Below are 52,239 nucleotides of genomic sequence, written 5' to 3' on the forward strand. Positions count from 1 at the left end.
TTTTTTCTTTCATCTGATATTAAACTTCCATCTCTAAATCCTTGACACGTTTCTCTAAATAACTAACATCCTTCTTCGCATTAAATTGTTCTGCTTTCTCTACCTTAGCTGCCACATTGTATTGCGGAATTCCAGATGGTCCGTCGTAGATCCCTTTTGGAATTAAGAAGTTACCTTCAGGGAAGAACATACCAATATTACCTTGCGCGATTTCTGCGATATGCGCTTTCCCTTGGAACGTGCCATGTTGATTATAGACAACAATTGGTTCGCCGTTTTCGACATTTAATAATTTCGCATCCTCTTCATTTAACAACACTTCATCACGCTCCGCATTATTAAACGGATCTGTATCTTTATAAACCATGGAGTTAAATTGCTTGCCTCGACGAGTCGTAATATAGAAGCTTCCTTTTGGTTTATCTAAATCAGGAATCCCAACTGGAATCAGGTTCCCGCGGCCATCAGGAGTAGGGCACACGCCACCTTCACACAACCAAGCGCCTCCCCATTGGAAGACATCTCCTTCTTTCTTCAAATGCTGAATGCCATCATAATTGCGGTTAGCCAAAGCAATCTCATCACGAATCGCTTGCCCGTCCTTGAAATCAACTAGGTGTGCTGTTTCTGGTTTGACACGCTTTGCAAGGTCAATATAGATTTTCCACTCTGCTCGTGCTTCTTCTATTGTATTTTTGTTCCCTTCAATTTGTGGGGAAAAATACACCATTCGCTCCGTCGATGTAGATGTTCCGCCACCTTCTTGCTCATATCTTGTTTTAGCCGGAAGAACGATTACCGCTTCCTTTGCATCCACTAACGTCGATGTATTAAAAATAATATCCTGATGCACACGAATGTCGAGCGATGCTAATGCTTCTTCGACAAAGTCCGGGTTCGGCATCGTCTCAAGGAAATTACCACCACTCATATAATAGAGTTTTAGCTTTCGCTCATTGTCTTCTGGCAGGACAGCATTTTCTAAAGAAACACCAACAATGTCCCCTTGCCACTTCGGTAGTTCAAAATCCCAAAGTTTTTCAATTCGCTTGACATTATCCTCTTCCCAGCCACCACCAGGCAAGACAAATGGATCACAACCCATTTCCCCAGTGCCTTGAACACTTGAGTGACCACGGAATGGCATTAAGCCAGCATACTTTCTTCCTAAGTGTCCACGCAATAATGCTAGGTTTGCTACTTGTGAAATATTATCGGTTGCAAATGAGTGCATCGTTAAACCGAGTGCCCATGCATAAACAGCGTTTTTACTAGTGGCTAACAACTCCGACAACTCGATAATTCTGTCTTTTGGCACACCAGAAGAATGAACAATTTCATCCCAAGATTGTTCGTCGACCTTAGCCTTCAATTCTTCGTAACCATTCACATGCGCGTTAACAAATTCATGGTTAATAGCAGAACCCCGCTGTTTTTCCTCCATCTCGAACCAGTACTTCATGATTCCGTGCATAAACGCGATGTCGCCACCAATGTTTACTTGGTAAAAATCATCTGCGACTTTTGTGCCGAATAATGCCGATTCTGCATTTGACGGAATCCAATATTTATCCATTGCCGGTTCTTTATATGGATTAACAACAATGATTTTCGTTCCTTTTTTCTTTGCAGCTAACATATATTTTGTAGAAACTGGTGAACTGTTTGACGCAACAGAACCCCAGAATAACAATACATCTGTACCTATCCAGTCTTGATAATTACAGCTACTAGCGCCAATCCCAACGGAACGCTTTAAAGCCGTTTTAGACGGTGAGTGACAAATTCGTGACGCGTTATCAATGTTATTTGTTCCTAAGAAACGACTGACTTTTCCTGCAACATAATAGGACTCATTCGTAATTCCACGCGATGTTAAATAAAAACCATATTGTCTCGGTTTAAGTGTCTTCATTTTAGCTGCAATCATATCCATCGCTTCATCCCAGCTAATTCGCGAAAATTTCTTTTCACCCTTACGACGGATTAATGGATATGGGATTCGACCAAGCTGACGTAGCTCTTTACTGCTATATTTTTTCAGCTCATCAATATCAGCGTGGACAATTGACTCATCCATTGCCGGCATCGTACTTAAGCGGAGAACATTTAGCCGTGTTGTACAAACGTGTGGCCCTTTCAGCGTCTGATCCTGTAGCCCGGAAACCCCTAGTGCACAACCGTCACAAACACCTTTCGTTAAAATGTTTTTCGCATAGTTTAAGTTGTCTTTATTTTCCCAGACGATTTTCATTGTATCTCTAATGTGATGTGGTTTAACCTTACCTAAACCAAACGGCACCGGACTCACCCAATGCTCCGGTGCAGGCATCTTTGACATTTTAATTGGCCCCTGATGTTTCGTTTCGCCCATAACAACTCACTCCCTATAACTATTCTATTTATCATGTCACCTAAAATGATTAGGTTATTTGAAAAGTTAATTAGCCTAACAACAATAAAACCACCGAGAAAGCATCCCCTTTTAGAAGGAGATACTTTAAACGGTGGTTGAGTCTACGGCAGGATCGCTACCTAGTACCTAACCTATTATCTACAAAACTTATCTTCAATATTTTCATCAAAAACAAAGATTGACATTCCAAAATCCCGGTCAATATCAATATCCACAAATAATTCGACATAATTGCATCCTAAAAATGCTTCCATCTCGACCGGACGGTTTTTCCGGTACATCTCTTTAACCATCTCTGTTCGTGCTGACCTAAGAACTTGCTTCCCTTCATCTGCACTTGCAATGAATTTCTCTACTGGAGATAAATTGCCCTCCATTTCACAAATCGCCCAGTTCTTACAGAAGGTTGTTATAATTTTACTAGGACCTTTCCCCATATGCTTCTTCCTGAAACTGCGTACAAGATTACTAAACTCGGCTTCATACTTATTCACTATAGTCCTCCTGCTTCTAAACAGTTATAGTTACTTATACCTTATCACAAAACTGTTATCAACAGGGAAATTTAACCTGCAATTGTGTGATTAGGTGCACTCGCTTTCGCTTTGGATAGACGTTTAATATCCCATCGAATAACAATGGAAACGGCCAATGCAACAACAAACAGTACGGAGAAGAACGTTAAGCTTGCACCGTAACTTCCTGTTGTATCCTTCATCCATGCAGCAAACATCGGACCTACCAAACCAGCTGCTGCCCATGCGGTTAAAATGTAGCCATGAATTGCACCGAGTTGTTTTGTTCCAAACAGGTCACCAATGTACGCAGGGATTGATGCAAACCCTCCACCATAACAAGTGTATACAATCGCTAAAAAGATTTGGAACAAGATAACAGAAGAAGTATTAGGTAAAACTGCGAATAAGGCTATCTGTAGGACAAAGAACGTTGTGTACGTGTTGGTCCGACCAATATAGTCCGAAATCGACGCCCAGCCAATTCTTCCTAATCCGTTAAAAATACCTAAAACCCCAACAAGTGCCGCTGCTTCTGTTGTAGATAAACCAACACTTTCTACCGCCAGTGGTTTAGCTGCAGATAGGATTGCAATCCCACATGTAACGTTAATAAACAGCATTAGCCACAAATAATAGAATCGAGGTGTTTTCACAGCTTCATTCGCGGTAAGCTGTGCCAAGTCTTGCTTCACAGTTGTTTTGCCTGAATCGATTTTTTGTTTAAATCCTTCCGGCATCCAGCCTTCTGCAGGCTTTTCTAAGTATAGAGATGATGCTGCCATAATAATAAAATACGAAAGTCCTAGAATGTAAAATGTGTTAGCTGTTCCAACTGATTTAATTAACGCATCCATAATCGGGCTACTAATCGCTGCCGCAAATCCGAAGCCCATAATTGCAAGTCCCGTTGCGAGCCCGCGACGATCTGGAAACCATTTTACTAGTGTTGAAACTGGTGCAATATACCCGACACCTAACCCTATTCCACCAAGCACTCCATAAAAAATATATAAGAGCGGTAACGAACTCATGTTAACAGCAAAACCAGATCCGAATATGCCGATACCGAAAAATGCCGCAGCGAGTAAGCCTGCTTTTTTCGGGCCATATTTTTCAACAAAATGGCCAAGAAATGCTGCTGATAACCCTAGAAATAATATCGCCAAGCTAAAGGTGAATTGCACTTGGCTTGCTGACCAGCCAAATTGGTTAATCAGCGGATCTGTAAAGTTACTCCAAGCGTAGACAGATCCAATCGAGATGTGGATACCGACAGCTGATAAGGCAATCAGCCATCTGTTCTTCGTTTTTTCCATCCGATAACCCCTTTTCTATTATTTTTTTTAGAGAAAAGCGCAGGGCGCCTTGCTAGACTAAGGCAGGCATAAGACAAACCCTGACGTGGCGGTCTTTGCCACAGAAGGGATTGTCTTATGACCCCGAGGGGCTAGGCGCCCGGAGCTAGACAGCTCTTGGATTTTTTTATACTTTTTTATTTCTAAATAAAAACCGTAACCCTTCCAGAAGAAAACATACGTCGTCCTTAGGAAAGATTACGGTTAGTAAACAGCAGGATTCGCTACTATTGGCCCAACAGTAAAGATCTTATTTTCATAAATTGTTGTAACAACATTAACCGGCGACAGGGTCGCTATCCCGAATTGATATTGTTACAATTCTATGAACTTTTCAAAATAATACCATGAAAGCGTTTAGACTAGCAATAGGTTTAAACATATATATTAAATATATCTTAACCTCTAACTAAAATAGTTTAAAAAAGAAAAACGAAGGCGCTATGCCCAGCCTAAGGCAAGCTTTCTTATCTTTTTAAAAAACAAAACAATTGCTTGTGTTCAATAAATTATGGTATATGATTAGTTATTACATTTGTTTCGGATAAAGGGGTGGTCTGATGGGTCATGAAATGAGTGAAAAACGTCCAATTGTTCGGTATGAAAATGGACAATTAATAGAAGCAGAGGATGAAATTGTTTCAGAATTTCCCCTCACCATTTATATTAACGGGGAAGAATTTGCGACGATGGTCTGTACGCCAACACACTTAGAAGAGCTCGTGATTGGTTTTTTAGCATCTGAAGGTGTGATTTTATTTAAAGATGACATTACTGATCTGAAGATTGATGAGGATATGGGCTTTGCCCGTGTTACCGTTAACTCAAAGTTAGATTTAGCAAAGCAAGACCATTCGAAACGATTTATTGGCTCATGTTGCGGGAAAAGTCGCCAATTTTATTTACAAAGCGATGTCCGGACAGCGAAAACATCAATGGCCAACATTATCGTTGATGCCAAAGACTGTATTCGGTTAATGAAAACGATGCAAGAAAATAGTTTACTGTTTAAAAATACTGGTGGCGTGCATAATGCAGCGTTATGTAACACAGAAGAGGTCATTGTCGACCGGACAGATATTGGTAGACATAATGCGCTTGATAAGCTTTATGGCCATAGCTTAATTAATAAAATTCCTGTTCGAGATAAGATTATCGTCTTCAGTGGACGGATTTCATCTGAAGTTTTATTAAAATCAGCTAAAATCGGTGTCGGGGTGATTTTATCCAAATCCGCTCCAACTGATCTAGCGATTAACCTAGCAGATGACCTGAACATTACAGCGGTAGGATTCATTCGCGGTCAAACATTTAATGTGTACTCACACCCAGAACGAATAAGTAAATGGGATGGATGACTCGATTAATGATCGAATGGTGCCACTATACAAAAGTCGGCTGTGGAAATTGCAGCAAATCGCCAAGAAAAGTAAAAGGGAATCTATCTGATTAAAGGATACGGCAACACGTATCCTTTTTTTGGTAGATAAGTGGATAACATCAGACTTCAGCAGTTTTTGCTCTAGGTAGCATCTGTGAAATTTTGCGAAAGAGGGAATGTGAACTGTTCCTACTTTTTTTGTTCTAACTAAAGGCTTTCGTACATAGGAATGAGATAGAGCCATTCATAATTCGTTCACATCACTGACAAAAAAGTGAAAGGATATAAAGCCATGCGACGAAAAATGTATGTTAGAACCCACCGAACCCGCTCGCCGAAAGTGTTTTTTAAGTTATTTTTATTAACGAGTCTTCTTATCTTTAACATTATGATGTTATCATCGCTTGTTATTTACTTCTTCCAAGCCTCATCAAGTTTACACTCACAGGATTTAGAAACAGGATTAATCATCACCCTAATTTTGAATACGATGGTCGCGATAACCTCTAGTGACCAAAAGCTGTTGGATTACTTTTATTTAATTTTTACTATTACAACGATGATTGCAATCCCACTAGTAACAAGTTTTTCAACCTACCTTGCAGGACAGAGTAACTTTTCCTTCACCCTACTGTTTATCTTGTTAATAATTGGTTTACTTATGCTCATCGAAAAGCATCGCTACGTTAGACATTCCTTCCCAGTCTACCGGGGCAGCTTAACCTTCAAGAAAGTTAGTTTATTAAAAAAATTAGTAGCCGCTACAAGCAAATTGGTATTGATTACCACATTAGGTTTCGGGGTTTATTTAGGTTATCTATCGATCTCAGACCAGAATATTATTCTCGCCGATTACGCGTTTTTCTTTTGCATCAGTTTGCTCGCAATCACTATTCTTACTTTAAAATTAATTAGACGACTAGCCTTTGTCAGATTTCTAATTGGAACGACTGGTATCACGGCATCGATGCTCTTTATCCTATCGAAAGGTGCGATGATCACGATTCTCTTATCCCCAATGTGAATAAGAAAAAGCGCTAGTCGCGCCAGACAGCTCTTGGATCTTTTTATACTTTCTTATCTATTACTATTAAACAAATAAAGAGATAGCGCCACGTTAGACACTATCTCTTTTCAAATTACAACTTAATCTCACCGTCATATGACGTAATTACTTTATACAAATCTGGACGGCGATCACGGAAAATTCCCCACTCGATTCGTTGCGTCTCTAGTTCATCTAAATCAAATGTAGCAACGAGGACTGTTTCTTCCGACCGTCCCGCCTCTGCAAGTTTATTTCCTTGTGGGCCTGCAATAAACGATGAACCATAAAACGTAATCTCAGAATCATCATCGCGCTCGACACCAATCCGGTTAGAAGCAACTACCGGCATCACATTAGCTGCCGCATGGCCAAGCATACACATTTGCCAATGATCCTTGGAATCAATCGAGGAGTCGTGTGGCTCAGACCCAATCGCTGTTGGATAAAATAGAATTTCCGCCCCCATTAACGCCATTGCTCGAGCCGCTTCTGGATACCACTGATCCCAGCAAATACCAATTCCAATCTTACCATAGCGGGTTTGCCATACTTTAAAACCAGTATCCCCAGGATTAAAGTAGAACTTCTCCTCGTACCCAGGCCCATCTGGTATGTGACTTTTCCGGTATTTACCTAACACCTTTCCGTCCGTATCAATCACCGCAACCGAGTTGTACCTTGCATAATTCTTTTTCTCATAAAAACTAATTGGCAGGACAACCTTTAATTCTTTTGCGATTGCTTGAAAATGGTTAATTGCCTTGTTTTCCTCAAGCTCGGTTGCATAAACATAGTAATCTGCTTTTTCCTTTTGGCAAAAATAAGGTGTTTCGAACAATTCTTGCAACAAAATTATTTGTGCACCTTGTGCTGCTGCCTGCCTCACTAATCTCTCAGCGTTCGCAATATTTTCATCAATGTTCGTCGTACAACTCATTTGTGTTGCAGCAACACTCACTAGTCTCATGCTATTCCCTCATTTCTACCTAGTTACTTTCCTGCCACCATTTGCTGGGTGGTGCAGTGGACATTTCCACCTTCACGGATAATTGCCATCCCATCGACCGTACGAATCTTGTGGCTTGGAAAAAGTTCTTGTAGTGCTTGCATCGCCATTTCGTCGGTAAATTTTGCATCCTCACCAAAAACTGGTAAAATGATGCCACCGTTAACGAAATAGTAGTTTAAATAGCTTAACGTCAATCGCTTTCCATTAAAATATCGTCTGGGCGGCTGCTTAATTGGAACTATATCTATCTTCCTACCTAATGCATCGGTCTCGTTTTGTAAAATAGCAAGATTTTCAATCGTATTCGGATAGTTGTCATCTTCTTTGTCATCACATACTTGAATCATTACTTTACCAGGTGCAACAAAGCATGCAACATTATCTACGTGCCCATCGGTTTCGTCACCACTTAAGCCGCGCTTCAACCAGATGATTTTACTAACGTTCAAGTATTTTTTCAAGATATTCTCGATTTCTGATTTACTAAGATTCGGGTTCCGATTAGGATGGAGCAAGCACTCTTCGGTTGTGATAAGCGTCCCTTCCCCGTCGACATGAATCGAACCACCCTCCATCACAAGCGGGGCATCAAGTGACTTGATCTGAAAGTGATGTAATATCTCGTTTGCTACCTGATCATCTAAATCATATGGCATGTATTTCTCGCCCCAAGCGTTAAACTGCCAATTCACCGCAGCACGTTCTCCCGCTTGATTTATTAAAAAAGTTGGTCCATTGTCACGGAGCCATGCATCATTATGATCAATCGCTAACAAAGTAATTTGGTTACTTGTTAATTTTTTACTGATGGTGTCAACGGCCGTTTTATTTACGATGACTGTGACAGGCTCAAATTCACTAATGGCCTCAATAATTTTTTGATATCCAGCACAAACCTGCTCGTATTGTTCTGGATACACCATTGATTCTTTGACAGGCCATGCGATTAATGTACGGTCATGCAGTTCCCACTCAGCCGGCATGCTATAGTCTAATTTCGTTAATTGCATTCATCTCGCTCACTTTTTATGTAATTTTTGTTAAATATATCCTCATAGTATAGCCTCGACGATCGGTTTGGTAACTAAGTTTTTAATTAGAAAAGTAGAAGCGCCTTGTATGACCCCGAAGGGCTAGGCGTCCGAAGCTAGACAGTTCTTCAATCTTTTTATACTTTATTGTCTTTTCAGAAAAGCGATAACTCCTCCCTTAGGTAGGAATTATCGCCATGTGCAGGATCTTATTTATTTCTCGTTTCGAAATCCTTCATAAATTGAATGAGTGCCTGGACACCTTCAACAGGCATTGCATTGTAAATACTTGCGCGCATGCCACCAACAGAACGGTGGCCTTTAAGCGTCTCAAGGCCTGCTTCCTGTGCTTCTTTAACGAACTGCGCATCCAACTCACGACCCGGAATGATGAATGGAATGTTCATAATCGAACGGCTTCCCTTTTTAACCGGTGAGGCAAACAGCTCTGATTGATCAATGTAATCATATAAAATAGCTGCTTTTTCCCGGTTGATTTTTTCCATTTTCTTGATGCCACCGAGTTTTTTTAACCATTCAAACACAAGCTTTGCCATATAAATGGCAAAGGTTGGTGGTGTATTATATAACGAACCAGAGTCAGTAAATGTTTGATAATTTAACATCGTCGGGCACGAATCTTTTGCCTGACCAATTAAATCTTCTCGAATAATAACGACTGTCACCCCAGCTGGACCAATATTTTTCTGTGCTCCCGCATAAATTATGCCAAACTTCGATACATCAATTTGTTCAGACAAGATGTTAGAAGACATATCAGCAACTAGCGGCACATCACCAGTGTCTGGGATTGTTGCAAAAGCAGTCCCTTCAATCGTATTGTTCGTCGTTATATGAACGTAATCAGCTTCTTTATCGATCATCGTTACATCTACATCCGGGATATACGTGAAATTCTCATCCTCAGACGATGCAATCACCCTTGTTTCCCCGTATTTCTTCGCTTCACTGAGTGCTTTTTTTGACCAAGAACCCGTATGGATAAAGTCTGCCTTACCACTCTTGTTAAGTAAATTGAGTGGAACCATTGCAAATTGCTGGGAAGCGCCACCTTGTGTAAACAATACTTTATAGTTATCAGGGATTTGCATGAGCTCACGGAGTAACGCTTCTGCTTCCGTAATTATGTTCGTAAATAGTCCTGAACGGTGACTTAACTCCATCACCGACATACCTGATTCATTGTAGCTTACTAATTCCTTTTGTGCTTTTTCCAATACTGGAAATGGAAGCATCGACGGACCAGCTGAGAAATTGTAGACTCGATTCATTTAGCAACATCCTATTCTGTATAATTTTTAAAAAAAGCGCAGGCGCCGGAGCTAGACAGCTCTTGGATCTTTTTATATTTATCTTTTAAGAAAAACGGAGGCGAGAGAGACAGTTCATGGTTTTTTCCAAGCATGCACTGCACTTGTTAACAACAACTAACTCGGGAAGCAATTGATATAAAAACAGAAAGAGGCAAGGAAAATCCCCTACCCCATTGCCCAGACGACCCGGCTAATCCTTGTTATGTGCTCCCCCGCGGTTATCCGCTAGCATCGTCAGTTACACATAATCTTTGTGATTATTTTATCATAATTAAACCGGATTACAACGTCCATTATCTAAAAAATAAATCGATTTTATTAAGAAAAGTATAAGGAATGTTAATCAATGTTTTATTACTTTGCACTAAAAAAATTTAGAAAGCGTTTCGATTTTCTCTAAAAAACTGATATAGTAGTATAGTAATACCAATTACATAGAAGGAGAATTATCCATGACAAAAAAACCACAACCAAATCAACCACTTGTCACACATATTTACACAGCAGATCCATCTGCACACGTGTTTGAAGGAAAGCTTTATATTTACCCATCTCATGATTTGGATATCGAAATGGAATCCAATGATAATGGGGACCAATACGCGATGGAAGACTATCACATTTTATCATTAGATGATTTTCATTCACCTGTAGTGGACCATGGTGAAGCTTTGCACATGAAGGATGTTCCTTGGGTTAAACAACAAATGTGGGCTCCGGATGCAGCGTACAAAAACAATAAATATTATCTCTATTTTCCTGCCCGCGACAAGGATGATATTTTCCGAATTGGGGTCGCTACAAGTGACAATCCAGCAGGACCGTTTACACCTGAAGAAAATTATATCCCAGGCAGCTTCAGCATCGACCCAGCCGTTTTAGTTGATGAGGATGACAAGGCCTACATGTATTTTGGTGGTCTATGGGGTGGCCAGTTAGAGAAATGGCAAACTGGCACATTTAAAGCTGATGCAGAAGGACCAGCAGAAAATTCACCTGCTTTAGGGCCTTACGTTGCAGAGCTTAGTGACGACATGCTTACCTTTATAGAAGGGCCTAAGGAAATTTCTATTGTTGACGAGGATGGAAATCCAATTGTAGCTGGAGATGAAGACAGAAGATTTTTCGAAGGTGCTTGGATGCATAAGTACAATGGAAAATATTATTTATCTTATTCGACAGGTTCTACGCATAAGATTGTTTATGCTGTTGGCGATAGCCCAACTGGGCCGTTCACGTATAAAGGTGTTATTCTAAGGCCAGTTATTGGCTGGACAACGCACCATTCAATTGTTGAGTTTCAAGGCAAGTGGTATTTGTTCTATCATGACTGCTCCTTATCGGACGGGATAAACCATAAGCGCAGCGTGAAATATACTGAAATCCAGTATAATGCAGACGGTACCATTCAAACGATTGACCCTTATCAAGATTAATAATTGACCTACAAGGTTTAGCTTCGGCTAGTCTTGTAGGTTTTTTTGCGTTGTTGGATGATGCTGCGGGGTGAGGTGAGGCGGGTGATCAATCCTGATTCGGACTCGGTTCTAGTGATTCCTTCTCTCCCTGTCCGAATTCACACCCTCACACCATACTTATAAAAAAGAACCAGGCGACCGACCTGGTTCTTCACTTTCCCTTATTAAAAAGGCATATTCACAAATGGCGTGTAATACTCTGGTATATTACTTAATACTTCATTTGCTTCCTCGTCCGTCATCTCGCCATAACGAAGGACCGCATCGATAATCTTAGGGAATAAGTGAATGTCGCCGGCACTTGCAAACGCATCGATTCCTTCATGACTTAAAACAAAATGCACGCACGCATCGATCAGCTTTTGCTCATCAAACGGCTCATACCAAGTTGCATACTTCTTCGGTTGATTCTCTTTCCACGGACCCTTGGCAATCGCCTTAATGACGCGTAATGCAACATCACGCTTCGTCGTCTCCTGCACTAAAGCATCAAAATCCGCTTTATATTCCGGCATGGAATACAAATAATAGTTGAACGGTGTCAACACTGCATCAAAATCAAAACGATTCAATGCTTCGCGGTGAGTTGCAGGTGCAAGATGCCCATGCCCGGTAATACCGATGTAATCGACTAATCCTTCCTCTTTTGCTTCAATAACCGCTTCCAATGCTCCACCCTTTTTCGTGCATTGATCCAAATCATCAAGGTTACATACTGCATGGAGTTGGATTAAATCAAGCTTATCCACTTGCAAGCGTTTTAGCGACTGCAGGATTTCTGCCTTTGCCTTCTCCTTTGTGCGTTCACCCGTTTTAGTTGCAAGGAAAATTTGATCGCGCACCTTTGGCATCCACGGCCCCATCCGAACTTCTGCATCTCCATAACTTGCAGCCGTATCAAAATGGTTTACACCTTTCTCAAGAGCATGGGAGATTGATTGATCTGCTTCTTCCTGGCTAACTGCACCTAAAGACGCTGCACCAAACATAACAACTGTACTCTCATAGCCTATTCGCCCTAACCGTCGTTTTAACATGAAATCGCCTTCCTTTAACCTTTTAATACTTACTTTTAACAAGCACTTAAAACTTGTGTCACAAAAAATAACGGCTACGAATCACGTTATGTACACCAAAGTTCGTGTTTTCCTATCGATTCATACTTCCACTCTTGTAACCTGCTAAATCTAACGTAATATATTTGTAGCCATATTCTCTTAATTGGTTTGTAACTTCCTCGTTATGAGGCAGGAGCTTTTCCATTTCGTGTGGTTCAACCTCAATCCGAGCGATATCCCCATGGGTACGAACCCTTATTTGACGTAGACCCAACCCTTTCAAATAACGTTCCGATTTCTCAACCTTAGTCAATTTTTCCAACGTGATCATTTCACCGTAAGCAATCCTCGAAGAAAGACATGCAAACGATGGCTTTTCCCACGTTTCCAAATTCATTTGCTTGGATAGCTCACGAATCTCCTCTTTAAATAAATTGGCTTCTTGGAGTGGTCCTCGTACCCCATGTTCTCTAGCTGCACGTGTACCTGGCCTGTGCTCACTCATATCGTCTGCAATTAACCCATAAACGACATTTTTAAAACCACTTTGGTCTAGGATTGGCTTAATTTCCTCAAATAAACCCTGTTTACAGAAATAACACCGATTTTTATTGTTTTCTGCATAACCCGGAATATTTAACTCGGACGTTTCTATCACTTGATGTGGAGCTCCAAGCAATTGTGCTAATCGTTTCGCTTCCTCTAGTTCTGTCGACGGATAAGTCTCTGAATCTGCTGTCACAGCTAAGACATGTTCAGGACCGAGCACATCGAGGGCAACCTTTAACAAAAACGTACTATCTACTCCACCTGAGAATGCTACAACGACACTCTCTAATTCTCGCAAAATTTCTTGTAAATCATATAACTTCTTATCAAGCATGCCACATCAACTCGCTTTCCCCTTATGGCTAATGGTTGTCTGTCATTAAAACGTTTTCAAATTAATTATAACACAGTCATAACAAATGTCAGCTAATTCGAAACGCACTTACTTTGCTAGGGCCCAGTTAATTCTTTCCGCTAAAAGGGTAGAGATGTTTTCATTAAGCATGCCTGCTTGTGTATGTGCTGGAGTGAAGCAGCAAACTTTTCCCTCCCCATAGGAATGTTTCCATCCTGCAATCGAATCACCGTCAACTCCTGTGCTCCATAAATCAACTTCTGTATTGGCCTGATCACAATCAACGAAATATTGTTCATCGGATAAAACAAACGTGTTCGGCCCGCTCTTTTCATCCTTTTTTAACATATAGGTAACTTCTTGTAATCCTGGGGGATGGTAGTCAAACGAACCGCGTAGCATCTTAATATAGCTACTATCCTTTTGATAGGAAGCCATACCTGCGTGCCAAGCAATGACGCTGCCGCCAGCTTCTACATAGTTTACTAGTTGTTTATCCAACTCATCGGTTAACCATGTGATGACCTGTTCATCTCTTGGATTGATCTCATCCATTTTTCCATTGATAAAAAGGTCTGGGTTAGCTTCTAATGCTCTTCCTACTTCTTCATAGGTAATGAACGCTAAATTGACTTCCTCTTTATTCGCAAGTCTATCAATAGCAGCTTCTAACCCGACTCTCGCTTCCGCTTCTGGATGCCAATAATCTCCTAACAATGCTACAATTTTCACCATATCACTCGCTCCTTACCAGTTCATTTTATTTCCTTGATAATCAATAAACATATGCTCTTCTATTGCAGGCGAGTTCAATATTTCGCTAACAATTCCCGTTGCCGATTCCATTGCATCAATCGTTGCTTCGTCATTAAATTCGCCAAATATATACGTTTTTACGTAACCAGGATGGAATGCCAGCACTTTTACCCCCTGCTCCGCTAATTGATTTTGCAAAATGGTTAGTTGCATATTCAATGCTGTCTTTGACATCGAGTAGCCATATTCTTTTTTCCGCCAAGAATCAGCGAGACTTGCCGCTTCTGATGAGATGTTCGCAAGCATCTTACTTTCGCCTTTCAACAATAATGGCACGACTGATTTTGACACACGTAATGGACCAAATACATTGGTATCAAACAACTTCATCATATCCTCATAGTTGAACTCACCAAATATATCCTCAGACCGGTCTTTATAGATAGCTGCATTATTCACTAAAATATCAAGCTTTCCTGCTGTCTGTTCTATGTACCGAGCAGCTTCGTCAACCGATTGTTGATTCGTAACATCAAGCGATAAGATGTGTAAATCGTCTCCATACGTCTCTTTTAACTGATCAAGCTCTGGCCAATCATTCATGTATCTTCCGGCAAAAACTTGAAAATCTTTCTCAAGGAATACCTTTGTAAGCGCCAACCCAAGACCTCGGTCTGCTCCTGTAACATACACTGTCTTTTTCATCAAATTTCCCCCTCCTAAAGTGGATACCCTTACATTATTCTCTAGCATTGTTTCAATATCCTGTTGATTTGCTAAGAAAGTTTATCTAGTATTCGAAGTTTATTAAAGCCCGTTAGGTGAGCAACTAAAAGAGAGAGCAATGATTGATACCGTTAAAAGAGTTAAAAAGATTGCTAGTTAATTCTAGCTTGCTTATAATAATAGGAAACGTTTTCAAAAAAAGGAGGGACTATGCCGAAAAATCCATTCTTTAAGACATCGTTATACTATACGTTAATCTTTATGGCCACTTCTAGTCTAGTATCCTATATTTCATTATTTTACGCGGAGATGGACGTTGTTGATAGCAAAATTGGTATTTTAACATCTGTTGGTGCAATCATTGGTGTACTCGCCAATCCATTTTGGGGAGTTCGCGGCGACCGGGCCAAGGCAAAAAATAACGTCCTTCGTCTATGTCTTTTATTTGCTGCTTGTTTCGTGTGGTTGTTTCCGTTACTTGGCAATAATTTTCTATTATTACTACTGGTTGCTTGCTCGTTTTATTTCTTTCAATCGGCAATCAATCCACTTAGTGACGCTATATCGTTAGAACTATCTGCTAAAGAAAACTTCCAATTTTCCAATGTTCGTACCTTTGGATCATTAGGATTTGCCGTCATGTCGGTGATTGCGGGTTCATTAATTGAATACAGTATTGATGCGATTTTTATCTTGTACTCCTCATTAATGTTCATTGCCCTTATTGTGTCTTTCTGGATTCCTAATATCAAAGGCTATCAACAAGACCGCCAAAAGGTTAAATTTTGGCAAGTGTTAAAGAGCCGCTCGCTTCGTCGGATTTATTTGTACACCCTTATTTTAAGTACCGGTTTTGGTTTTTTTATTTCATTTCATGCACTCTATAGCGTGGAACAAGGGATTTCTGTCGGATTGCTTGGCATCGGGATTATGATTGGCTCCTTTAGTCAGTTTCCCTTTATGCTCTTTTTTGATAAACTGTACGAAAAACTTGGCATTCGCAAAATTATTTTAATCTCTGGACTGTTTAATGTTACGAGGTGGACACTTTACGCCGTGTGGTTGAACTCGTATACGATATTATTTCTTTGGCTTTTACACGGGGGTTCGTTCATCCTCGTTTATCTTTGTTTAGCTGAGTATGTCCATCGTCATGTTCAAAAAGAGTTAAAAGTAAGTGGGCAAATGATGAACTTTATTGTCCTCCAAGGTGCTGGGCAAATTATCGGTGGAATTGTAGGTGGGTTTTTCGCTGACTTGTATAGTTATGGAATTGTTTTCGCTAGTTTAGCTGTGATTAGTCTAATTGGCGTCTTCTATTTCTGGTATTCGACTCGATCGAATAAAGCGTTAGTCGATGATTACCCTGTCCAAACAGATCAATCGTCAGCGCTTTGATGTGAAGTAACGTTAAATTGTTTAAAAAAAGGTAAAATTTAGACAAGTCTTACGAAAATGTGTTACTATGGATAAATATCTATAGTAAATTTGAAGGACTTGTCCTTTTTTTAAGTAACTTGAAAGCGGGGAGATTTTTAATGAAAAGCGAAGAATTACGTAACCTTCAAAAGCCTTTAAAAGATAAATACCGTGAGAATCCGGACGATGCGATGATCACGTTAAAAGCTAACGGTAAGATTGGTGAAGGTGTTTCTTGTAGTGTTCAAACAGGGAAAGCACTCGTTGAAGCGGGACTCCACCCAGCTACAGGAGGAGACGGCCTGGCCCTATGTTCCGGAGATATGCTGCTTGAAGCATTAGTTGCATGTGCAGGCGTAACACTTAAGGCGGTTGCTACGTCACTTGAGATTGAACTTCGTGGCGGAACGATTACAGCAGAAGGGGACCTAGACTTCCGCGGCACACTAGGTGTATCTAAAGAAGCTGCAGTCGGCTTCTCTGACATTCGCCTTAAATTCGACCTAGATACAGATGCTACTGAAGAACAACTTGCATCCTTACTTAAATTGACTGAGCGTTATTGTGTTGTAAAACAAACGATCTCAAATCCTACAAACGTAGACGTGTTACATACCGTAACCAAATAGTACATGAGAGTATAGGTTTGCACGCCGCAAACTTATACTCTTTTTTAAGAAAAGCGTAAGCGCCTGGGTCAGACCCGACAAGCTTAAGCAAAGAAGCTATGTGGTGCTCTTTGCCACAAAGATTTTTTGCTTAAGACCTCGAGGGACTAGGCGCTGTAGCTAGACAATAAGAAAAGCGTAAGCGCCTTGGTCACCCTGAAAAGCGTAAGACAAGCCTCGTAATGGCGGTCTTCGCCATGTAGAGGATTGACTTACGACTCGAAGGGGTAGGCGCTGTAGCTAGACAATAAGAAAAGCGTAAGCGCCTTGGTCACCCTGAAAAGCGTAAGCGCCTTGGTTTTTTATAGTTACTGTCTTTCAAAAAACAATCCACTCAAACCTACCCACTCCAATTGACCCAACAAAACCAGATATCTGCATTTAATTGTTGAATAATCGCCACTTTTATAATACTATTATCATATAAAATATCCTAAAAATGGTAAACGAGGACCACATATGACAAATGATCAAGTTATGCCTTCTAGTAATCCGCTACTCCATGAACTTGTAGAGGTAATACCGCAAGTTGTGCAAGACCATTTAGACGAGATGAAACAAGTGAGAATGTTTAAATTATATATGAAATACAGTCCGAGCTATCCAAAGGAATTACTACATACTTTCCAAAATCACTGCCACGCCTTATTTTATTCACAGGAAAAGTATGAACAATTCATCACTACCTCTAATCAACAGGGGTTTAAACTAGGGGCAATGTTTGCTGAAAATTCACATGTGACGCTTGATTTAATGCTTAAAATTACACATAGTACCCGGATGTGGAGTATCCGCCACTTACTAAGAACATTAGACTTCTCTAATCATAATCAACAAATCCCCTTACTAATTGAACGTTTCTATGAATTAACGAACACAAGACAACATGCGTTTTTTGAAGGATATATGGATAAACAAAATGAAAAGTTAACCCATCAAAGTATCACAGACCCTTTAACTGGCCTGTACAATCGTCGATATTTTTATCAACTTATTGTGGAAGAAATGATTAAAGCTCATCGAATCGGCTACCCGCTTACATTGATGATTATTGATTTAAATAACTTTAAATCAATCAATGATTCTTTTGGTCATATGGAAGGTGATAAGTTATTAGAAGAGTTTTCCTCTATTTTGAACAATGTTAGGTCTAATTTTGATAGTGCCTTTCGTTTTGGTGGGGATGAATTTATTCTAATCCTACCAAACTGTACCGAAGAAAATGCAAAAGAGATTGCCCTACGCCTTGACAATCAGATAAAAACTTATCAGCCTTTGGTATCTTTATCCTTTGGTGTTGCGGAAATCACTTTAGTTAAGCAGATAGATAAAGTAAATGTAGATTACTTTATTAGACTTGCCGATGAACGGATGTATAAATATAAGAAAAACTATAAGGAATGGTTTAATAATCTCAAATAACTTTAAATTTCGACAAATTTATAAAAATTCGCTATTGCTATTTTAATTAGATGCTGATAATATGGAGTAGATTTATTTGGAAAGCTAATATTCAATATAGTTGGATCACCTTTCCAAGCAGATAATTTTGACCACTTCTCACCAGAAGTTAAGGCAACGGTACGCCGGGTCAAATACCGATTGGCAGCTTAAAGTTGCCTTATTGATTGAGTTAAAAGCTCAAATTTTATAAGTTGGTAACTTTATAACCAGTGCATACGCACACAACTTGTGAAACGATCAATAAGAGTGGTAAAAGTAATTATTTGCTAATACTCTGATCCTACAATGATATATTTGAATATTTAATAGCTTCCTATCATAATGAACATTTATGGTAAACATAGCAGTGTGACTTTATTTGTCATGGCCTGTGTGTGCTATTTAAATAGGATAATTATATCAAGCAAGTGTTGTGCGCAAAGATTACGCGTTTAACACTTGCTTTTTTGTGTTACTAGAATAGTAGATTGTTTCACAGTAGCTCTTGTCTTGCTTTTAAAAAGTCTATTTAGTTAGGAGAATGAAAATGGGAAAAGCGCTTATTATCGGATGTGGTGGTGTAGCATCTGTTGCTATCCACAAATGTGTACAAAACAGTGAGGTTTTTGAAGAAATTTGTATCGCGAGTCGTACTAAATCTAAATGTGATGAATTAAAAGCAAAACTAGATGGTGGACAAACAAAAATCACGACTGCGCAAGTAGATGCAAACAACGTAGACGAGCTAATTGCTTTGATTGAAGAGGTAAAACCAGATATCGTCATGAACTTAGCATTACCATATCAGGATTTAACGATTATGGATGCTTGTCTTGCAACGAAAACGCATTATATGGATACAGCGAACTATGAGCCGGAAGATACGGCAAAGTTTGAATATAAATGGCAATGGGAATACCGCGAGCGCTTTGAAAAGGCCGGAATTACCGCACTTTTAGGTAGCGGATTTGACCCAGGCGTTACAGGTGTATTCTCTGCACACGCACTAAAGCACCACTTTGATGAAATTGAGTACATCGATATTTTGGACTGTAACGCAGGTGACCACGGCTATCCATTTGCAACGAACTTTAACCCAGAAATTAATATTCGTGAAGTATCGGCAAACGGAAGATACTGGGAAAATGGTGAGTGGATTGAAACTGATCCGATGGAAATCAAACGCGTCTATGATTTTCCAGAAGTTGGCGAACGTGACATGTACCTTTTGTATCATGAAGAACTTGAATCTCTAGCACAAAATATTCCTGGACTAAAAAGAATCCGTTTCTTCATGACATTTGGTCAAAGCTATTTAACTCACTTAAAGTGCTTAGAGAATGTTGGTTTAACTTCGATTGAGCCAATTGAATATGAAGGTCAACAAATTGTCCCCCTTCAATTTCTAAAAGCATTATTACCAGACCCCTCATCCCTTGGACCAAGAACAAAAGGTAAAACAAATATCGGATGTATTTTCCAAGGTAAAAAAGATGGTAAAGCCAAGACTTACTATGTATACAACGTTTGTGACCATGAGGCATGCTTTGCGGAGGTTGGCTCACAAGCAGTTGCTTATACAACAGGTGTTCCAGCAATGATTGGCGCGATGATGATCATGACAGGAAAATGGAACAAGCCAGGCGTATACAACATTGAAGAATTTAATCCAGATCCGTTCATGGAAGCATTAAACAAATGGGGATTACCATGGAAAGAAAGCTTTGACCCTGAGCTTGTCGATGGAAAACCAGTTGTTAAAGAACCGGAGTATGCACGTTAAGATGCGATTTGACGAATTACCAACACCTTGTTATGTCGTAGATGAAGGACTTCTAGAGAAAAATCTAAAAATCCTAAACGGGGTTATGCAGCGCACAGGGTGTAAGATTGTATTGGCTCAAAAAGCATTTTCGATGTTCTCTATGTATCCGCTAATTGGACAGTACTTAAGTGGTACAACAGCTAGTGGCTTATATGAGGCACGTTTAGGCTTTGAAGAGATGGGCAAAGAGAATCATGTCTTTGCCCCGGCTTACCGAGAAGATGAAATCGATGAAATCATTTCAATTTGTGATCATATCATTTTCAATTCCTTTTCTCAATTAGATAAATTTAAAGATAAAGCACTGCAAGCAGGTAAAAAAGTTGGCTTACGTATCAATCCGGAATGCTCAACGCAAGAAGGTCACGAGATTTACGACCCGTGTGCACCAGGCTCACGCTTTGGCGTAACAAGAGAACATTTTCGCCCTGATTTACTAGACGGTGTATCTGGGTTACATTTCCATACGCTTTGCCAACAAAATTCAGATGACCTTGAAACAACGCTTCATGCTGTTGAAGAAAAATTTGGTGAATGGTTGCCGCAAATGGAATGGATTAATTTTGGTGGTGGCCACCATATTACTCGTGAAGATTATGACATTACTTTGTTAGAAAAATGTATCGGTAAAATGCAGGATGTCTATGGTCTTGAGGTGTACCTTGAGCCTGGTGAAGCAGTTGCCCTTAATGCGGGGTATTTAATTACAACGGTATTAGACACACATCTAAACAGCATGGATATTGCGATTCTTGATACGTCTGCCTCTTGTCATATGCCGGATGTTTTGGAAATGCCATACCGCCCACCACTATTCGACTCAGGTGAAGCAGGGGAAAAACCTTACACCTTTAGACTTGGCGGACAAACCTGTCTTGCAGGTGACGTGATTGGTGATTATTCGTTTGATGCACCGCTAAAAAGTGGGGACCGCTTAGTGTTTGGCGATATGGCCATCTATTCGATGGTGAAAAACACAACCTTTAACGGGATGGCTTTACCTGCACTTGCTATCAAAGAAAAAAACGGCGATTGTAAGGTTGTCCATTCGTTTGGTTATCAAGATTTCAAGATGCGGTTGTCAAGGTAGAAACCAGACTCAGGTGGGTCTGGTTTTTTTACTATAAAGAGCGCTTGTCTTAATTTGAAGACAATCCCCTTCATGACAATGTTGTTAAATACTCATAAAGCTTATTTTCCTCATAATCATTTAGTTCTCGCATCGGAATGATCGTTTGGTTCTTTGGGTCTAATCCCCTGACCTCCGCGACTAAGTATTGATCAAGGTAAACATTAAATGAAGGTTTGTTATCGTTAGAATCTTCAATTGGTTTTTTGTGAAAATTTAACTCGTTCATAGCCACACTCCTTTATATAGATAGTTTTGCCCAGCAAAATGATTGTTATTATTCCCATATTTTATCCTGCCACATTTAATTGGAACAGGGCACTATAAATAGTGAGGTGATGAGAATGGCTAAGAAAAATAACTTAATTGGTGAACCTGAGGAAATGAGTCCGATAAGTGAGATTTTTGGAAATGAAACAGATCCACCAGTTGTCGAAGTCACCAAACCAACTAAGCTTGAAGACCCACTGGAAATTAGAAAACCTTCCTCGGTTACCGAGATTTGATATCGAGAAAAAGTAAAAGGAGCAGGTAAAAAACTAACAGGTTCAGTTTCGGGAGAGAAAAATGCTAATAACAATAGAAATAACATAATGATTAGCATACATTCCGAACTATATTTCACAGCACAAATAGCAAACAAAAACGCTCAGAAATTTTTTATCTGAGCGTTTTTATCGTAATATTTAATTTCTCTTCTTCAACTAAAGCACCAGTTACTTTAAGTGTATTACTTCACAAAACTTATTAATTTTTATAAAAAAACATCATAGCCAGCAATTGAGAGCCATGATGTTTATTGGTTTATATCTTTAAAGATCCTAGCATTGTGGATGATTCGAACTACTTCTACTGCATCATTATTAATTCGATAAATTATCCTATAGTTAGATAATACTTTTTCTCTAATCTTTTCATCTTTCAGTTCCGGAACAATACGACCAGAATTAGGGAAAACAGCAGTAGTTTCAATTGCATCCATAATTCTTCTTGCAAACATCCTGCCGTACTCTTCAGAGTCTTCAGCAATATAGGTACAAATGTTATCTAAATCTTTTACAGCAGATTCTGCCATCTTAATTCAACCATTTCCCTAACTTCTCCTTAACCACTTCATGAGGAACAAATTTTTCAGCATCCAGTTCTTTAATTCCTTTTTCTATTTTCTTTCTAACATAAAGTTCCCGCATGATATCGTCGAGGGTCACATTTTCCGGTAAATCTTTAATTAGTTTAATTACTTCTTTTTTCGTGCTCATGTGACATACCTCCTTTTTAAGGTTTTAAGGTGTTATATAAATTATTATATTACACATCCTTCTTTATAACATTAATATTTAGACTAATAAAATTTGTCTTTTGCACTCTTGCACCCGTTACCTCAACAAGAGAGTTATCTTATATTGGATGGTTTTCTTAAGAATGTTCCTTCGCAACGAAATATTTATTATTATTTTTATAAATAATTGAATCATTACTATCTTTACTTTTAAATAAAGGTGTACCCTTAGATAATCCTACCGCGTCAAAATCAACGTCATTGAGTTCGCCAGTTGTGTCCAAATCAGAAATATCCCTTTAAACCTCTCCAATTTTTTCTCCTACATTGTTTTCACTTACCTCTGTATTCGTTAACTCATAGGAAATACCATTATAATTTACAAACTCAAAAGCCCATGACGTTGTTCCAGAGTTACCTTCATCATTAAATGTAGTTTCATTACTAGTCTCATCGTTGCATCCGACTAAAAGGAATATCAGTAGAATAAAATAGATAAACTTCTTATGTTGCATACACAAAACCTTCTTGTGATATTTGACGTATCACACCTTAAATGCACACTGTACATAAATTTATGTACACTTGTTAAAAAGGTTGCTATTTACCATGTAAATTTAGATGTTAAAAATTAATAAATGTTGTCATATCAATAAAAATAGTAGTACGAAACGCTATGCGATTTGTACTACTATTTGGTGTGTTAATTACTGTTTTAGCTCCTAGAACTGAACCCGTTAGGTGAAAAACCTGCTCCTTTTAAAAAAATTGTTTCAAAGTGGACAAGAGTTTTGTATTATTAAAATATAACTAGAAAGGATGTGAGGTATGATATTACTTAAACCTAGATTTGAATCGGAGGAATTATTAATTAACCGTTCTCTAGATAGGAGATCACAATTGCAAGAGAAGGAAAGGTTTCATTATTTAAACCTCGAAAAAGGCTACGAAGGCGAAGTCACCTTTGATTTACTAATTGAGAATCTCCAACCAGAAATGTTTATTATCAATGATTTGCTCCTTGAAATTAGCGGTTCCTACTTTCAAATTGATACGGTAATTATTCGTCAAGGAAATGTCCTTCTTATCGATATTAAAAATTACCAAGGCGATTGTTATTTAGAGTCAGATAACATGTATTCTGTTGCAACCAGTCGCGAATATAAAAATCCTGTTAATCAGTTAAAAAGAAGTACAGTACTCTTCAGGCAATTACTCCAAAATCTCAATCAAAATTTCCTAGTAGAATCCTCTCTACTCTTTATCAACTCTGAATTCACTCTTTACCAGGCCCCAATGGATCAACCTATTATTTTACCAACCCAGATAAATGGATTTATCCGAGACTTAAATAATACATCGTCAACGTTAAATGATAGCCATAAGAATCTTGCTCAGAAGCTACTCTCTCTTCACAAAACGAAAAACCCCTTTACCAATATACCAGAATACGCATACGATAAATTGCAAAAGGGGATGTACTGTAAGAAGTGTGGATCATTTATATTTGTATACAGAAAGCCCCATTTTATCTGTAATCAGTGTGGTGAACACGAAAAACTAGAATCGGCCATTATGCGCAATGTGAGGGAATACGAATTACTGTTTCCTAATGATAAAATCACTACGCAAAAAATATATGATTGGTGTCGGGTGGATTTGAATAAGAGAACATTTGCTAGAGTTTTAAACAAAAATTATAAGCCTTATGGCCATACGCGCGGCACCTACTACAAAGTTGAATGAACATGTAACTTAATATTAACTTTTTGAGTTCGAATTGTGGTTGTATTCGGACTCAGGACACTCGATTTGCTCTTTCTCTGTCCGAATTACCGCCTCATTCGGACTCAGGACACTTGATTTACTCTGTCTCTGTCCGAATTAACGCCTCATTCGGACTCAGCGCACTTGATTTGCTATTCCCTTGTCCGAATTACCACCGTATTCGGACTCAGCGCACATGATTCGCTCTTCCCCTGTCCGAATTACCGCCTCATTCGGACTCGGCGCACATGATTTGCTCGTCCCCTGTCCGAATTACCACCGTATTCGGACTCGGCGCACATGATTTGCTCTTTCTCTGTCCGAATTACCACCGTATTCGGACTCAGCGCACATAATTTGCTCTTTCTCTGTCCGAATTACCACCGTATTCGGACTCAGGACACTCGATTTGCTCTTCCCTTGTCCGAATTACCGCCGTATTCGGACTCAGCGCACATGATTTGCTCTTTCTCTGTCCGAATTAACGCCTCATTCGGACTCGGCGCACATGATTTGCTCTTCCTCTGTCCGAATTACCACCGTATTCGGACTCGGGACACTTGATTTGCTCTTTCTCTGTCCGAATTAACGCCTCATTCGGACTCGGCGCACATGATTTGCTCTTCCTCTGTCCGAATTACCACCGTATTCGGACTCGGGACACTTGATTTGCTCTTCCCCTGTCCGAATTACCACCGTATTCGGACTCGGCGCACATGATTTGCTCTTCCCCTGTCCGAATTACCACCGTATTCGGACTCAGGACACTCGATTTGCTCTTCCTCTGTCCGAATTACCCCGATCCCGATACACAATACTACCGAACGGGAGCTTTCACATCGTGGATATACCTCGTCAGGTGAGCAGTCAGTTCGCTGCGCAAGAACGGTGTAACCAGATAAATTCCGTTGAAATGCAGCAATGCTTCATCAATTAACTCCTGTGAGATTAATAGACCTTCTTCAACTGCAGCCTCTTTAGAATCCTTGTTCATCCTGAGCAGAATTTCTTCTGGGATTTGGATACCAGGCACCTCGTTATGGAGGAACTGGGCATTGCGCCAACTAATCATCGGCATAATGCCAACAAATACTGGGACATCGAACTCCTCAACTGCCCTTGCAAGTTTTTCAAATAACCGGATATCGTATATTGGCTGGGTCATGACATAGTCAGCACCTGCTTCGAGTTTGCGCCGTAACCTGTCGATTGCCCGGTTAAAATTCCTGACGTGTGGATTAAATGACGTCCCGACTACAAACCGCGAATTCTGCTTTAATGGCTGCCCAGAGAATGCTATTCCGTTGTTCAGCTTCTTTACCATTTTTGTTAAATCAGTCGACGAAACATCGTACACGGACGTTGCCCCAGGCAAATCACCAAACTTGGACGGATCACCGGTTATGAGTAGAATGTTGTGAATCCCTAACACATGGAGTCCCATTAAATGTGATTGCTGGCCAATTAAATTACGGTCCCGGCATGCAACATGGACTAGTGGCTCAACACCAAGCTCCTTAATTAAACTAGCGATGGCGATGTTACTAATTCGGACAGTACCAAGTGAATTATCAGCAATCGTAACTGCATCAACACCCGCTTGCTTCAACATTTTCGTCGCATCCAAATATTGTTCGACATCCAAAACCTTTGGTGGGTCTAATTCAACAATAATAGTTGGTTCCTCTTTCGCTTTTTCTATAATCGATTTCTTCGGAGGCGCGCCGTTATTATCTAAACTAATAGCACTCGGTTTCTCAGATATCTCAACCCGGTTCGACGTCCCCGCACTAAGCATACCCTGCCCAACACGGCCATTAGCCAATGGCGCAGCATCTAACCGCTTGACCAGTGCCCGAATGTGGTCTGGCGTTGTTCCGCAACAACCGCCGATATAGTTGACACCCTTTTGAATTAATTCCGATCCAATTGTTGCAAAATAATCCGCATTTCCTGTATAGGAATAGTCACCATCGACTAGGTGCAATAACCCACTATTTGGTACTGCTGCATAGTGCGACGTTGGATTTAAATCTATTGATTCATAGGTTCGTAAAATACCCGATAATCCAAGCCGGCAATTCAGTCCGACAACATCTGCCCCTTCCCCTTCTAGTACAGCAAAAGCCTCGTCAATCGGATGGCCGTCTCTTGTGACACCAATGACCTCTGGTGAAAGATTAGCAATAATTGGAAGGTCCGTTAACCGCCGCACTGTTTCGACAGCGATTTGCAGCTCATTTAAATCGGCAAACGTTTCAAGTAAAACCCCGTCGACGCCCCCCTCTAATAGTGCAGTTAACTGCTCTTCAAACAAAAAGCGCAACGACATTTTCGCACCCTTATCAACAAAATCGGGCGTTTTTATATCCGCAGTAGAGCCAATCGTGCCAAAAACAAATGCCTCCTGTTCCTGGTTTGATTGCTCAGCAAACGTCGCAATCGCATCACGGGCTACTTTAACAGCAGAACGATTGATCTCCCACACCTGATTATCAAGGCCGTACCGCTCTAATCCGAGGCGGTTTCCGCTAAACGTATTCGTTTGGATGACCGTCGACCCTGCTGCTAAATAAGCTATATGTGCTTCAGTTACAAGCTTTGGATCTTTAACAGATAATGCCTCAAAGCACGTTCGAGCGGGGAGTCCTGACTGGTGCATTAGTGTTGCCATTGCGCCGTCCCCGATAATATGACCCGTCTCTAATCTCTTTAAAAAATCATTCCTACCTTTGCCTGACAACTCTGATCACCTTCCTTTTTATGCGTTGAAATACTTACCCTCCGGATGGGAGAAGACTAATGCTGATACACTCGCTTCTGGGTCCATCATGAATTCCTCGGTCAACTCTACCCCAATATCCTCTGGCTTAATTAAGCGAAACAATTGTGCTTGGTCATCTAAGTTAGGACAGGCCGGATAACCGAATGAAACTCGAATTCCCTGGTAACGTGCGATAAATCGCTCACGCATCGTCATCGATTGTGGGTCCGGGAATCCCCACTGGTCACGAAGCATTTGATGCAATCTTTCAGCAAACCCTTCCGCTAGCTCAAGTGCAATCGCTTGGATGGCATGAGACCTTAAATAGTCACCCTCATTTTTCCAGTGCTCGGCAAGTTCACGAACGCCTTTTCCTGCTGTCACAGAAAAGAATGCAACATAATCCATCACACCACTTTCCTTTGTCCGCAAATAGTCAGATAAGCATAGGTATGGATTTTGCTCCTGTCTTGGAAAATCAAACGTTTCTAGCACTCGCTCCTGATTTTTAGGGTCATAAATTAATACCTTATCACCGTCCGCTTGGGCAGGGAAAAATTGATAGACCGCTTGTGGTCTAATAATTCGATCACTTTCACAAATGTCTAACAGCTCATCGACTAACTGTTGTAATTCGACTGCTTTCGGGTCCCCCTCGGCAACCTTTTTCGTTACGTTCCCTTTGTATCCTAGGTGCTTTCCAATTAACATCTGCATGTTGACATAGGGACGAATATATTTCACCGGGTAGTCACGTAACACATGGCGTTCAAAGTCTGGTGGGACGAACACAGGTGCATTTCTGCTAACGGTTGATACTTTCGGTTCTGGATTCTCTTCCACTTCCTTAGTTGGTTTTGCTCGTTTTGCATCAACCATATCTTGCCTAACCTGCTCTAATTCCTCAAGGAGTCTATCTCGTTCGCCTGGTTTAATAAGCCTGTTCGCAAAAGCTAAGCCCTCCATCGCATCCTTTGCAAAAATAACTGGTGGTTCGTAATTTGGCTTAATTTTTGTATAGGTGAATTTTTTCGATAGAGCAGCACCACCGACTAACAACGGAACATCGACACCAGCCTTTTGAAAGTCCTCAGCAGTTGCAACCATCTGCTGGGCAGATTTAACGAGTAATCCAGATAAGCCAATCATGTCCGGATTTTGCTCGCGATAGGCTTTAATCAATTGTTCTGGTGGAACCTTTATGCCTAAATTAATAACATCAAATCCATTATTAATTAAAATAATTTCGACTAAATTTTTACCAATGTCATGGACATCACCTTTAACAGTAGCAAGTAGAATTTTCCCCTTCTTACCCGTGTCAGCTTTTTCCATAAAAGGCTCTAAAAACGAAACGGCTGCTTTCATAACCTCGGCACTTTGCAAAACCTCTGCAACAATGAGCTCGTTTAAATTAAATAATCGCCCAACTTCTGACATCCCGTCCATCAAAGGACCATTAATGATATCAAGTGGTTTATCGGTTTTGAGCGCTTCTTCCAAATCAGCGATTAGCCCTTGCTTCGTTCCGTCAACAACATACTTGGCAAGACGCTCCTTTAATGGCAAGCTAGGTGTCTTGACTGTATCTACTGTCTTTTTCTTCCGGTAAAAAGCTGTAAATTCGGCAACGAGCTTATCCGATGTCTCGAAAAGGAGGCGGCGCGCTAAGTCTTTCTCTTCGTCTGATATCGATGCGTAGCGCTCTAATTTTTCCGTATTGACCATCGCATAGCCAAGCCCTGCCCTCGTACACTCATACAAGAAAACGGAGTTCAATACTTCACGACCAGCCGGCGGTAAGCCGAACGAAATGTTACTCACACCTAAAATGGTTGGGCATTCCGGCAAATGCTCCCGGATTAACCGAATTCCTTCAACTGTTTCTTTTGCTGAGCCAATATATTTTTCATCACCGGTCCCAACCGGAAATGTTAATGGGTCAATAATAATATCGCGTGCTTTCATGCCGTATTTTTCGACTAAAAGCTGAACAATCCGCTTAGCTACCTCGAGCTTCCTTTCTCTCGTAACAGCCATTCCTTCCTCATCAATCGTACCAATGATAAGCGCTGCCCCGTACGTAACAGCCAAATTGGCAAACTGAGCGAGTCGCTCTTCCCCGTCTTCAAGATTCGTTGAGTTAACGATTGCTTTTCCTTGCGAATGACGAAGCCCTAGCTCTACCACTTCCGCGTCTGTTGAATCAATCATGAGCGGAACCTTCACTTTTCTTATCACATGGTATAAAAACTGCTCCATATCCTCTAGTTCCTCGCGGTCTGGGTCGGCAAGACAAATATCAATCACCTGTGCGCCGGACTTCACTTGATCACGCGCAATCTCTGACGCCGCTTCAAATTCTCCTTCCGCGATTAGTCGTTTGAACTTTCTCGAACCAATTACATTTGTTCGTTCTCCGACGAAAATTGGCCGATTATCCTCTTCTAAAAAAACCGCTTGTAACCCAGAGATAACGTGCTGGCTTTCATCTGCATATTCCCTCGGTTCCTTGTCCTTTATCGCCTCGCGAATCGCAACAATGTGCTCCGGCCGCGTACCACAACAACCGCCAACAATATTCAGCCATTTTTGCTCAACAAAGTCTGTCAGCTTACTAGCTAAACTCGTCGGTGTCTCATGATAATGCCCTTCCTCATCAGGCAAACCAGCATTCGGGTAGCAGCTAACTGCCGTCTGAGCTAATGAAGATAATGTCCGGAGATGATCGGTCATAAATTCAGGACCTGTCGCACAATTAAGTCCGACAGCTATCGGGTTTAGATGTTCAACAGCCGTATAAAACGCTTCAATCGTTTGCCCCGCTAATGTTGTTCCCATTGGCTCAATTGTCCCAGAAATCATTATTGGAAGTTTTTTACCAGTCTCTTCAAAAGCACGCTTAATTCCAAGACTTGCCGCTTTAACGTTCAACAAATCCTGTGACGTCTCAAGCAGGAGTAAATCAACACCACCAGTAATTAATCCCCGTGCCTGAACACAATAATCATCAACGAGCTGATCAAATGTCACTCCGCCGGTAACCGATAAACTTTTCGTTGTTGGACCGAGCGCCCCGGCTACATAACGTGGCCAATCAGCAGTTTGAAAATCATTGGCTGCTTGTCTTGCTAACTGGGCTGACTCAACATTAATCTCCTCTGCTAAGTGACTAAGGCCATACTCACCTAATACAAGTGGAGTCGCCCCAAAGGTATTCGTTTCAATAATATCTGCACCAGCTTGTAAATAAGCACGGTGAATGTTCAATAGTACGTCTGGACGCGTTTTGCATAAATACTCATTACAACCATCGTAAGCCGCACCACCAAAGTCCTCTTCAGTCAGGTCTTGTTGCTGTAACATCGTCCCCATTGCACCATCAAGTACTAAAATATGATGCTTTAATCTTTCTTTTATATTTGTCATTTCATCCACCTTCTTTCTTTTCCATTAAAAAAGGGCCTTCCCCTATGTGAGAAAGACCTTGATATTTGACATACGGTCCTCTCATCTATCAGAAATTAATTCTGCTGGAATTAGCACCGTAATGATAAGATTACCATCCGGTTGCCGGGCATCATCGGGCCAGTCCCTCTGCCTGCTCTTGATAAGAGAGTATAAAATTTTAAAATTATTATTAATCTTAACCTACATGTATTTGTCCATGTTGTCAATAACTTATTAGTTTTTTCCATACTAGTAAATATAAACAAGAGCGCAAGTAATCTACTATAACACCATTATCCAAACATGAAAGGGTAGACCATATCACCTGCTGATCTACCCTTTACATCAATTCCTATTATGAAACGGTTATTGTCGACTGCATACTTGCATGTCCAGTTCCACATGGTACAGTACATCGAATCGTATATTCACCTGGCTCAAGTGTGACCTTTCCCGAACCATCACCTTGAATATTTAAACCTGTTCCATCTACCTTTACGCCGTGAACCCCGTCTTTATTTGTAAGATTTATTGTAACCTCACCAGCTGTTGTAGAATAGTTCTCTTGATCAAATTCCCAGTTAGTTGCTGTTATGTCAAGCGTATTGCCCGAGCTTTCACTTTGGCTTCTTGTACCTTCATTCGCGCTTTCATCTTCTGTACTACTTCCACCTCCGCAAGCAGACAAAACTAGAACAAATCCAATAATTAGTACCGGATAAATAAATTTCTTCATAACAGAATCCCCCCATTTACAGAATAGTTACCATTATAAGTTAATTTAGAAACATTATCTAGAAACTATTCGGATTGTTAGAAATATGTCACATCTTCGTCCACTTCGTAGAAAAATCCAATTCATTTACCAAAGCATCTTAATAGTTATTAACACATCCAGACATCGTTTCTTTCGTTGACTGAGGATGACATTCTGATTCCACATCTTTCTCTTCTTTCCTAATGGAAATCCATTTACCACGTGCGAATTGAACGGTTAATACTACTGCTCTAAATGCAATATCGATCCCAATCGCAAGCCAGACACCGAACAATCCAAAGCCTAGCTGAATGGCTAATACATACACTAGTAATGTCCGAACAGCCCACATTCCGATTGCTGTTAAATACATGGGGAATTTCGTATTGTTTGCCCCCTGATATGCTCCGGTTAAAATTAGTAATAATGCTAGAAAGGGCTGGAAAACACCTGATACTTTTAAGGCTGTCTCAATATTACTAATTACCGTAACGTCATCTGTGAAAAAGCTCCCGGCCCAACCTCCTAACACAAATAGAAGTGCACCTAGAATGGACATAGATATAACAGCAATCCATGCACATAGTTTCGTGTAAATTTTTGCCTCAGCAATATTTCCTGCTCCAATTTGTTGACCGACAAGAATGGTCGCAGCTGTTGCAAATCCATACCCTATCATATAGGAAAATACTTCGACATTACCTGCAATCTGATGTGCTGCAAAAACATTTGTACCAAGCACAACAACAAAACCAAAATAGACGATTTGGCCAAGTCTCATGACTAGCCGTTCCCCTGCTGCAGGTGCCCCTAGCGTCATTAATTCTGCTAAATGCTGTTTGTCCGGCTTCCAATAAACGTTTCTAAAGGAGAGGACTGCAGAACGCTGTATATAGTAAAACAATGCAAAGCTGCCGATCAACCTGGAAAATACCGTCGCCAACGCTACACCAACAACACCCAATTCCGGAATAAACCAAAATCCAAAAATAAAGACATAGTCCAATGCTGCGTTTATGATATTGATCAAAATCGTAACCTTCATTGGTGACCGTGTATCACCAGCCCCTCTTAAGATTGCACTTAACACGAACATTAGTGACATAAAAATGGAAGGAATAGCTACCACTTTCAAGTAAGTCTCGCCTGCTTCAAGTACATTGGCCTCAATTCCCATTAATTTTAATATTGGTCCTGCAAAGAACAATGTAATAACACCAGTCAGTATCCCGAACAGAATAGCCAATAAAACGGATTGTTGCCCAATATGGCGAGCTTTTTCCTGTTGTTTTGCCCCTAGGAAATTAGCAATTCGAACATTCGCCGCAACACCAATTGCCATAAACAAGGCAAAATAAATAGCCAAAACAGCATTAGCCACACCTACAGCCGATACTTCGGCAAGACCAATTTTTGAGACGAAATATGTATCTACAAATCCGAGAATTGTTTGAAAGAAATTCTCTATCACCGCAGGCATAGCCAGTACTAATATAATTTTTACCTTATCCGCAGTGTTTTCTGCATGTTGTATCGTTTTTTCCTGATCCTTCATTTTTGGATACCTCCAATATGACACATTTATTTATAATCTAACCAATTAACCTGAAGGTATCCAAATCAACTAATTTTGTCTTGAAAGATAGTCACGACATTTGATGTGTCCTTGTTACCTGACTTTTGTTCTCTTTTACATTTTTTATTTATTGAAGAAATTGAATTAAACGGTTGACTTTTTTCGTTTACATATGTAAACTTAACTCATAAACAGATTACAGTTGTAAACGAAGGGAGCGATAACCACTTGTTAATGGAGGAAAAAACTAATATTACAGAAGCTGAATGGGAAGTCATGCGGGTCGTTTGGTCACTCCATCAAGCCACAAGTAAAGAAATTAGCGGGGTCTTACAAACTAAAAAAAATTGGAAAGAGGCAACAGTTAAAACATTGATAGGACGCTTAGTAAAAAAAGGAATGCTAAATGCAAAGCCTGATGGTAAACGTTATTTATATACAGCTACCATCAATGAAACTGACAGCGTAAACGCTGTAACTAATGGATTATTTGATTTTATATGCAATAAAGAAAGAGGAAAGACGATTGCTAATATGATATCAGAAGCAACCTTAAGTCATGATGACATTAAACTACTAGAGCAGACTTTAGCTGAGAAGAAAAAAGAAGCCGTGGATGAAGTCGAATGTAATTGTGCTCCTGGTCAATGTAAGTGTAATAGTCATCGCCATGGACACCATCATTAAAAAAGTGCAAGCATAAGGATAAGGAACTAGACTATATTTTTCTTATCATTAAAAAATAAAAGGGAGTGTGTTTACTAATGGAAAAAATAACATTATCAATTACAGGAATGAGTTGCAATCATTGTGTAAACAAAGTGGAGAATGCATTAAATGAACAAGATGGTGTAGAGAAAGTAAAAGTTAATTTAAAAAAAGGTACGGCAGTTGTAAAATTCGATGAATCTAAACAAACATTAGATCAGTTAACAGCTGCTGTAAGCGAAGTGGGATATGAAGCAATCCCTGAAAACTAGAATGAAAGGGTGAATTAAAATGGCAACAAAAACCTTGAATATTGAGGGAATGACTTGTGCTTCTTGCGCACAAACAGTTGAAAAATCAACGAAAAAATTGCAAGGCGTCAGGTCATCTAGTGTTAATTTAGCAACAGAAAAACTAAGTATTGATTATGATGAAAATTCATTATCAGTAAAAGACATCCAGGATGCTGTTGATAAAGCCGGTTATAAAGCAATGACAGATACAGAAAGTAAAACATTTGCGATCTCAGGGATGACTTGTGCTTCTTGTGTGCAGTCGGTAGAAAAAGCCACAAGAAAACTAGATGGTGTCTTGGAGTCAAATGTTAATTTAGCAACCGAGAAAATGAGTATAAAATATGACCCTTCTGTATTAACTGTTTCAAATATAACGGAAGCTGTCTCTCACGCAGGCTATCAAGCACAGGAGGATGTTGGTTCAGCTGATTCTGTAGACGAAGATCGTGCGAAGAAAGAAAGAGAAATTAAAAAGCTTTGGAATAGATTTTGGATATCAACCATCTTTGCAGTGCCATTACTGTACATTGCGATGGGGCATTTATTAGGCGCACCATTACCAGGTTTTATTAATCCGGAAATGAATCCAGAAGCATTTGCGATGATTCAGCTTATTTTAACAATACCTGTTGTTTTTGTTAACAAAAATATCTACATTGTTGGATTCAAAACACTATTTGCCAAACATCCTAATATGGACTCCTTAATCGCACTCGGTACTAGTGCCGCAGTTTTATATGGTGTTTTTGCAACAATCATGATTTACGCTGGAGAAGTTAGCTTTGCTAATGATCTATATTTTGAAACAGCAGCAATAATTTTAGCATTGATAACACTCGGAAAATATCTTGAAACATTAACAAAAGGAAAAACGTCCGAGGCAATCAAAAAACTAATGGGCCTTGCTCCTAAGACAGCAACCGTTATTAGAAATGGGAAAGAAGCAGAGATTTCGATTGATGAAGTAGTCGTAGGTGACATTGTCATTGTAAAGCCGGGTGAAAAACTTCCTGTAGACGGAATGGTTGTCGAAGGAATGACGGCCATTGATGAATCGATGTTAACTGGTGAAAGCATACCTGTTGAAAAAAGCGTAGGAGACAAAGTTATCGGAGCAAGTATCAATAAAAATGGAACAATTCAATATGAAGCAACTAAAGTTGGAAAAGATACGGCATTGTCTCAAATTATTAAACTTGTCGAGGATGCTCAAGGGTCTAAAGCACCAATTGCAAAAATGGCCGATGTTATCTCAGGGTATTTTGTGCCTATTGTTATTGGACTTTCAATTCTCTCAGGATTAGCTTGGTATTTTGGCGGTCAAACCGGCATCTTTGCACTAACTATTTTCATCTCCGTACTAGTAATTGCTTGTCCATGTGCGCTTGGATTGGCAACACCGACTGCAATTATGATTGGTACAGGTAAAGGTGCAGAGAACGGGGTATTAATAAAGAGTGGTGTCGCGTTAGAGTCAACACACAAGCTTCAAACAATTGTTTTTGATAAAACCGGGACGATTACAGAAGGAAAACCTAAAGTAACAGATATAGTTACTGCTAATGGAATATCCGAAGAAGAATTATTAATATTAGCTGCTTCTGCAGAAAAGGGTTCTGAACACCCGCTTGGAGAAGCAATTGTAAGAGGGGCAGAGGAAAAAGGTCTATCCTTTCAAAATACGAATGCATTCAACGCCATTCCAGGACATGGTATCGAAGTAGAAATAGATGAGAAGCGATTACTACTAGGAAATAAAAAGCTAATGGATGACCGTAATATTTCATTAGGGTCATTAGCTAAAACGTCAGATGATTTAGCTAATGAAGGAAAAACACCGATGTATATTGCAATTGATGATAAAATTGCTGGCATCATTGCTGTTGCTGATACTGTTAAAGAAAATAGTAAGAAGGCTATTGAAAAACTTCATGAAATGGGTATCGAAGTGGCGATGATCACAGGTGATAACAAAAGAACAGCAGAAGCGATTGCCAAGCAAGTCGGAATTGATCGTGTATTAAGTGAAGTATTGCCTGAGGATAAAGCAAGTGAAGTGAAGAAGCTGCAAGATGAAGGAAAGAAAGTTGGTATGGTTGGAGACGGAATTAACGATGCACCAGCACTTGCACAAGCGGATGTTGGAATTGCCATCGGTTCAGGAACGGATGTTGCAATGGAATCAGCCGATATTGTTCTGATGAGAAGTGATTTAATGGATGTTCCAACAGCTGTCCAATTAAGTAAATCAACAATCAGAAATATTAAACAAAATCTATTCTGGGCATTCGGATATAACACAGCCGGTATTCCAGTAGCAATGGGAATCTTGTTCCTGTTCGGTGGCCCATTATTAAGTCCAATCTTTGCCGCCGCCGCAATGAGCTTTAGCTCCGTGTCCGTATTATTAAACGCATTAAGACTAAAAAGATTTAAACCTGCAAGTAGCTAAGAACAAATATTGGAGGTGGGTCGTTTGGAATGGGGATTAATTCTACTTTTTCTTTTATGTCCACTTATGATGCTGTTTATGCACGGTAGTCACAAGGGTAAGGGGCATAATCATCAAGGTGAAAGTAGTAAAAAACACGACCATGATACTAACCATAACCACGCAATAGAACAAGATGACACTACAAGTCGAGTTGAACGGATGGATAGCTACAAAATTAACCAACTTGAAGGACAAATGGAGTTATTAAAAAACCAGAATGAATTGCTTCAAAAGAAGGTAGAAGAAGCTAAACGCGATTACAAGTAGAGTTCGTATTTCAGTCAGGTACCACCTAAAGGACATATACCTTAAGCGTGGTACCTGACATTATTAATTGATTGAAAAGTTCTATGCAAGAAACCCCCTGCTAACACTACGTGAGTTAGGCTCCATCCTCAATCCGGTTATACCGCCTTACAAATTTTTTGGAGTACAGAAACATCGCTACCAAATTTGCACATAGAATCACAATCACAACGCAAATCCGCAAACAGTATGTAAGAAATAGACAAGGAATCCAATGTTTTGAAAGATGGTCTTAACAGCTGTGCTTTAATTTCCTTTTCTCTTTTTTCAGGTGCCACTAGGTAAAAATCAACATCCTGACCAATCGATAAAGACAAGTCATTTAACCGCAAAATACCTGAGTATATCGATGTACTCTTTTCCACTTCAAAACCACTGACAATGTTGTTTCCCTCATCTAACCAAAGGACATCAATCAGTGATACCGTATCATAAACCGCTTCAGGAATTGCCGGGATAATCAGTTCCTTTAGGGAATACTCCCCAAGTTTTGTTCCATCCCAGACCCGCTTATGATCATTACGCGCAATCCATACCTTGTAACCAAGTGAGTTTCCAAGTTTAGCAAGGTAGAATTGCATCTCGGTGTGGACATTTTCTTCCAACACATCTAGATTGACTTGTTTGTGACGTTTCATCTTCACCTTAATCCGCTTCTCTTGTTCAGAATCAATTACCTTCGTAGCATTTTCCGCTATGACCAAGCGACTATTTCCAATTTCAAATAATAGCCCGGCAATTGCTCCTAAATCCTTTGACAGACTATGACGATAACGACTATTCTCCTCTAGTATCACCTCTCTCATTTCAAGGTAAGCTTGCCAGGAGCCTAGTTTTTTCTTTTGATTAAATAACATATTAAAACCATTGACAATTGCTGTATTGAAAGGAGGGAAAACTGTCGGATGTAAGAAATATAAAATATTGGCAACCGCTGGTCCTAATCCTTTTATTTTAAGAGCTTCAAGAGCGTGAATTTCTTTTATTAATTGCTCCTCATTTGTCGTTGCGAGACAACTTTTCAAAAATCGAGCAAATGCCCGTTTATTCAAATCATTTTCATAAATATCAGGGATTCTTAATTTAGGCTTCCAGAAGAATGCATGTGCTGCTCCTTCGAATACTTGCTTTTGCTCTGAGATCGCAGTAATTACTGTTTCAAGGCTTGAACCTTTGAAATCATTGCCAAAAGAACCTGTTTCTATTTCATTTATTACCTTCACAAGGCTTTTTCTAATGGAACGAAAAGCTTTTAAACGATCATCGTTATTAAGAAACCAAGTATGATAGACTGATTCCGGATCCTCTTTAAAACTTTTAATGATTTCCTCCAAAGCATAACACCCTCTCCCTATTGCTTTCTTAATTATACACCTTCCCAACTTAATGGGACATAGGAAACATAGGAAAAACGCAAGACGCGCCTTTGATTGACACAGTTTCACTTTTTTCTGTCCGATTGGGGTGGGATTCGGACTCGGTTGAGTGAGTTGTGCCTTTCTTGATGGTTGATTACCGCCCCAGGCAGTTGCACACACTTAGGGCAACACCTCAGTCCTTTTGCGCGATTTACTTCTGCGATAAAACTTATTGCAACAGACGGCTAATCAGCTATATTTGTCCTTAGTGAGATGCATTAATTTTTGCTGATATGGTTAATTTAAAGAAGAATAAAGGAGGGATTTTTAAATGGATAATACGCATGAATTTGTAGAAAAAATTCACGACAAGCAAAGAAAAGCAGAAAAAAACAAACAACATCAAGGGAATGGCCGTCCAAGCAACAAACTGCCTAGTAAGAAGCACAACAACAGCAATAGTTGAGAGGAACGAATTAATTAAGAAAAGCGGAAGGCACCTTGTTAAGGCCTCGACAGGCATAAGACAAGACCTGACGTGGCGGTCTTTGCCGCAGAAGGGATTATGGACCCCGAGGGGCTAGGAAGCGGAGTAGACAGCTCTTGGATCTTTTTATGCTTTCTTATCTTTTAAATAAATGATGGGTTTCGAGGGACAATGGACCTGTCCTTCAAACCCATCACATGTACATCATTTAGGCAGACCTTGAGATGAGAGGTAGCATTTATTTCTTAAACGTAATGTTCTCTTCGGTTTCACCCATTGTTAACGTCGTTTTTGCTGGTTTCGTATTGACTAATACTTTTCCATGACGAACCGAGTATAAAATCGATGATTGGCGACGAATTGCATCATATTCATCATCAGCGTCCAAAATGATAAGATTTGCACTCTTTCCTTCTTCCAAGCCATATTCATCAGCTAACCCCATTGTTTTCGCACTATTCGTTGTAATAAAGTCGATTGAGTTTTTGATTTGCTCATAACCCATTAGCTGACAGACATGTAACCCCATATGGAGCACTTGCAGCATATTCCCTGTACCAAGTGGATACCACGGATCAAAAATATCATCATGACCGAAGCTTACATTACAGCCGGCTTCGGTTAATTCCTTGACCCTTGTAATTCCGCGTCGTTTTGGATATGAATCCATTCTGCCTTGCAGGTGAATATTTACGAGTGGATTGGCGACAAAGTTAATCTCCGACATTTTCAATAAACGCATTAACTTATACACATAAGCATTGTTGTACGAATGCATCGCGGTAGTGTGACTTGCGGTAACTTTCGCACCCATCCCAGTCCGGAGTGCTTCGGCAGCAACTACTTCGACAAACCGTGACTGCTCATCGTCAATTTCATCACAATGAATATCAATGAGTCGGTCATACTTTTCTGCTAAGGCAAAAACCTTTTTCACCGAATCAACACCGTACTCACGTGTGAATTCGAAGTGCGGGATACCACCTACAACGTCAGCACCCATCCGAACTGCTTCTTCTAACAGCTCCTCCCCATTTGGATAGGATAAAATTCCTTCTTGCGGGAAAGCAACAAGCTGTAAATTCACATATGGAGCAACCTCTGCTTTAACCTCTAACAATGCTTTTAACGCGACTAAATCAGGATCTGTAACATCAACATGGGTTCGAACATATTGAATCCCATTAGCCATTTGCATTTTCAAAGCTTTCATTGCCCGCTCTTTGACATCGTCCTTCGTTAACGACTGCTTTCGCTCTGACCAACGCATTATCCCCTCAAACAATGTCCCACTTTCATTCCATTTCGGTTCACCTGCTGTCAAGGTTGTGTCCAAGTGAATATGTGGTTCAACAAAAGGAGGAAGGACTAAGTGTCCCTCTGCATCAATGATTTCCTCATCTGCTACTTCGATATGCTGGGCAATGGTTTCAATCGTTTCATTCTCGATTTTTATATCCCATAACCCTTCACGATTACGTAATGCTGCATTTTTAATTAACATAAATTAGATCACCTTTTTCATCTCTACTTTAGTTGATTGTGAAAATAATACTTTTATAATCATAGAAATGATAACATAAGATACCGCTGCACCCAAGGTTGCATTTAATGGCGCGATTCCTGGTACATATTTTGCCATCACTACGCCAATTCCCCAAGCAGCAATTGCTCCTACGTTAACAGCTTTAAATTTGGCTTGAGAAAGTGCCTGATATTTTCCACGATTAATAATAAAATAGTCTGCCAAAATAATAGCACCAATTGGGGGTAATGTAGAACCTAGAAATGTTAACCAACCAACGAAATTGTTATATAACCACATTGCAAGAACTGTTCCAAGTACGCCATTAAAGATAACCAATTTATTTTTAGAGATTTTCGTAATGTTTGAGAATCCAAGTCCTGATGCATACAACGCATTATCATTTGTTGTCCAAATATTTAGTCCTAATACAATGATTGCTGGTAATATTAAGCCTTGTAAAAACATTACTTCAGAAATATCCGACTGACCTGTTACGATAGCCCCTACTGCTCCAAAAATAAACATTAATGAATTTCCGATAAAAAAGGCAATAACTGTTGAGATGACGCCAGTGCGCTTATTTTTAGCAAAGCGAGCAAAGTCTGGCGTTAACGTTCCCCCACTAATGAATGAACCGACACAAATAGTAATCGCTGCACCAATCGCAATCGTCTCTGATGGTTGATAAGCAAACAATTCATTGAGTCCACCAAGCGTTTGAGTTGCTTCCACTGCCGAATAACTTCCCAAAATTGCAATCGCCGGTACTGCAATAAAGCTTAAAATCGTCAGTGCCTTAATGCCAAAGTAAGCAGTTGCCGTCATTAAAATACCTGAAATGGCAATAAGTAACGTTGTATCGATTCCTGTAACTTTTTGGACAGGAAGAGCAAACATAGCTACTCCTACGCCAAACCAACCAACCTGTGTTGCACCGAGCAAAAATGAAGCAAGATAAGATCCTTTTTCCCCAAATGCATAACGAGCTAGTAAATGCGTAGATAATCCTGTTTTTGCTGCAACATAACTTAATAGCCCTGTATATAATCCTAAAATTAGATTTCCGACTAAAACTACCAAGATAAACTGTGTTGCCGTCAATCCCATACCAAGCGTTCCACCTGATAGCATACTTGCTGAGAAAAAGGTGAAACCAAGCATGATTACAAGCATTTTCCAAAAACCATTTCTATTCCCCATTGGTACTGCTTGTAGTGCAAAATCATGATCAATATGTTGTTTTTTCATCATAATTCCTCCAGTTCAAATAGTATGAACCGGTACCTAAAGGGATTTTCGCATAAAAAAAACGCCTTGCCGTAGAGACAAGAAGCGTTTTTTCACACACTAGCAAATAAGGACAGTACAATCCCTATTTACATCCGCTCACCTTGTCAGCCTCACGGGACTGAATTAAAGGTACCAGTTATTTAATTACTTGTATTATGTCAGGTTGGCATGTTTTCGTCAAGAGTTTAGCAGAAAATGATCATTTGTAAATAGTGGCATTATGCATGAATAAAAGCATGAAATAAACCAATAGTCACTTTTTCTTTTCAAAGCGACTTACTAATGGAAGGTTTATTGTTACTTTTCCATTGACTTACGAATTTCCTGGGCACTGAACCACTGACCAGTAGGACCATCATTATCGAACAATGCTAATTGGAGCGCACCTGGCTGCACTGTTTCGACTTCATCAAATGCATTTGGCCCCCCCAAATCGGTTCTTAACCAACCAGGATCCATGCAATTTACTAATACACCCGTATCCTTTAATTCAAATGCCAAATCTTCCGTAAACTTATCTACCATACTTTTAGATACCCCATAAGGAGTCAAGTTAGGCTGGTCCTTTATTCCAGAAGTCAAATTAATAATACGACCATAACCATTTTGCTTCATTGCCGGAGCAAAGGCTTGGCAAAATTGTACAACACTATAAAAATTAACTTGGATTAAACGTTGGAAATCCTCGGTTTTAAAGTCCCAAATATCCTTTGACTTGCTTTGAATAGCTGCATTGTTATATAGAATGTCAATTTGATCATGCTTCTCTTTAACTTGTGAAATAACTTGCTGTATCGCAGCATCTGTGTCCAGTTCACCTTCGACAACATCTACCTCAACACTGTATTGTTTTAATAATGCTAATGTCGCGGTTGCATTTTCCTTCTTACGTCCATGAATAATCAAATTACAGCCTTCACCCGCTAGTGCCAAGGAAATTTGTTGACCAATCCCTCTACTTGACCCTGTAACAAAAGCTAATTTTCCTGATAATTTACCCATCCTAATCACCTCAAGTTTATGTATAATGATAAAAAAAGCGCAGGGCGCGTTGCTTAAATCGGTCTGTATAAACGATTTAATAAGCTTGGAATTACGACAGAACTGTAATCCCAAGCTCGTTATTAAATTTAATCTTTTTAAATTTTCACTGGCTTAATTTTCAAACCACTTATTGCTAATAGTTTGTTTAAACCAATAGTAACTATCCTTCTTCGTGCGCTCGAGCGTCCGGTAATTCACGTGAACAATTCCAAACCGTTTGCTATAACCTTCTGCCCATTCAAAGTTATCCATTAATGACCAAGTTAAATAACCTTTTACATTCACACCAGAATCGATTGCCCTACTTAAAGCAGTCAAATGCTGTTGTAAGTACTTAATTCGGCCGTCATCTTTGACACGTCCTTCAACAGGCTCATCATTATAGCAAGAACCATTTTCTGTGATATAGATCGGTACGTTCCCATAGCTATCTGTAATATGTGTTAAAACATTGTAGAAGCCTTCCGGAAAGATCGGCCAACCAATGTCGGTACGTTCATAGCCCATTTCAATAAATTCAGAATCAAGTAATCCGCTATTTTCTTTGTAGCGTGCTACATTACCTGTATAATAATTAATCCCGAGGAAATCAATTGGTTGGTTTATCGTTGCTAAATCACCGTCTTGAATGTCTAATGTCACGCCTTTTTGCTCAAACCATTCAACCATAAATGATGGATATTCTCCCTTAAAAACAGGATCCATAAACCATTCAACAAACCAAGCGATTTCTCTACGACATGCATCGATATCTTCTTGTTTATTACTGTACGGCTGTAGCCAAGTAGTATTTGGCGCAAAACCAATTTCCCCGTCCACACCAAGTTCTCTAAATTTTTTAACTGTTGCCCCATGCGCTACTAACAAATGGTGCGAAATTTGAGTTGCTAACTGTAAATCTTTATTACCCGGGGCATGTACACCGATGTAATTAGATAAGAATGAGATACACCATGGTTCGTTTAACGTAATCCAGTACTTAATTTTCCCAGAAAACTCTTTGAACATTACCTCAGCATAATTAACGAATGCATCAATTGTTTCTCTATTATGCCACCCACCTTCATCTTGTAATGCTTGTGGTAGGTCCCAGTGGTAAAGCGTACACATTGGTTCAATACCATTTTCGATTAGCTCATCTACCAATCGGTGATAGTAATCCAATCCCGCTTGATTTACTTCACCTGTTCCATTAGGGAAAATCCGTGGCCATGCAACAGAGAACCGGTACGCATCAATTCCTAATTCTTTCATTAATTTAACATCTTCTTCATAGCGGTGGTAACTATCACACGCAACGTCTCCGTTATCACCATTTAACACTTTGCCTGGTGTTTTTGAAAACGTATCCCAAATAGAAAGTCCACGCCCATCTTCTGTTGTCGCTCCCTCAATTTGGTATGATGCTGTTGCAGTACCCCATTTCATATCTTTTGGAAATTGTATAATAGCCATGAAAAAACCCCCTATTTTATTCATCTTTTCTTTGTTCAGATGTTATTCTGCTGTTTTTAATTGATTCAATCGATGAGTTATTCTATTAAACACATGATATAAGATGAAAGATACTACACTTCCAATAATTAGAAGAAAATACGGCGCGAAATAAGTTACAATTAACGCAGTGCCTATGATAGCTAAGCTAATTATCGTATGGAATATATAACTAATAGACATAAACAAAGCATTTTTTATCGACTGTAAAATCGAAAGCTGCTCATACTCAACCAAGATGTATACAACATAAAGAGAAATAAAGAAATATAACATAGTTAGGAATATCAGTGTTGTTAACAATACCATCTTTCCTGCGAAATCAACTTGGAGTAAAATATTAAAATCAATTAATATAATCAACCCAGCAATACCTATTAGCAGTCCGATTACAAAGCTTTTTTTGAAACGGGATTTAAATTCATTGATAAAAAGTTTAAATAATCCCGCATCAATTCCTTCTGTTGACCATTTTTTCATTACCCCAAATAAAGCGGTAGTTGCTGGAACTATTGTTATAATCGGCAAACATAACAGTATCCACATTATGTTTGTTAATAAAAAATGGGAGAAAATGTCTAATATGCGTAAAAATGCACTCTCTGACTTCTTCACTATGTCACCTTCCTAATCTTCTATCTGTATCCATCATGTAACCATTTCCGGCTAAACATGATTCCCGAACTAATAGTTCAGGGTCAACTAGTACAGGACTTAGATCGTTATTGTCATTAATTAAATCATCTAACATACGTGCAGCCAATCTTCCCATTTTATCTTTATCTTGTTTCACTGTAGCTAGTGGTGGGTCACTATACCTACATGCATCTATGTCATCGCATCCAATTATTTTAATATCTTGAGGAATTTTCAAACCTCTTTCTTTTGCAGCCTTTATCGCTCCGAGCGCCATCATGTCAGAAACAGCATAAACTGCATCTGGATACGGGGTCTCAGCAAGGATTTCCTTCATTGCTTCATATCCGGTTTGTTCGGTGTACGTTGCATATTTCAACCACTTTTCATGAACTGTCATGCCGAACTGATTCATACTCGTAATGAATCCTTCTTTTCGAATATTTGATATGACAGAATCTGCTGGTCCACCTATAAAGGCTACGTTTTTTATCGAGTTTAAGTAGAGATATTCTACTATTTTTGAAGAGACTTTCTGATTATCTGTCATCACATAACAAGATTTTGGCCCCGTCAAAGGGATATCAATGCCGACACACGGAATATTGCTTTTATCTAGTTCATATACCGATTCCTCCAGGTGTTCCCCAGCAATGATCAGGCATCCATCCAACTGAAAGTGTCTGCATTTTTCAATGTAATCGCTCGTCGCATTCCTTAATTTGCTATTGGAGAATACAAGAATATCATACCCAAGCATTCCAATTTCACTTTTAAAGGCATTAATGACCTGACTGAAAAAAGGGTGATTGAACTCAACACTTACTTCACCAGCATAAATTAATCCGATAAGATTAGATGTTCTAGTTGCTAACGATTTTGCTGAGAAGCTTGGTCTATACCCAGTTTCTTCTATTATATTGGTAATTTTTTCTTTCGTTTTCGGGGCAATACTACCTGTGTTGTTCATCACCTTAGAAACGGTACCTGGAGATACTCCAGCCATTTTTGCAATATCCTTAATCGTTAGTCTCATTGTTATCCCTCATCTAATTATTTACTATTTAACCGCGCCTTCAGTTAAACTAGCAATAAACATTTTATTTAACAGAAGGAAAACGACTATTAATGGTACAGTTGCCCAAAATGTTCCCGATAAAATCATTCCATTATCCCGAACGTATGCATCAATTAGTCCACGTAGTGCAACTTGAATTGTTTGAGATGACTCTTCGCGAAGTACTACTAACGGCCATAAGAAATCATTCCAAACATACATGAATTTAATAATAGCTAGTGTTGCAAATGCTGGAATTATAACTGGAACAGCAATATTCCAATAAATCCTGAAGTTTGAACATCCGTCTATCCTAGCTGCTTCTACTAATTCATCTGGTACGTTACTACTAATGTATTGCCTCATCCAAAAGATACCAAATGCATCAATTAAACCTGGAATAATAATAGCTTTCAAATCATTTAACCAGTCAAGCTTAGTAATTATGAAATACTGTGGGATTAATCCCAATTGCGGTGGAATCATCATCGTTACTAAAATAAACACAAACAGAAAATTCTTACCTTTAAACTGAAATTTCGCAAATGCAAATCCTGCTAGTGAACAAAAGAATAACACGCCTATTGTTATTACGGTGGAAACAACTAGTGAGTTCCACATTGCACCAAAGAAATCAATCGTGTTTAATACATTTGTGAAGTTCGTGACTAGTTGATTACCAGGTAACATTGCAGGCGGAATACTATTGATCGCACTATTATGGTTCGTAGCCATTACAAACATCCAATATAACGGAAAAATGGATAGGAAGCTAGCGGCACCAAGTAGTACGTAAATAAACGTTTTCCCTATCAGAACATTGTTTTTTTGACTTGTTTGACTCATTCGCTATACCCCCTATCGCCCAATTCGGTTTGCAACCAAAACGTTAATTCCTGATAATATTAGAATAATGAAGAACAAAACAATAGCTGAAGCAGATGCTGGCCCGAACGCTAAGTTTACGAATGCTTCACGGTATAAGTAAAGCACTACCGTGATCCCTTCTTCTCTAAATGTTCGACCGATATAAATCAATGGTTCTGTAAACAGCTGTAATGCACCAATTGTCGAAGTAAATACCGTCAAAATAATAATCGGTCTTAACATCGGAATCGTTATATATTGAATCTTTTGTCTAATTGTTGCACCATCAATTTGTGCAGCTTCATAAAGCTCGTTTGGAATTGCTTGAAGTCCTGCAAGGTATATGATCGTATTATATCCAATCCATCGCCAAAACACCATTGTAGAAATAGCTACTTTCAGACCCCATTCAGATGTAGACCAACTCATAGGATCTATCCCAAATAAACCTAATAAAATATTAAACAAGCCATAGTCTTGATCATTAAACATAATACCAAACACAATTGCTACAGCCACAGTCGATGTTACATATGGCATAAAGATGGAAACACGGAAGAAACTTTTCGCTTTAATTAATGTTGAATTTAACGCATAAGCTAACACAATCCCAACTAGTAATTGCGGGAGAGTTCCAAGTACCCACATAATCAGTGTATTATATAAAGATTTCCAGAAAAGAGGATCTGTTAAAACCCATTTAAAGTTTTGCAATCCTACAAATTCCATTTCACCAAGACCATTCCACTTTTGGAATCCTAAATAAAAACTAAAAAGGATTGGGAATAGCCCAAAAATGGCAAATAAAATAAAGAAGGGTGACACGTAAAGATATGCCGAAAGTGCCTCTTTTTTCTTTTCGCTTAAAGGTGATTTCTTAGGCGCTTGTGTTGCCTGAGACGGATTTTGTCCCATGCTTATTCTCTCCTTCCACTGATTATAAGCGGTCCATGTCTTAACATAGACCGCTTGTCCATCATTCTTACTGTCTTTCTAATTGTTGTTCAATACGTTCAACTGCTGCATCCCACTCAGCTTGTGGATCAGCACCTTCAACCGCTACATTAGTTAGGGCTGTAACAAGTTCGTTATTAACCATTGCATAGTTAATACCCATATAGACTGGTGTTACTGTTTGAGCTGCTTCGGCAAAGATTTTAGCAGTTGGTGCACCACTAAAGTATTCGTCCGTTGTATTCAAGAACTCTTCTGCTTCAAAAACTGCTGGTGCAGAAGGGAATAATCCCATGTCATTAAATGACTTTAATTGTTGCTCTGGAGCTGTTAACCAAGAAATAAAATCAAACGCTTCTTGCGGATAATCAGATTCAGGGATTGTTAAGAATGAGCCACCCCAGTTACCAGCACCTTCAGGAATCGTTGTTAACGACCAGTTACCGCCAGCATCAGGAGCATTACCTTTAACTACCCCAATCATCCATGCAGGAGCACCAGGCATTGTTGCATAGCTACCATCACCCATTGCACTACCCCATTCCGGAGTCCATAACGGATTTTGACCAACTAATCCTTCTTTTACCATTTTTGTTGTAAAATCATAAGCACCTTTAACAGTATCTTCAATAATTAATTCATTATCTTCATTAAAATATTGTTGAGGCTGTTGATCTCTGATTGCATTGAACACTAACTCAGGACTGTCAGCAATTGGTTTACCTGTTGTATCTTTAATCTTCTTAGCTGCCTCATAATAAGCATCCCAAGAGTCAATCTCAGCAGCAAGCCCCTCTGGGTCAGTTGGTAAGCCTGCAGCTTCGATTACATCTGTACGGTAAAACATTGTTGTAGGACCTATGTCAGTAGGTAATCCTAATTGGAAAGAACCGTCAACACTTTGTGCTTGTTGCCATTTCCAATCTAAGAAATTATCAGCTACTTCTTCAGCACCGTAGTCATTTAAGTTCTGGAATCTATCTTTCGCTTGCATAAACTTAGCAATTTGACTTACTTCCACCATAGCTATATCTGGTGCACCGCTACCAGCTGAAATAGAAGTAAATAAGTTGTTATGCATATCTTCCATTTCACCTTCGTTAAGCGTAATTGTCACATTTGGATTCGCTTCTTGATATTCCTCTATTAACTTATCATAGCCAGTACTACCGAAAACCCAAAAATCTAAATTGATTTGTTCTCCTTCTCCTGTGCCACTATCCTTATTTCCCTCAGCACCATCTCCACCACCACAAGCAACTAATGCAAGCGTTAACAGTAGTGCCGCAAAACCAACCAACCATCTTTTCATGTTTTGTTTCCTCCTACTAAAGATTATTAGATTACCAACTTGAAATATTGAAAGAAAATCAGGAAAACGGTTTCCTTTATTTTTAAAAAAATATAAATATTTATAAGTTGGAATCGGTTACAAGCACAATAATATATTATAAAATGATAAAAATCAATAGTTTTTTGTAAAAATATTTACTAATTAAGAAATCGGTTTCTTCATTGTGCATTATCACCCCGATGGGCTAGGAAGCAGAGTGGACAGCTCTTGGATTTTTTTATCCTTTCAAATCTAGAAAAAGGACAGGCAATGGCCTGTCCTTTTATAGCTTAAGATTATTATCTAAAAACTCACTTTATTTCAAAGATACAATTTGTTTTGTTTCCTGGGATTCTAATGCAGCTAAGATAATCTGTAAAGATTTCATACCCTCTTCACCTGTTATGAGAGGTGTTCTGTCCTCAATAATACATTGAATAAAGTGATCAATGACATGAGTTGTTGTTTGTCCGCCACTTTCATTTGTTTGAATTCTATCTAATTTATGGCTAATAACATTTCCATTTCGATATTCCTCAATCAACGAATATTCCGGGTCGGCCTCTAACTTAAGTGACCCATTTTCACCATAAATAATCGTTGAATTATCACTTTGTGCGACATAAGACCAGCTTGCTGTAAGAGTACCAATAATTCCACTCTCAGTCCGTAATAGACAAACAGCATTGTCATCTACGTCTGTATTTTGTTTTGCATTCGTCTCAATAAATGAGGCAACTTCTGTAAATTCACCGAGCAAATAACGCATTAAATCTGCTTTATGAACACCTAGGTCGCCCATTGCACCTATAAATGCTTGGTCTTTATTAAAAAACCAACTATCAGCTCCATCAATACTCCAACGTTCAGGTCCGCCGTGGCCAAAAGTTGTTTTAAAACTATAGATTTTGCCGAGCTTGCCGCTATCGATAATTTCTTTGGCAGTCTGATGTGAAGCAACAAAACGCTGATTATGAGCAATCATAAGTTTTTTACCACTAGCAACAGATGCGTCTACCATTGCTTTTGCTTCTTCTTCTGATGTCGCCATTGGTTTCTCACACAGTACATGCTTACCAGCATTAAGTGCATCAATCGAAACAGGTGCATGTAAATAATTTGGTAAACAGACACTGATCGCATCAATTTCATCGAGATTTAGCACTTCTTTATAATCCGTATAAGATTTCGCCCCATACAATGAGGCCATTTCTTCTGATCGTTCTTTTACTACATCACATACCGCGACAATCTCTACCTGATTATTTGCATTATACTCAGGTAGATGTCGTAATCTTGAAATACTTCCACAACCAATTACCCCAATTTTAACTTTACTCACTTTATCATTCCCCTGTCTTTATCGTTTTTTATTTCTACTCATTTTCACAGATTGTTATCTTTTATTCCTTTACTACATACGGAAGTTTTGTTTTCAAATAATTGATACTTATTTCAAGGCTTTCGAATGGCGTACGACGGGACACATCTTGTTCAACAACCCACCACTTGACATTTGCTGTTTCCCCAGTAGCAAGAACCGCTTCGATATCCACACCGCCTGTTCCAAGCTCTGCAAAAAATCGTTCTTCATCTGTCGTCATATCTTTCAAATGAACTAATGGTGCCCTTGTCTTATATTTGTTGATCCAATCGACAGGGTTTTCCGATGCTTTCGTAAGCCAGTACACATCAAGCTCTGTTTGTACATTTGTTTCATCAAAGATAGTTTCCAGTGCGGTTCTCCCATCTTGTAAACGCTCTAGTTCAAAGTCATGGTTGTGATAGCAAAGCGTTATTCCTTCGCGTGCACAGTTTTCACTAGCTTGATTTAAAATTGAAATCAGCGCTTGATAATCTTCTTCACTACGTTGGTCAGGCTGCAAAAAAGGACAGACAATAAATTTACTTCCTAACACTTTTTGATCCTCGATTACTTGAGCTAAATTATCTCTAATTTGATCAAGTGGTATATGGCTCGATGCTGCTTGAAGGCCATATTCTTCTAATAAAGCTTTTACTTCTGACGCTGTTAATCCTCCGTACCCTGCAAACTCAACCCCATCAAACCCAAGTTCAGCAACTTTTTTTAATGTTTCCTTGAAATTTTGCTGACTTTCTTCCCTTAGTGTAAACATTTGTACTGCAACTGGTATTTTCTTCATAAGACGCCTCTTTCCTAAAGTTTTTTGTAGAAATAATCATAAAGCTAGTTATCACTTATTTTGCTTTATCATATAGAGGTTCTTTATTTATGTAAATAACTGATATAATTGAAACATCAACTATTTTACTATTTTTCAAAAAGGAGATTCTATGATTAACATTGGTCTTTGTAGTTATTCCTATCACACCAAGCAGTTTTATTCCTTACATAAAGATGGATTAACAGATTATCTTTTTCGTTTACAAACAGAAGGAAACGCTTTAATTGTTGTTAAAGGACAAACATACTCGATTGAAAAGGGTGACCTTCTCCTATTAAAACCAGGTCAACATTATGAACTAAAAATCGAAGAAGGACAAAATAGTGGGGATTACCACTTATTTTGTAGAGGAGAATGGATTGATAATTGGTGGGACCGTTCTAACAAGCCGAGCGTTTCGCGATTGGAATTAGACGAAAAGATTCTAGCAATTTGGCGCCATCTGATCATCGAGGGGCGTCGTCCACCTAGTGAGGAACACAAGGAACTAAAAGATTACTTGATGAAGGTAATGTGTCTATCACTAGAAAGGGCTGTCAATGAAACCGCCTCATCTTTTAGCCGCCCATACGTAGTTACTCAAATGATGCGATATATTGAAGAACATGCCTTAACCTCCTTCAAAATTGAGGACGTTGCACAACAAGTCGGGCTTAGCGTTTCACGTTCTGTTCACTTATTTAAAAGTAATGTCAAAAAAACAATGATAGAATATGCCCAGGAAATTCGCTTATCGGCGGCTATTGATCAAATGAAATATACATCAATGACACTTGAAAAAATCGCAGAAAACTGCGGATTTGGAAGTTATGCTTATTTTCACAAAACATTTAAAAAGAAGTTCAAGATCTCCCCAGGAGTGTATAGGCAGAATGAGTAACGCTACACCTTTGAGGGAAGCTCAGGGATTGTACTTGTACTTCCACAAAACCCGGGTAGTGCATAGGGCACTACCCGGGTTTAACTATTTCTTATAGGTCTGTTTGATTTCCTTCTGCGTCTCTTTCAACCTTCATCTTCGTTGCGGCGATGTACCCTTGTTCAGCAAGTAAGCCTGATTGAACATCGTCACTCATTAAGTAGTCAAGG

Annotated in this window: 47 protein-coding genes and 2 riboswitches; of the genes, 16 read left to right on the forward strand and 31 right to left on the reverse strand. The window is 39.4% G+C overall.

From position 1 onward, the window contains the following. Nucleotides 1-19: 19 nt before the first annotated feature. From NC799_RS08615 to NC799_RS08625, 3 genes are all read right to left on the reverse strand, one after another. Complete coding sequence (locus tag NC799_RS08615) at nucleotides 20-2,374, reverse strand: FdhF/YdeP family oxidoreductase (RefSeq protein WP_272446033.1); 2,355 nt, start codon at nucleotides 2,372-2,374, stop codon at nucleotides 20-22. Nucleotides 2,375-2,550: 176 nt separating this feature from the next. Further along, nucleotides 2,551-2,910, reverse strand: a complete 360-nt coding sequence (locus tag NC799_RS08620; protein WP_272446034.1) for a Na-translocating system protein MpsC family protein — start codon at nucleotides 2,908-2,910, stop codon at nucleotides 2,551-2,553. 71 nt (nucleotides 2,911-2,981) lie between these two features. Beyond that, nucleotides 2,982-4,250: an L-lactate MFS transporter gene (locus NC799_RS08625; RefSeq protein WP_272446036.1), complete on the reverse strand. Its 1,269-nt coding sequence runs from the start codon at nucleotides 4,248-4,250 to the stop codon at nucleotides 2,982-2,984. A gap of 599 nt (nucleotides 4,251-4,849) precedes the next feature. Here NC799_RS08625 and fdhD point away from each other — a divergent pair. Together fdhD and NC799_RS08635 are read left to right on the forward strand one after the other, a co-directional pair. Continuing rightward, nucleotides 4,850-5,647 carry a formate dehydrogenase accessory sulfurtransferase FdhD gene (gene fdhD / locus NC799_RS08630; RefSeq protein WP_272446037.1) on the forward strand — a complete coding sequence of 266 codons (798 nt, stop codon included), beginning with the start codon at nucleotides 4,850-4,852 and terminating at the stop codon, nucleotides 5,645-5,647. A gap of 315 nt (nucleotides 5,648-5,962) precedes the next feature. Then, on the forward strand, nucleotides 5,963-6,694 hold the full coding sequence (locus NC799_RS08635) for a hypothetical protein (protein WP_272446038.1): 732 nt from the start codon (nucleotides 5,963-5,965) through the stop codon (nucleotides 6,692-6,694). 115 nt (nucleotides 6,695-6,809) lie between these two features. On the opposite strand, the gene aguB is transcribed toward NC799_RS08635, so the two are convergent. The 3 genes from aguB to serC form a co-directional block, all read right to left on the reverse strand. After that, nucleotides 6,810-7,685, reverse strand: a complete 876-nt coding sequence (aguB, locus tag NC799_RS08640; protein WP_272446039.1) for an N-carbamoylputrescine amidase — start codon at nucleotides 7,683-7,685, stop codon at nucleotides 6,810-6,812. A gap of 23 nt (nucleotides 7,686-7,708) precedes the next feature. Then, on the reverse strand, nucleotides 7,709-8,737 hold the full coding sequence (locus tag NC799_RS08645; RefSeq protein ID WP_272446040.1) for an agmatine deiminase family protein: 1,029 nt from the start codon (nucleotides 8,735-8,737) through the stop codon (nucleotides 7,709-7,711). A gap of 230 nt (nucleotides 8,738-8,967) precedes the next feature. After that, the gene (gene serC / locus NC799_RS08650; RefSeq protein ID WP_272446041.1) at nucleotides 8,968-10,050 is read right to left on the reverse strand and encodes a 3-phosphoserine/phosphohydroxythreonine transaminase; all 1,083 of its coding nucleotides are present in this window, start codon (nucleotides 10,048-10,050) and stop codon (nucleotides 8,968-8,970) included. Nucleotides 10,051-10,260: 210 nt separating this feature from the next. Further along, nucleotides 10,261-10,344, reverse strand: a riboswitch (ZMP/ZTP riboswitch). Between the two features lie 200 nt (nucleotides 10,345-10,544). Between serC and NC799_RS08655 the strand changes: the two genes are divergently transcribed. Continuing rightward, entirely contained in the window at nucleotides 10,545-11,528 is a 984-nt protein-coding gene (locus NC799_RS08655; RefSeq protein ID WP_272446042.1) for a glycoside hydrolase family 43 protein, read from the forward strand. Between the two features lie 206 nt (nucleotides 11,529-11,734). Here NC799_RS08655 and NC799_RS08660 read toward each other — a convergent pair whose 3' ends face one another. The 4 genes from NC799_RS08660 to NC799_RS08675 all read right to left on the reverse strand — a co-directional run bounded on the left by NC799_RS08660 (nucleotide 11,735) and on the right by NC799_RS08675 (nucleotide 14,993). Continuing rightward, entirely contained in the window at nucleotides 11,735-12,607 is an 873-nt protein-coding gene (locus tag NC799_RS08660) for an aldo/keto reductase (protein WP_272446043.1), read from the reverse strand. 112 nt (nucleotides 12,608-12,719) lie between these two features. Continuing rightward, the gene (gene larE / locus NC799_RS08665; protein WP_272446044.1) at nucleotides 12,720-13,511 is read right to left on the reverse strand and encodes an ATP-dependent sacrificial sulfur transferase LarE; all 792 of its coding nucleotides are present in this window, start codon (nucleotides 13,509-13,511) and stop codon (nucleotides 12,720-12,722) included. A gap of 108 nt (nucleotides 13,512-13,619) precedes the next feature. Further along, nucleotides 13,620-14,267 (reverse strand): ThuA domain-containing protein, encoded by a 648-nt coding sequence (locus NC799_RS08670; protein ID WP_272446045.1) that lies wholly within the window; start codon nucleotides 14,265-14,267, stop codon nucleotides 13,620-13,622. A gap of 12 nt (nucleotides 14,268-14,279) precedes the next feature. Continuing rightward, a complete protein-coding gene (locus NC799_RS08675) occupies nucleotides 14,280-14,993 on the reverse strand; it encodes an SDR family oxidoreductase (protein ID WP_272446046.1) in 714 nt (237 codons plus the stop codon). Nucleotides 14,994-15,224: 231 nt separating this feature from the next. Here NC799_RS08675 and NC799_RS08680 point away from each other — a divergent pair, with 231 nt between their 5' ends. From NC799_RS08680 to nspC, 5 genes are all read left to right on the forward strand, one after another. Continuing rightward, the gene (locus NC799_RS08680; RefSeq protein WP_272446047.1) at nucleotides 15,225-16,412 is read left to right on the forward strand and encodes an MFS transporter; all 1,188 of its coding nucleotides are present in this window, start codon (nucleotides 15,225-15,227) and stop codon (nucleotides 16,410-16,412) included. A 140-nt stretch (nucleotides 16,413-16,552) separates the two neighbouring features. Next, nucleotides 16,553-17,062: an OsmC family protein gene (locus tag NC799_RS08685; protein ID WP_272446048.1), complete on the forward strand. Its 510-nt coding sequence runs from the start codon at nucleotides 16,553-16,555 to the stop codon at nucleotides 17,060-17,062. A gap of 498 nt (nucleotides 17,063-17,560) precedes the next feature. Continuing rightward, entirely contained in the window at nucleotides 17,561-18,523 is a 963-nt protein-coding gene (locus NC799_RS08690) for a GGDEF domain-containing protein (RefSeq protein WP_272446049.1), read from the forward strand. Nucleotides 18,524-19,091: 568 nt separating this feature from the next. Then, entirely contained in the window at nucleotides 19,092-20,327 is a 1,236-nt protein-coding gene (locus tag NC799_RS08695) for a saccharopine dehydrogenase family protein (RefSeq protein ID WP_272446050.1), read from the forward strand. Between the two features lies 1 nt (nucleotide 20,328). Continuing rightward, nucleotides 20,329-21,459: a carboxynorspermidine decarboxylase gene (gene nspC / locus NC799_RS08700; RefSeq protein ID WP_272446090.1), complete on the forward strand. Its 1,131-nt coding sequence runs from the start codon at nucleotides 20,329-20,331 to the stop codon at nucleotides 21,457-21,459. A 70-nt stretch (nucleotides 21,460-21,529) separates the two neighbouring features. Here the strand turns inward: nspC and NC799_RS08705 are convergent, their stop codons facing one another. Continuing rightward, nucleotides 21,530-21,727 carry a hypothetical protein gene (locus tag NC799_RS08705; RefSeq protein WP_272446051.1) on the reverse strand — a complete coding sequence of 66 codons (198 nt, stop codon included), beginning with the start codon at nucleotides 21,725-21,727 and terminating at the stop codon, nucleotides 21,530-21,532. A gap of 115 nt (nucleotides 21,728-21,842) precedes the next feature. Between NC799_RS08705 and NC799_RS08710 the strand changes: the two genes are divergently transcribed. Further along, entirely contained in the window at nucleotides 21,843-22,004 is a 162-nt protein-coding gene (locus tag NC799_RS08710) for a hypothetical protein (RefSeq protein WP_272446052.1), read from the forward strand. Between the two features lie 290 nt (nucleotides 22,005-22,294). On the opposite strand, the gene NC799_RS08715 is transcribed toward NC799_RS08710, so the two are convergent. The 4 genes from NC799_RS08715 to NC799_RS08730 all read right to left on the reverse strand — a co-directional run bounded on the left by NC799_RS08715 (nucleotide 22,295) and on the right by NC799_RS08730 (nucleotide 23,292). Beyond that, nucleotides 22,295-22,573: a type II toxin-antitoxin system RelE/ParE family toxin gene (locus NC799_RS08715; protein ID WP_272446053.1), complete on the reverse strand. Its 279-nt coding sequence runs from the start codon at nucleotides 22,571-22,573 to the stop codon at nucleotides 22,295-22,297. 1 nt (nucleotide 22,574) lies between these two features. Beyond that, nucleotides 22,575-22,757, reverse strand: coding sequence for a hypothetical protein (locus NC799_RS08720; RefSeq protein ID WP_272446054.1), 183 nt, complete (start codon nucleotides 22,755-22,757; stop codon nucleotides 22,575-22,577). 157 nt (nucleotides 22,758-22,914) lie between these two features. Continuing rightward, complete coding sequence (locus NC799_RS08725; protein ID WP_272446055.1) at nucleotides 22,915-23,061, reverse strand: hypothetical protein; 147 nt, start codon at nucleotides 23,059-23,061, stop codon at nucleotides 22,915-22,917. A 15-nt stretch (nucleotides 23,062-23,076) separates the two neighbouring features. Further along, the gene (locus NC799_RS08730) at nucleotides 23,077-23,292 is read right to left on the reverse strand and encodes a hypothetical protein (protein ID WP_272446056.1); all 216 of its coding nucleotides are present in this window, start codon (nucleotides 23,290-23,292) and stop codon (nucleotides 23,077-23,079) included. Nucleotides 23,293-23,677: 385 nt separating this feature from the next. On the opposite strand from NC799_RS08730, the gene NC799_RS08735 reads away from it, so the two are divergent. Next, nucleotides 23,678-24,523: a nuclease-related domain-containing protein gene (locus tag NC799_RS08735; RefSeq protein WP_334313855.1), complete on the forward strand. Its 846-nt coding sequence runs from the start codon at nucleotides 23,678-23,680 to the stop codon at nucleotides 24,521-24,523. An 838-nt stretch (nucleotides 24,524-25,361) separates the two neighbouring features. Here the strand turns inward: NC799_RS08735 and NC799_RS08740 are convergent. The 4 genes from NC799_RS08740 to NC799_RS08755 form a co-directional block, all read right to left on the reverse strand. Then, nucleotides 25,362-27,287 (reverse strand): bifunctional homocysteine S-methyltransferase/methylenetetrahydrofolate reductase, encoded by a 1,926-nt coding sequence (locus NC799_RS08740; RefSeq protein ID WP_272446057.1) that lies wholly within the window; start codon nucleotides 27,285-27,287, stop codon nucleotides 25,362-25,364. Nucleotides 27,288-27,305: 18 nt separating this feature from the next. Then, the gene (metH, locus tag NC799_RS08745) at nucleotides 27,306-30,737 is read right to left on the reverse strand and encodes a methionine synthase (RefSeq protein ID WP_272446058.1); all 3,432 of its coding nucleotides are present in this window, start codon (nucleotides 30,735-30,737) and stop codon (nucleotides 27,306-27,308) included. A 78-nt stretch (nucleotides 30,738-30,815) separates the two neighbouring features. Next, nucleotides 30,816-30,925: riboswitch (SAM riboswitch) on the reverse strand. A gap of 188 nt (nucleotides 30,926-31,113) precedes the next feature. After that, entirely contained in the window at nucleotides 31,114-31,494 is a 381-nt protein-coding gene (locus tag NC799_RS08750; protein ID WP_272446059.1) for a cupredoxin domain-containing protein, read from the reverse strand. Between the two features lie 139 nt (nucleotides 31,495-31,633). After that, complete coding sequence (locus NC799_RS08755; protein WP_272446060.1) at nucleotides 31,634-33,070, reverse strand: MATE family efflux transporter; 1,437 nt, start codon at nucleotides 33,068-33,070, stop codon at nucleotides 31,634-31,636. 255 nt (nucleotides 33,071-33,325) lie between these two features. Here NC799_RS08755 and NC799_RS08760 point away from each other — a divergent pair, with 255 nt between their 5' ends. From NC799_RS08760 to NC799_RS08775, 4 genes are all read left to right on the forward strand, one after another. Next, a complete protein-coding gene (locus NC799_RS08760) occupies nucleotides 33,326-33,778 on the forward strand; it encodes a CopY/TcrY family copper transport repressor (RefSeq protein WP_272446092.1) in 453 nt (150 codons plus the stop codon). A 77-nt stretch (nucleotides 33,779-33,855) separates the two neighbouring features. After that, nucleotides 33,856-34,071, forward strand: a complete 216-nt coding sequence (gene copZ / locus NC799_RS08765) for a copper chaperone CopZ (RefSeq protein WP_272446061.1) — start codon at nucleotides 33,856-33,858, stop codon at nucleotides 34,069-34,071. 19 nt (nucleotides 34,072-34,090) lie between these two features. Then, nucleotides 34,091-36,547: a heavy metal translocating P-type ATPase gene (locus NC799_RS08770; RefSeq protein WP_272446062.1), complete on the forward strand. Its 2,457-nt coding sequence runs from the start codon at nucleotides 34,091-34,093 to the stop codon at nucleotides 36,545-36,547. 24 nt (nucleotides 36,548-36,571) lie between these two features. Further along, nucleotides 36,572-36,856 (forward strand): DUF2933 domain-containing protein, encoded by a 285-nt coding sequence (locus NC799_RS08775; protein WP_272446063.1) that lies wholly within the window; start codon nucleotides 36,572-36,574, stop codon nucleotides 36,854-36,856. A 137-nt stretch (nucleotides 36,857-36,993) separates the two neighbouring features. Here the strand turns inward: NC799_RS08775 and NC799_RS08780 are convergent, their stop codons facing one another. After that, nucleotides 36,994-38,229 carry a hypothetical protein gene (locus tag NC799_RS08780; RefSeq protein ID WP_272446064.1) on the reverse strand — a complete coding sequence of 412 codons (1,236 nt, stop codon included), beginning with the start codon at nucleotides 38,227-38,229 and terminating at the stop codon, nucleotides 36,994-36,996. Nucleotides 38,230-38,584: 355 nt separating this feature from the next. Here NC799_RS08780 and NC799_RS08785 point away from each other — a divergent pair, with 355 nt between their 5' ends. After that, entirely contained in the window at nucleotides 38,585-38,719 is a 135-nt protein-coding gene (locus NC799_RS08785; protein ID WP_272446065.1) for a DUF4023 domain-containing protein, read from the forward strand. 259 nt (nucleotides 38,720-38,978) lie between these two features. Here NC799_RS08785 and NC799_RS08790 read toward each other — a convergent pair whose 3' ends face one another. From NC799_RS08790 to NC799_RS08840, 11 genes are all read right to left on the reverse strand, one after another. Next, nucleotides 38,979-40,244 carry a cytosine deaminase gene (locus tag NC799_RS08790; protein WP_272446066.1) on the reverse strand — a complete coding sequence of 422 codons (1,266 nt, stop codon included), beginning with the start codon at nucleotides 40,242-40,244 and terminating at the stop codon, nucleotides 38,979-38,981. 3 nt (nucleotides 40,245-40,247) lie between these two features. Next, nucleotides 40,248-41,516, reverse strand: a complete 1,269-nt coding sequence (gene codB / locus NC799_RS08795; protein WP_272446067.1) for a cytosine permease — start codon at nucleotides 41,514-41,516, stop codon at nucleotides 40,248-40,250. 339 nt (nucleotides 41,517-41,855) lie between these two features. Next, entirely contained in the window at nucleotides 41,856-42,560 is a 705-nt protein-coding gene (locus tag NC799_RS08800) for an SDR family NAD(P)-dependent oxidoreductase (protein ID WP_272446068.1), read from the reverse strand. Nucleotides 42,561-42,713: 153 nt separating this feature from the next. Continuing rightward, entirely contained in the window at nucleotides 42,714-44,057 is a 1,344-nt protein-coding gene (locus tag NC799_RS08805; protein WP_272446069.1) for a GH1 family beta-glucosidase, read from the reverse strand. 42 nt (nucleotides 44,058-44,099) lie between these two features. Then, a complete protein-coding gene (locus NC799_RS08810; RefSeq protein WP_272446070.1) occupies nucleotides 44,100-44,711 on the reverse strand; it encodes a YesL family protein in 612 nt (203 codons plus the stop codon). 4 nt (nucleotides 44,712-44,715) lie between these two features. Continuing rightward, nucleotides 44,716-45,768 (reverse strand): LacI family DNA-binding transcriptional regulator, encoded by a 1,053-nt coding sequence (locus NC799_RS08815; protein WP_272446071.1) that lies wholly within the window; start codon nucleotides 45,766-45,768, stop codon nucleotides 44,716-44,718. Nucleotides 45,769-45,792: 24 nt separating this feature from the next. Next, on the reverse strand, nucleotides 45,793-46,635 hold the full coding sequence (locus tag NC799_RS08820) for a carbohydrate ABC transporter permease (RefSeq protein ID WP_272446072.1): 843 nt from the start codon (nucleotides 46,633-46,635) through the stop codon (nucleotides 45,793-45,795). Between the two features lie 12 nt (nucleotides 46,636-46,647). Further along, nucleotides 46,648-47,571, reverse strand: a complete 924-nt coding sequence (locus NC799_RS08825; protein WP_272446073.1) for a carbohydrate ABC transporter permease — start codon at nucleotides 47,569-47,571, stop codon at nucleotides 46,648-46,650. A gap of 67 nt (nucleotides 47,572-47,638) precedes the next feature. Next, entirely contained in the window at nucleotides 47,639-48,922 is a 1,284-nt protein-coding gene (locus NC799_RS08830) for an ABC transporter substrate-binding protein (protein ID WP_272446074.1), read from the reverse strand. 337 nt (nucleotides 48,923-49,259) lie between these two features. Further along, the gene (locus NC799_RS08835) at nucleotides 49,260-50,285 is read right to left on the reverse strand and encodes a Gfo/Idh/MocA family protein (protein ID WP_272446075.1); all 1,026 of its coding nucleotides are present in this window, start codon (nucleotides 50,283-50,285) and stop codon (nucleotides 49,260-49,262) included. Nucleotides 50,286-50,346: 61 nt separating this feature from the next. Beyond that, nucleotides 50,347-51,108: a sugar phosphate isomerase/epimerase family protein gene (locus tag NC799_RS08840; protein ID WP_272446076.1), complete on the reverse strand. Its 762-nt coding sequence runs from the start codon at nucleotides 51,106-51,108 to the stop codon at nucleotides 50,347-50,349. 151 nt (nucleotides 51,109-51,259) lie between these two features. On the opposite strand from NC799_RS08840, the gene NC799_RS08845 reads away from it, so the two are divergent. Further along, on the forward strand, nucleotides 51,260-52,030 hold the full coding sequence (locus NC799_RS08845) for an AraC family transcriptional regulator (RefSeq protein WP_272446077.1): 771 nt from the start codon (nucleotides 51,260-51,262) through the stop codon (nucleotides 52,028-52,030). Nucleotides 52,031-52,239 lie beyond the last annotated feature (209 nt).

This window comes from Aquibacillus salsiterrae (assembly GCF_028416595.1).
In the GTDB taxonomy this organism is placed as follows: domain Bacteria; phylum Bacillota; class Bacilli; order Bacillales; family Amphibacillaceae; genus Aquibacillus_A; species Aquibacillus_A salsiterrae.

Bases quoted from the DNA above. Each gene is read 5' to 3' on its own strand.
- NC799_RS08615 (WP_272446033.1), bottom strand. From the start codon at position 2,374: ATGGGCGAAACGAAACATCAGGGGCCAATTAAAATGTCAAAGATGCCT.
- NC799_RS08625 (WP_272446036.1), bottom strand. From the start codon at position 4,250: ATGGAAAAAACGAAGAACAGATGGCTGATTGCCTTATCAGCTGTCGGT.
- fdhD (WP_272446037.1), top strand. From the start codon at position 4,850: ATGGGTCATGAAATGAGTGAAAAACGTCCAATTGTTCGGTATGAAAAT.
- NC799_RS08635 (WP_272446038.1), top strand. From the start codon at position 5,963: ATGCGACGAAAAATGTATGTTAGAACCCACCGAACCCGCTCGCCGAAA.
- aguB (WP_272446039.1), bottom strand. From the start codon at position 7,685: ATGAGACTAGTGAGTGTTGCTGCAACACAAATGAGTTGTACGACGAAC.
- NC799_RS08645 (WP_272446040.1), bottom strand. From the start codon at position 8,737: ATGCAATTAACGAAATTAGACTATAGCATGCCGGCTGAGTGGGAACTG.
- serC (WP_272446041.1), bottom strand. From the start codon at position 10,050: ATGAATCGAGTCTACAATTTCTCAGCTGGTCCGTCGATGCTTCCATTT.
- NC799_RS08655 (WP_272446042.1), top strand. From the start codon at position 10,545: ATGACAAAAAAACCACAACCAAATCAACCACTTGTCACACATATTTAC.
- NC799_RS08660 (WP_272446043.1), bottom strand. From the start codon at position 12,607: ATGTTAAAACGACGGTTAGGGCGAATAGGCTATGAGAGTACAGTTGTT.
- larE (WP_272446044.1), bottom strand. From the start codon at position 13,511: ATGCTTGATAAGAAGTTATATGATTTACAAGAAATTTTGCGAGAATTA.
- NC799_RS08670 (WP_272446045.1), bottom strand. From the start codon at position 14,267: ATGGTGAAAATTGTAGCATTGTTAGGAGATTATTGGCATCCAGAAGCG.
- NC799_RS08675 (WP_272446046.1), bottom strand. From the start codon at position 14,993: ATGAAAAAGACAGTGTATGTTACAGGAGCAGACCGAGGTCTTGGGTTG.
- NC799_RS08680 (WP_272446047.1), top strand. From the start codon at position 15,225: ATGCCGAAAAATCCATTCTTTAAGACATCGTTATACTATACGTTAATC.
- NC799_RS08685 (WP_272446048.1), top strand. From the start codon at position 16,553: ATGAAAAGCGAAGAATTACGTAACCTTCAAAAGCCTTTAAAAGATAAA.
- NC799_RS08690 (WP_272446049.1), top strand. From the start codon at position 17,561: ATGACAAATGATCAAGTTATGCCTTCTAGTAATCCGCTACTCCATGAA.
- NC799_RS08695 (WP_272446050.1), top strand. From the start codon at position 19,092: ATGGGAAAAGCGCTTATTATCGGATGTGGTGGTGTAGCATCTGTTGCT.
- nspC (WP_272446090.1), top strand. From the start codon at position 20,329: ATGCGATTTGACGAATTACCAACACCTTGTTATGTCGTAGATGAAGGA.
- NC799_RS08705 (WP_272446051.1), bottom strand. From the start codon at position 21,727: ATGAACGAGTTAAATTTTCACAAAAAACCAATTGAAGATTCTAACGAT.
- NC799_RS08710 (WP_272446052.1), top strand. From the start codon at position 21,843: ATGGCTAAGAAAAATAACTTAATTGGTGAACCTGAGGAAATGAGTCCG.
- NC799_RS08715 (WP_272446053.1), bottom strand. From the start codon at position 22,573: ATGGCAGAATCTGCTGTAAAAGATTTAGATAACATTTGTACCTATATT.
- NC799_RS08720 (WP_272446054.1), bottom strand. From the start codon at position 22,757: ATGAGCACGAAAAAAGAAGTAATTAAACTAATTAAAGATTTACCGGAA.
- NC799_RS08730 (WP_272446056.1), bottom strand. From the start codon at position 23,292: ATGCAACATAAGAAGTTTATCTATTTTATTCTACTGATATTCCTTTTA.
- metH (WP_272446058.1), bottom strand. From the start codon at position 30,737: ATGACAAATATAAAAGAAAGATTAAAGCATCATATTTTAGTACTTGAT.
- NC799_RS08750 (WP_272446059.1), bottom strand. From the start codon at position 31,494: ATGAAGAAATTTATTTATCCGGTACTAATTATTGGATTTGTTCTAGTT.
- NC799_RS08755 (WP_272446060.1), bottom strand. From the start codon at position 33,070: ATGAAGGATCAGGAAAAAACGATACAACATGCAGAAAACACTGCGGAT.
- NC799_RS08760 (WP_272446092.1), top strand. From the start codon at position 33,326: ATGGAGGAAAAAACTAATATTACAGAAGCTGAATGGGAAGTCATGCGG.
- copZ (WP_272446061.1), top strand. From the start codon at position 33,856: ATGGAAAAAATAACATTATCAATTACAGGAATGAGTTGCAATCATTGT.
- NC799_RS08770 (WP_272446062.1), top strand. From the start codon at position 34,091: ATGGCAACAAAAACCTTGAATATTGAGGGAATGACTTGTGCTTCTTGC.
- NC799_RS08785 (WP_272446065.1), top strand. From the start codon at position 38,585: ATGGATAATACGCATGAATTTGTAGAAAAAATTCACGACAAGCAAAGA.
- NC799_RS08790 (WP_272446066.1), bottom strand. From the start codon at position 40,244: ATGTTAATTAAAAATGCAGCATTACGTAATCGTGAAGGGTTATGGGAT.
- codB (WP_272446067.1), bottom strand. From the start codon at position 41,516: ATGAAAAAACAACATATTGATCATGATTTTGCACTACAAGCAGTACCA.
- NC799_RS08800 (WP_272446068.1), bottom strand. From the start codon at position 42,560: ATGGGTAAATTATCAGGAAAATTAGCTTTTGTTACAGGGTCAAGTAGA.
- NC799_RS08805 (WP_272446069.1), bottom strand. From the start codon at position 44,057: ATGGCTATTATACAATTTCCAAAAGATATGAAATGGGGTACTGCAACA.
- NC799_RS08815 (WP_272446071.1), bottom strand. From the start codon at position 45,768: ATGAGACTAACGATTAAGGATATTGCAAAAATGGCTGGAGTATCTCCA.
- NC799_RS08820 (WP_272446072.1), bottom strand. From the start codon at position 46,635: ATGAGTCAAACAAGTCAAAAAAACAATGTTCTGATAGGGAAAACGTTT.
- NC799_RS08825 (WP_272446073.1), bottom strand. From the start codon at position 47,571: ATGGGACAAAATCCGTCTCAGGCAACACAAGCGCCTAAGAAATCACCT.
- NC799_RS08830 (WP_272446074.1), bottom strand. From the start codon at position 48,922: ATGAAAAGATGGTTGGTTGGTTTTGCGGCACTACTGTTAACGCTTGCA.
- NC799_RS08840 (WP_272446076.1), bottom strand. From the start codon at position 51,108: ATGAAGAAAATACCAGTTGCAGTACAAATGTTTACACTAAGGGAAGAA.
- NC799_RS08845 (WP_272446077.1), top strand. From the start codon at position 51,260: ATGATTAACATTGGTCTTTGTAGTTATTCCTATCACACCAAGCAGTTT.